Below are 43871 nucleotides of genomic sequence, written 5' to 3' on the forward strand. Positions count from 1 at the left end.
ACCCCGGGGTGGGGGTTCCGGCCCGTCGCCGTCGTACATCTACCGCCGGCTCACGAAGCCCGTCGTGTCAGGCCTTCTTGGCCGCGCGCTTGGTCGCGGTCTTCTTGGCCGCGGGCGCCTTGGCGGCGGCGGGCTTGGCCGCGGCCGGCTTGGCGGTCGCGGCCTTCGGCGCGGCCTTGGTCGCCTTCGCCTTGGTCGTCGGAGCCTTGGCCGCGGCCGGAATGCTCTTGACGGCCTTGGTGGTGGTGGCCTTGGTGGTGGTCGCGGCCTTGGCGGTGACCTTCTTCGCCGCGGCCGGCTTGGCCGCCGCCTTGGTCGCGGGCGCCTTGGTCGCCTTCTTGGCGGCGGGCTTCGCGGTCGCCGGAGTCTTGGCCGCGGCCGCGGTCTTGCGCGTGGTGGCGGCCGGGGTCTTGACCGCGGCGGCGCGCGAGGTCGCCGGCTTCGCCGACGCCTTGGTCGTCGCGGTGGTCTTGCGGGTGCTCGCCTTCGCGGCGGGCGCCGCGGCGTCCGTCGCGACCACGCGCGGAGTCGGGCTGCTCTTGGCCGCCGCGCTCTTCACGTTGGGCTTGGGAAGCTTCTTCGTCCCGCTGGTGTAGTCCTTGAAGCCCTGGCCCGCGCGGAAGCGCGGCACCGAGGTCTTCTTGACGCGCACCCGCTCACCGGTCTGCGGGTTGCGGGCGTATCGAGCCGGACGGTCCACCTTCTCGAACGAGCCGAAGCCCGTGATGGACACCCGGTCTCCCGCCGTCACCGCACGAACGATGGTGTCGAGGACGGCATCGACTGCCTCTGCGGCGGCCTTGCGGCCACCCAGTCGGTCAGCGACCGCCTCGACGAGCTGCGCCTTGTTCACGTCTTCCCCTTCGGAAACCGATGCCGGGACAGTTCAGCCGGCATTGGGCACGCTAAGCATCCAAAAGTGCCGAAGCAATTACCGAACGGGCGAATCACCCTTGTGTCGCAACGGATTCAGGCTTCGGCGGTGTCCCGCGAACTCGCGGGCCCCGCGTCCAACTCGTCCATCAACTTGGTCAGTCGCCGGTCGGCGTCCGCCAAATCATGCTTTGCCGCGTCGGTGATGACCAACAAGCGGCGGATTAGCGCCACTTTCGCCTCGTTCGGTAGTCGGAGCCTACGCACCCGGGCGTGGGCGACCTTCAACCGGGTGGCCAGTTCGGCGAAGAGTTCCACTTCTTCGAACTCGTTCACGTGTCGGCCTTGGTGCTCCACACCGCAATTGTGACAGCTCATCCGGCTATGGGCACAACGGGGCGGCCATTGGGGCGAATCCCGAACACGCGAACGGCGGGACGCAACCGCGTCCCGCCGTTCATTTTCGGCCGATCGGCCTATTTTGCAAGGGAGTTCGTGATCAACCCACCGGCTGGGTGCGCGGCAGCCAACTCGGCCGGTTCGCCTCGAACGAGGTGATGTCCTCTTCGTGACGCAGGGTCAGACCGATGTCGTCCAGCCCCTCCAGCAGGCGCCAGCGGGTGTAGTCGTCGATCTCGAAGTCGGCGACGATCTCGCCCGCGCGCACCTGACGACCCACCAGATCGACGGTGATCTCGGTGGTCGGGTCCGCCTCGGTCAGCGCCCACAGGCGTTCGACGACCTCCTGCGGCAGCACCACGGTCAGCAGCCCGCCCTTTTGCGAGTTGCCGCGGAAGATGTCCGCGAAGCGCGCCGAGATCACCGCCTTGAACCCGTAGTTCTGCAGCGCCCATACGGCGTGCTCCCGGGAGGACCCGGTGCCGAAGTCGGGACCGGCCACCAGGACCGTGGCGCCGGCGCGCTCGGGCCGGTTCAGCACGAACTCCGGGTTCTTGCGCCAGGCTTCGAACAGACCGTCCTCGAAACCGTCGCGGGTGACCTTCTTGAGCCAGTGCGCGGGGATGATCTGGTCGGTGTCCACGTTGCTCTCGCGCAGCGGGACGGCCGTTCCGGTGTGGGTGGTGAAGGCTTCCATGGCTCAGACTCCTGCGGTGCTCAGGTCGGCGGGGGCGGCCAGGTGGCCCAGCACGGCGGTCGCGGCCGCGACCTGCGGCGAGACCAGGTGGGTACGGCCGCCCTTGCCCTGCCGTCCCTCGAAGTTGCGGTTGGACGTGGACGCGCTGCGCTCGCCGGGGGCGAGCTGGTCGGGGTTCATGCCCAGGCACATCGAGCAGCCCGCGTAGCGCCACTCGGCGCCGAACTCGGTGAACACCTTGTCCAGGCCCTCGGAAACGGCCTGGAGCGAGACCCGCACCGAACCCGGGACGACCAGCATCCGCACACCGTCGGCGACCTTGCGGCCCTTGACGATGTCGGCCACCTCGCGCAGGTCCTCGATCCGGCCGTTGGTGCACGAGCCGACGAAGACCGTGTCCACCGCGATGTCGCGCAGTTTCTGGCCCGCCGTCAGACCCATGTACGCGATGGCCTTCTCGGCCGCCGCGCGCTCGACCGGGTCCACGATCGCGACCGGGTCCGGCACCGACTCGGCCAGCGGCGCGCCCTGGCCGGGGTTGGTCCCCCAGGTGACGAACGGCGAGAGTTCGCGCGCGTCGATCACCACTTCCTTGTCGAACACCGCGTCCTCGTCGGTGACCAGGCTCCGCCAGTACGCGACGGCGGTGTCCCAGTCGGCGCCCTGCGGCGCGTGCGGGCGGCCGTCCAGGTACGCGAACGTGGTCTCGTCCGGGGCGATCATGCCCGCCCGGGCGCCGGCCTCGATCGACATGTTGCACACGGTCATCCGGCCCTCCATCGAGAGGTCGCGGATCGCCTGGCCGCGATACTCGATGACGTAGCCCTGACCGCCGCCGGTGCCGATCCGCGCGATCACCGCGAGGATCAGGTCCTTGGCACCGACCCCCTCGGGCAGCGCGCCCTCGACGGTCACCGCCATCGTCTTGAACGGCGCCATCGGCAGCGTCTGGGTGGCCAGCACGTGCTCGACCTGGCTGGTGCCGATGCCGAACGCCAGTGCGCCGAACGCGCCGTGGGTCGCGGTGTGGCTGTCGCCGCAGACCACGGTCGTGCCCGGCTGGGTCAGCCCGAGCTGCGGGCCGACCACGTGCACGATGCCCTGTTCCACGTCGCCCAGCGAGTGGATCCGGACCCCGAACTCGGCGGCGTTCTTGCGCAGCGTCTCGATCTGGGCGCGCGAGACCGGGTCCGCGATGGGTTTGTCGACGTCGAGCGTCGGCGTGTTGTGGTCCTCGGTCGCGATCGTGAGATCGGTGCGCCGGACCGGGCGGCCGGCCTGACGCAGACCGTCGAACGCCTGCGGACTGGTCACCTCGTGCAGCAGGTGCAGGTCGATGTAGAGCAGGTCCGGCTCGCCCTCCGCGCGACGCACCACATGTGCGTCCCAGACCTTCTCCGCGAGTGTCCGTCCCATCGCTGTCCCTCCGGCCGGCGCCATTGCCGGCGCTGTGTGTCCCTCGTGTCGCGCGGGTGCGGCTGATTCCGTATCCGCGATCGACGCCCTGACGCGTGCCCACGTCCCGACGCCTCCCGGCTGTTCTCCGGTGGTCGGCTCGGCGCGTTGCGCCACTGTGCCGGCACCGGGCCCGAGGGTGGACTTGCGTCTCGTAATCCGAGACGGCAATATCAAGGCATGGACAATTCTAGCGGAGTCGGCGTTCTCGACAAGGCCGCTGTCGTGCTGGCCGCGCTCGAAGCCGGTCCCGCCACGCTCGCGGGACTCGTCGCCATAACCGGTCTTGCCCGGCCCACGGCGCATCGACTCGCGGTCGCCTTGGAGCACCACCGTCTGGTCGCCCGCGACATGCAGGGTCGCTTCGTGCTCGGCCCGCGGCTCGCCGAGCTGGCCGCCGCGGCCGGCGAGGACCGGCTGCTCGCCGCCGCGCACCCGGTGCTCGCGCACATGCGCGACATCACCGGAGAGAGCGCGCAGCTCTACCGGCGCCAGGGCGACATGCGCGTGTGCGTGGCCGCGGCCGAGCGGCTCTCCGGCCTGCGCGACACCGTCCCCGTGGGCAGCACGCTGCCGATGAAAGCCGGTTCGGCCGCGCAGTGCCTGCTCGCCTGGGAGGAGCCGGAGCGGCTGCACCGGGGTCTGCAGGGCGCGCGGTTCACCGCCACCACGCTCTCCGGCGTGCGGCGCCGCGGCTGGGCGCAGAGCATCGGCGAACGTGAGCCGGGCGTCGCGTCCGTCTCCGCCGCCGTGCGCGGCCCCAGCAACCGCGTGGTGGCCGCCGTGTCCGTCTCCGGCCCGATCGAGCGGCTGACCCGGCACCCCGGGCGGCTGCACGCGCAGGCCGTGATGGAGGCCGCCGCCAAGCTGTCCGACGCACTGCGCCGGGCCCAGGTGGAGGTCTGACCGCCGTCGACCCGGGACGCCGCCGAGCGTCCGGGCCGGCGCCGCCGGAGCGATCGCCGACGCGGCCCGCGCGGGGCGCGCCCCCGACCACCCGCGTCGGCGCCCACATCGGCGCCGCGAACCGGCACCCGTGGCCCGGGAAACGAAGAAGACCTCCCGCGACTGCGGGAGGTCTTCTTCTTCGAGGTAGCCCCGACGGGATTCGAACCCGCGCTACCGCCTTGAGAGGGCGGCGTGCTAGGCCACTACACAACGGGGCCTCGTATTGCCGGTGTTGCTCCGAGCCGCCCACGAGGCGACACGGTGACGATCTGGTAGCCCCGACGGGATTCGAACCCGCGCTACCGCCTTGAGAGGGCGGCGTGCTAGGCCACTACACAACGGGGCCAGATCGCAATCATCAACTCTTACCAGCGACATCGCCCGAAGGCGATGCAGCTGGGGTACCAGGACTCGAACCTAGACTAACGGAACCAGAAACCGTCGGGCTGCCAATTACCCCATACCCCAATGCTCGGTCCTTCGCGTTACCCGGGGGTTTTTACGAGGACTTCGCTCCGCGCTGCTCCCTTGCGGGGCGGCACGAGAAGAACTTTACCCGATGAGGCGCGCGTGACCAAAACGGGTTACCGGTCCTGCGTTCGAACCACCACAAGTCCGGCCGGCCCGCCCGCGACGTGCGCGGAAGACCCGTTCAGCCGCGCTTGACCACGGTGTTCGTGAGGGTGCCGACGCCACCCACGGTGACCGAGACCCGGTCGCCCACGTGCAGTGGTCCGACCCCCGCCGGCGTGCCGGTCAGCAGCACGTCGCCGGGCAGCAGGGTCATCGCCTGGGTGACGTGCACGATCAACTCGGTGACGGTGCGGATCATCTGCCCGGTGCTGCCGGCCTGGCGCACCTCGCCGTTGACCGTGCACGCCACGGTCAACCCCTCGCCCTCGGTGACCTGGTCGAGCGTGATGTCGGTCTCCACCCAAGGACCCAGCGGGCAGAAGGTGTCCATACCCTTGGCCCGGCCCCACTGGCCCTCGGTGCGCTGCAGATCGCGCGCGGTCACGTCGTTGGCGCAGGTGAAGCCGAAGATCACCTCCGCCACCCGCTCGGCGGGCACGTCGCGGCACATCCGGCCGACCACCACGGCCAGTTCGGCCTCGTGGTGCACCTCGTCGGAGATCTGCGGGTACGCGATGCCGTCGCCGTGTCCGATCACGGACGTGGACGGCTTGAGGAAGGTGATCGGCGCGTCCGGGATCGCGCCGCCCATCTCGGCGGCGTGCGCGGCGTAGTTCTTGCCGATCGCCACCACCTTGCTGGGCAGCACCGGTGCGAGCAGGCGCACCGAGGACAGCGCGTGTTGCGCGCCGGTGGGCCGCAGTTCGCCGAACGGGTGGCCCGCGAGGGCGTGTACGACCAGCGACTCGGGTCGGTCGGCGTCGCCGGTCACCACCCCGAAGGAGACGGAATCGTCGGTGGAGAACCTGGCGATGCGCACGATGGGGTCACCCTTGCCGGAGAGTCACGAACGAGACGTGCCCAAGGCTACGCGGGCGCGCCCCGGGTCGGTGTCGCGCCGCGGCGGACGCGCAGGTGACGGGCGTGCCGGGGGCAGGGTGCGAGGGTGCGACCGGCGGTGGGTCCGGGACGTCGGCGGTTCAGGCCGAGGCGTCGGTGTCGGCCGGGACGTCCATCAGGTTCGTCCGCCGGGGGTTCGCGGTGCGCACCTCGGCGATGACCGACCCTGCGGCCTCTGTCGTGCGCTGACCCGGCAACACCGCGTCGACCTGCGTACGCCTGGGGTTGGCCGTGCTGGGGCGGTGCGTGCTGATGGTGTCCACGGTTCCCGGTTCTCGCCGTTCTCGCTCGTTCTCGTCCACAGATGCGCGCGCGGGGTGCCATCTCGTACACCCTGTGCGGTCTTGCCCGCCAAGATTACCCGTGGTTACGTCAGGGGTGGTCACGGGTCACCCACGGCTGCTGCTCACCGACCGCACATCACGGTTTACACCAGGTGTTCGAGCCGGCACATCAATATGTGATTTTCACCTCCCCGGAACCTCGACAAACGTATGGCATTTTGCCCCTGATCGTCCGTTAATACCGGTTGATTGCCGCCCGAAACGGCTTAACCGCCGAGATCGGGTTGAATCACGGTTTGTCCGGACCCCGCTATCTTGTTGCGGCTCCGTGGCTGTGCTGAAATGCCTGCGACCACGGGGGTGGTTCCCAACAAGCGGAGTTCCTTCACCTTGTCGCGCGAGCGCGACGGAGGTGCCCTGGGAAGAACGCGAATCCAGGGATTTACGCGCACACGAGCCTCGCCTTACCGGCGGGTCTAACGACTGGTCACAAGAGGTTGCGACGCTAGTGCAGGGACGTCGGAAGAAGCAGCACGACTCCGCAGGGGCCCCGGCCACGGCCGGCCCCGCCACGCCGGAGGTGCGAGCCCCGCAGCAAGCCAGCGGACCCCAGGACGCCAACGAGACCCCCGACTCCGTCGGGGACTCCATAGCCGGCGCCGGGGCAGCCCGGCCCGCCGGGACGGCACCGTCCCGGCTCAAGTTGCTGTTCTCGATCAGGAACTGGCGCATCCGTACCCGGATCACCGCGCTGCTCCTGCTCCCGGTCGTGGTCGCCGCGTTGCTCGGCGGCCTGCGTATCCAGTCGTCGATCGACAAGACGCAAGAGATGGACACGGTGCAAAAGGCATCGGCCATCATCGACCAGGCGTCGACGCTGGCCGCGTGGCTGGAGCAGGAACGCGACCTGCTCGCGCAGGCGAGCGTGGCTCCGTCGGCGGATCTGACGGGCGAGGTGAACAAGGCCAAGAAGACCACCGACGACCAGGTCACCGTCTACAACGCGAGCGCCGCGAAACTGAACACCGACTCGATGCCGGTGCTCGGTGCCACGCTCAAGGACATCGGCCACTCGCTGACGGAGTTGAACCGCACCCGTCAGGACGCCTTCAAGACCAGCACCCGCAGCACCATCGACGCCTACAACAAGATGATCCTGCAGCTGCTGCAGATCAACCAGGAGGCACCCGAGGTCACCCGTGACGCCGACCTGATCCAGGGCGCCCGCGCGCTGGGTTCGTTCGGCGAGGCGAAGGCGTACGCGTCCTCGCAGCGAGCCGCGGTCGTCGCGTACGCGCTCAAGCCGAACGACCTCCCGCTGGAGGCCGGCGAGACGCTCGCGCGACTGAACGAGGGCGAGCAGAACGCGATCCGCGCGTTCATCAGCGTCGCCCCCGCCGACTGGAGCGCGCTGTACAAGTCGGGCGTCAGCCGGGACAAGATCACTCTGGTCGAAGAGGCCTTCCAGCAGTTCAAGGCCATGGTCGGCGCCGCGGTGTCCGCTCCCAAGCCCGGCGGCAACGCCAAGCTGGACAACATCGGCGAGTTCAACCAGCAGACCTGGTGGACGCTGGCCACGGACAAGATCGGCGCGCTCGGTCAGGTCGAGGCCCAGCTGGGCAAGAAGCTGACCGCCACCGCGAAGGACCTGCGCGACGAGGCCCGTACCGACGCCCTGGTCAACACGATCCTCGTCGTCGGCGCGCTGTTGATCACCATCCTGCTCGGTGTGATCGTGGCCCGTTCGCTGGTGCGTTCGCTCAACACGCTGCGTCGGTCCGCGCTCGAGGTCGCCGAGGAGCGGCTGCCCGAGACGGTGCGCCGACTCTCCGAGTCGGACCCCGGCGACGTGGACCTGGCCATCGAGCCGATCGGCGTGTTGTCCCGGGACGAGATCGGCCAGGTGGCGCGCGCGTTCGACGCGGTGCACGCCGAGGCCGTACGACTCGCCGCCGAACAGGCCCTGCTGCGTGGCAACGTCAACTCGATGTTCGTCAACCTCTCGCGCCGCAGCCAGAGCCTGATCCAGCGTCAGCTCGCGCTCATCTCCGACCTGGAGAACCGCGAGGCGGACCCGGACCAGCTGGCCAACCTGTTCAAGCTCGACCACCTCGCCACCCGCATGCGCCGCAACGGTGAGAACCTCCTGGTGCTCGCGGGCGAGGAGCCGGGCCGGCGCTGGACCCGACCGGTTCCGCTGGTCGACGTGCTGCGCGCCGCGGCCTCCGAGGTGGAGCAGTACGAGCGGGTCGAGTTGGGCGCTCTGCCCACCACCGACATCGCCGGCCGCGCGGTCAACGACCTCGTGCACCTGCTCGCCGAGTTGCTGGAGAACTCCACCACGTTCTCCAGCCCGCACACCAAGGTCCGCGTCACCGGCCACATCCTTCCCGACGGCCGGGCGCTGATCGAGATCCACGACAACGGCATCGGGCTCACCGGCGACGACCTCGCCGACGCCAACCAGCGGCTGGCCCGTCCGCCGGTGGTGGACGTGTCCATCTCGCGTCGCATGGGTCTGTTCGTGGTCGGCCGACTGGCCACCCGCCACGGCATCCGCGTCCAGCTGCGGCCGGGCGAGGGTGGCGGTACCACCGCGCTGGTCATGCTCCCGATCGAGCTCATCCAGGGCGACCGCCCCGGGGGCGGCGACGGGTGGAGCAAGGGCGGCGACAAGACCGCGGCCGCGGTGTCCGGCTGGAGCGAGGAACTGCCCTCGGCCACGCCCGCCGCGCCGGCCCTGCCCGGTCCCCGGGTGGGCAGCCGGGCCCAGGAGCGCAACCGGCGGCGCGAACTGCCGCAGCGCAGCACCGAGACGCCGGTGCAGCCGGTCAACCAGCCGCCGCAGCCGACGCCGGCCGCGGACAACCGGCCCGCCCAGGCGCCGGTGCAGCAGGAGCCGTCCTACGGCAGCACCCAGTCCTTCGAGGCGCCCTCCTTCCAGGACGCCTCGACCGGGCAGGACACGCCGTACCCGGGCACGGTGAACCCGTTCGCGAGCGAGCCGGGCGTACACAGCACCGGTGCGCACCGCGCGCCGAGTTCGCCGCCGCCGGCCACGCCCGGTCGGGACAACCCGTTCGCCCCGGTCGGGTCGCCGGCCCAGGACACGGGCGCCTTCCCGGCCGCGCCGCAGGCGCCGATGTTCGGCACCGCCGAGGAACACCTCGGAGCCGAGGCACAGCAGGCGCAGTTCGGCACGGACACCGGGTCCTTCCCGGCCGCGCCGCAGTTCGGCGACGGCACCGTACGCGCGGGTGACACCTCGCAGTTCGCGTCACCGTTCGGATACGCGGACGAGCCGCGCCCCGAGGCCGACATCGACCCGCTCGACCCGCTCGGATTCGAGCAGTCCGGGCAGTTCGGCGGCCCGGGTGCGGAGCTCGCACCGCGCCGGGACGAGCCGCAGCGCCCGACCTGGGGCACCGAGTACGACGAACTCACCCCGGTGGCGCCGCTGCCGCCGATCGAGCCCGTCGCGCCGCCGGCCGAGGTGCCGTCCGGCTACGACGCGCCGCGCCGGGAGGAGTTGACCCGTCGCGACGAACTGCCGCAGCGGGCGCCCGAGTCCGGGGACGAACTCGGGATGGACACCGGCGACGCGCTGCCCGTGCTGCGCGGTCCGGCGCAGACGCGTCCCCTGCCGGTGCGGTCGGAGCAGGACGAGCACACCAGGGCCGAGCAGGTGCGCGGCCCGCAGGGCGATGTGCGTCCGGCCGTCTCGCCGTTCGAGCCGGCCGGTCCGGCTCGCTCGGAAACCGGTCCGTTCGCGCCCGTCGGTGCGCAGGAAATCGCCGAACAGGTGCCTGCTCCGTCCGAGTTGGACATGAGTGCGCCCCCGAGCACCGGGGACGACGGTAGGCTTCCCATCTTCGACACACTCGAGTCGGACTGGTTCCACCGCCAGGGCAACCGCGGCGGTCGGATGCGTGCCGCGCAGGTCCGTTCCACGCCGCGAGGCGGGGAGCGAGCCGTACCGGCAGGTGAGCAGGCGCTCCCGGATCCGGGTCCGTTGGGCGATCTCGATCGTCGGGTGCCGATGGCGACCAATCCGCCGCAGGCACCGGCCGAGCCGGCACCGGCGTTCGGTGGTGGGCGTCAGCAGCCCGCCACCGACATGTTCGGGACGCCGACGGAGCCGGACGAGGTCGTCGAGCAGTCCGCCGCGGGCTCCCCCGCCGGCGGCCCGCAGGGGCCGCAGTCGGGTTGGTACTCCGCGGGTGACGACGGTTGGCGCGCGGCCGAGGCCGCTCGTGAGCCGTCCTCGGGTGGCACCACCGGAGCGGGCCTGCCCCGACGTGTGCCCCGCGCCAACCTGGTGCCGGGCGGCGTCGAGCAGTCCGGCGGGGCTCAGGCCCCGGGTCACACGGGTGCGGGCTCTGCCGCGGCCGGGTCCCGTCGGGAGCCGGGTCGACCGACCGCGCCGAGCGGGCCGGGCCTGTCCCGGTCGCCCGACGAGGTCCGTGGACGGCTGACCAACTTCCGCCGGGGCATCCAGCAGGGTCGCACCGCCGGGGCCGGGGGATCCGCCCCTCGACCTCGTGACGAGAACAACCAGGAGCAGGCATGACTGAGAAGTCGTTGAGCCAGGCCGCGCAGAACCTGAACTGGCTGATCACGAACTTCGTGGACAACACCCCCGGGGTGTCGCACACGGTCGTGGTCTCCGCGGACGGCCTGCTGCTCGCCCTGTCCGAGGGCTTCCCTCGCGACCGGGCAGACCAGCTCGCCGCCGTCGCATCGGGTTTGACCAGCCTGACCCAGGGTGCGTCCCGTATCTTCGAGGGCGGGCACGTCACCCAGACGGTCGTGGAAATGGAACGGGGTTTCCTCTTTATCATGTCGATTTCGGACGGCTCCTCGTTGGCCGTGCTGGCGTCGCCGGAGTGCGACATCGGCCTGATCGGCTACGAGATGGCCCTGCTCGTCGATCGCGCGGGCGCCGTGCTCACGCCGGCGCTGCGCGCCGAACTCCAAGGTGCACTGCCGCGATGACACCTTCGGATATGTCCGATCACGGGGACCAGGAGTTTCACGAGACCCTGGTCCGCCCGTATGCCATGACCGGTGGTCGTACCCGGCCTCGCTACCAGCTCGCGCTGGAGGCCTTGGTCACCACGACGCCTCAGGTGGCCAATCCACCCGGCCTGTTGCCCGAGCACCAGCGCATCTGCGCGCTGTGTCGGGAGGTCAAGTCGGTAGCCGAGATCTCGGCTCTGCTCACCATCCCGCTCGGTGTCGCCCGCGTCCTCGTCGCGGATCTCGCCGAAGCCGGCCTGGTGGTCATCCACCAGCCCGGGAACGACCAGGGGCAGCCGGACGTCACGCTGCTCGAAAGGGTGCTCAGTGGACTTCGCAAGCTCTAGCCCGGGCCCGGTTCCCGCCAGGTCCTCCACCACGTCGGCGAAGATCGTCGTCGCCGGCGGATTCGGCGTGGGCAAGACCACGCTCGTCGGTGCCGTCTCGGAGATCGCTCCGCTGCGTACCGAAGCGGTCATGACGTCCGCCAGCGCCGGGGTCGACGACCTGTCGGCGACGCCGGACAAGCAGACCACCACGGTCGCGATGGACTTCGGTCGCATCACGCTGGACGAGGATCTGATCCTGTACCTGTTCGGTACGCCGGGTCAGCACCGATTCTGGTTCATGTGGGACGACCTGGTCCGCGGCGCGATCGGCGCCGTGGTTCTGGTGGACACCCGCCGACTCGCCGATTGTTTCCCCGCGATCGACTACTTCGAGAACAGCGGTCTGCCGTTCATCGTCGCGTTGAACTGCTTCGACGGATTGCAGACCCACCACGCGGAGGATGTCCGCGAGGCATTGCAAATAGGGCCCGACACCCCGATCGTGAGCTGTGACGCACGGCGCCGCGAATCGGCCAAGTCGACCCTGATCACGCTGGTCGAGCATGCTCTGATGGCTCGCCTGCGCTGACCTTCGGTACACGTTCCACCTGTTTTTTTCGTATTTTGCACCAGCACACCTCAGGCGAATCCCATTGCGGGGTTCGCCTGAGGTGTTGTCGCCGTGCGAACGGCCCGGGGAGGATTCCCGAGGGTTGTACGGGGAATTCGACAAACGTGTGACAGGACCCGGCGACATGCCCGGCCGAGTCTCCGCCTCGGCCCACACATTGCTAGGGTCCTTCCATAGCCATCTGTTGCCCAATTGATATCAGAACGTTTTGAGGCGCAGGCCCAACAACGAACCGAGGTGGGGTTCGGTGGACGACAACAGCAGGCGCGCGGCACAAGCGGCCCGCCTTCCGATGGTCGACGGAACGACCGAATCGGGGCTGCCGCGAAGGCCCCCGCAGGCGAACCTGCTGCCGGGCGCGGCGGCCGAGGAGTTCGGCCTCGATCGGGAGCTTTCCATCTCCCGGGAGCCGGAAGAGGTCCGGGGGCGCCTGGAACGCTTCGCCGTCGGACGCGAGTTGGCACGCCTCGAGGAGAGCGAACCGCTGCTGCCGCCGAACCCGATGACCGCGGCGAGTCCGCTGGCCTCCTCCCCCGTGCGTCCGCCCGCCCCGCCGGCTCCACCTCAGTCCCGGACGGTGACGCCGGCAACTCCCGTGCCGCCGGCCGCTCCACCCACTCCGCCCGCCCCGCCCGCTCCCTCCGTGCTGCCGGCCCCGCCGCCGGGAGCCCTGTCGCCGCTGCCGGCGGGTTGGGACGAACCGTGGGGCGACGGGTGGCGTTCGTTCCGCCCCGGCCGCCCCTGACGGTTCGTCACATCGGCCGCTACGCGCCGTCCGGACCCTCGGTGTGCCGTACACCGGGGGTCAGGCCCGCCTTGAGCAGTCCGTAGGTGTAGGCGTCCTCCAGGGCCTGCCAGGACGCCGCGATCACGTTCTCCGCGACACCGACGGTGCTCCACTCCTGCTTGCCGTCGGTGGTCTCCACCAGCACGCGCGTGATCGCGTCGGTGCCGTGGCGGCCCTCCAACAGCCGGACCTTGTAGTCCATCAACTCGAACGTCGCGAGCTGCGGGTAGATGCGCTCCAGGGCCAGCCGCAGCGCGCGGTCGAGCGCGTTGACCGGGCCGTTGCCCTCGCCCGTCGCCACGATCCGCTCGCCCTTGGCGTGCAGCTTCACCGTCGCCTCGTTGACCGGAACCCCGTCGCCGCGCTGCTCGGTGATCGCACGCCACGACTCCAGGGTGAAGAACCGCGCCCGGCCCAGGCTTTCGTCCCGCAGCAGCAGTTCGAACGAGGCGTCGGCGGCCTCGTAGGTGTAGCCGGCCGCCTCGCGCTCCTTGACCTGGTTGACCACCCGGCCGACCAGGTCCTTGTCGTCGGAGAGGTCGTAGCCCAGCTCGCGGCCCTTGAGCTCGATCGAGGCCCGGCCGGCCATGTCCGAGATCAGCATGCGCATGTCGTTGCCGACCCGGGCCGGGTCGATGTGCTGGTACAGGTCGGGGTCGACCTTGATCGCGGACGCGTGCAGACCGGCCTTGTGCGCGAACGCGGACACGCCCACGTAGGGCAGGTGGGTGGACGGGGCGAGGTTGACCACCTCGGCGATCGCGTGCGAGATCCGGGTCATCTCGCGCAGCTTGCCCTCGGGCAGCACGCGCATGTCGTGCTTGAGTTCGAGGTTGCCGACCACCTGGAACAGGTTGGCGTTGCCGACCCGTTCGCCGTAACCGTTGGCGGTGCACTGGACGTGCGTGGCGCCGCCCTCGACGGCCGCGAGGGTGTTGGCCACCGCGCAGCCCGTGTCGTCCTGCGCGTGGATGCCCAGGCGGGCCCCGGTGGCCGCGTGCACCTCGGTGACGATCTCGCGGACCCCGGTGGGCAACATGCCGCCGTTGGTGTCGCACAGCACGACCACCTCGGCGCCCGCGTCGTGCGCGGCGGCGACCACGCTCAGCGCGTACCGCGGGTTGGCCCGGTATCCGTCGAAGAAGTGCTCGCAGTCGACGAACACCCGGCGGCCCTGCGCACGCAGGTGCGCGACGGTGTCCCGGACCATCTCCAGGTTCTCGTCGAGCGTGGTGCGCAGCGCGAGCGAGACGTGTTTGTCGTGCGACTTGGCGACCAGGCACACGACCGGCGCGTCGGAGTCCAGCAGGGCCTGCACCTGGGGGTCTGCGGCGGCGGTGGTACCGGCCTTGCGGGTCGAGCCGAAGGCGACCAGGACGGCGTTGACCAAGTGCAGTTCGTCCTTGGCCCGGCGGAAGAACTCGGTATCGCGCGGCACCGCGCCGGGCCAGCCGCCCTCGATGAAGCCGACGCCGAAGTCGTCCAGATGGCGGGCCACGGTGAGCTTGTCGGACACCGTGAGGTTGATGCCCTCGCGTTGTGAGCCGTCCCGGAGCGTGGTGTCGAAGACGTGGAAGGCGCTCGGGTCGGTCGTCGTGGGGTGCATGGGTTCTCCCATCGGTCAGAAATGGCGGGCCCGCGCGCGGGTGCTCACCGCGTGGGTGGTGCGGCAAACAAAAAGACCCCTCGCGGTCGCGAGAGGTCTGCGTGCGGGCGGTGGGCGGTTCGCTCACCCCTTGTGGGGGGATCGGCCCGTTGCCGGCACGCTGCGGCTAATAATGAGCCACTGCTGCATGGTCATGATTTTGGCACACTCGGCGGCGCGTGGTCGGGCGGTCTCACCATGTGGTCGGTGTGAACTTTTGTATACCCACCCGCTCCACCCGTTGCGTCGGGTGGACGAGCTGCGGATTACCGCGGAGACGGCGAACGCCGCCCACGACGAGCCGCCTGCGCAGCCGCGCAGCATGAACGGTGGACGCCGACTCCGCGCGGACGAGGCCGGTCCCCGAAGGCCGCTGCGGATCCGGCCGCTCCCCCGGCGCGTCAGCGCCCACGATGTGATCGTCGACCGGTGATCGACGAGCGTGCGAGGAGAGCGGCCGGAGGCCGCCGCGACGAAGTCGCACCGCGCGAAGCGCGGCCTACCAGAGCGGCCGGAGGCCGCCGCGACGAAGTCGCACCGCGCGAAGCGCGGCGTACCAGAGCGGCCGGGGGCCGCTAGATCTTGTGGGACCAGCCGTGGGTGTCCTCCGCGCGGCCGGTTTGGATGTCGACCAACGCCTTGCGGAGTTCCATCGTGATCGGGCCCGCCTCGCCCGTGCCGACGGTCCAGTTCGCGGTGGTGGACTTGACCGAGCCGACCGGGGTGATCACCGCGGCGGTGCCGCAGGCGAAGACCTCGGTGAGGGTGCCGTCCGCGTTGCCCTCGCGCCAGTCGTCGACCGAGATCTGCGCCTCCTCCGCCGCGTAGCCGCGGTCGGCGGCCAGCCGCAGCAGCGAGTCGCGGGTGATGCCGGGCAGCAGCGAGCCGGTCAGGCGCGGGGTGACGATCCGCGCGTCCTTGCCCTCCCCGTACACGAAGTACAGGTTCATCCCGCCCATCTCCTCGATCCAGCGACGCTCGACCGCGTCCAGCCAGACCACCTGGTCACAGCCCTGCTCGATGGCCTGGGCCTGGGCGACCAGGGACGCGGCGTAGTTGCCGGCGCACTTGGCCGCGCCGGTGCCGCCGGGCACCGCGCGCACGTACTCCTGGGAGAGCCAGACCGAGACCGGCTTGACGCCGCCCGCGAAGTAGGGGCCCGCGGGCGAGGCGATCACCACGAACAGGAACTCGTTCGAGGGGCGCACGCCGAGTCCGACCTCGGTGGCGAACATGAAGGGCCGGATGTACAGGCTCTCCTCGGGCGCGCCGGGCACCCAGGCGATGTCCTGGCGGATCAGCGCGTCCACCGCGGCCACGAACAGGTCCTGGGGCAGCTCCGGCATGGCCAGGCGGCGCGCGGAGTGCTGGAAGCGCTCGGCGTTCGCGTAGGGCCGGAAGGTGGCCACGCTGCCGTCGGGGCGGCGGTAGGCCTTGAGCCCTTCGAAGATGGACTGCGCGTAGTGCAGCGTCATGTTCGCGGGGTCGATGTCCAGGGACGCGTAGGGGGTGAGCTGCGCGTCGTACCAGCCACGTCCGGCGCTCCACTTGATCGTCACCATGTGCTCGGTGAACACACGGCCGAAGCCCGGGTTCTCCAGACGTGTGGCGCGTTCGGCGTCGCTCAGCGGATGCGAGGTGGGCTTGAGGTCGATCGACAGGGGTGCCTGGGGGGAGGGCTCCCGCGGGGCTGCAGTCGTCATGGCTGGTTCTCGTCCTTCACCGTGGAGTATGGCGGGGCCGGGGCTGCGAATACCCGGCTTCCCGCACATGGACGTACTGGAAGTGTCCCGGGAACCGCACCCGCGTTCCACCCGGTGAGACGTTAACGCAGTCGACCGGGATCCCGACAGGCGCGGCCCCCGTCCCGCCGAACGACCGATTCGCCGGTCCGGCAGGGGGCACGCGTCGACGGTCCCGGTCGACGGACGTGGTGGTGCCGGCGAATCAGCCGGCTACTCGGGCGGCGAGCGCGTCGCCGATCTGCGACGTGGTGCGCGCGCCGAGGGTCGCCCGCTCGGCGAGGTCGGCGTACACGGCGGCCTCGACCCGGCGGGCCTCCTCGGTCCGGCCGAGGTGTTCGAGCAGCATGGCCACCGACAACACCGCGGCGGTGGGGTCGGCCTTGCCCTGGCCGGCGATGTCCGGCGCGGAGCCGTGCACCGGCTCGAACATGGACGGGAACTCGCCCGACGGGTTGATGTTCCCGCTGGCCGCGAGGCCGATGCCGCCCGCGATGGCGGCGGCCAGGTCGGTGATGATGTCGCCGAAGAGGTTGTCGGTGACGATCACGTCGAAGCGCTCGGGCTGGGTGACCATGAAGATGGTCGCCGCGTCCACGTGCAGGTAGTCGGTGGTGACGTCGGGGAAGTCGGCGGCCACGGCCTGGAAGATCCGCGTCCACAGGTGTCCGGCGTGGACCAGCACGTTGTTCTTGTGCACCAGGGTCAGCTTCTTGCGCGGCCGGGCCTGGGCGCGGGCGAACGCGTCGCGCACGACCCGCTCGATGCCGAACGCGGTGTTGACGCTGACCTCGGTGGCCACCTCGTGCTCGGTGCCGGTGCGCAGCGAGCCGCCGTTGCCGGTGTACGGGCCCTCGGTGCCCTCGCGGACCACCACGAAGTCGATCTTCGCGTCGGGTCCGAGGGGTGAGACGACGCCCGGCGCCAGGCGGGCCGGGCGCAGGTTGACGTGGTGGTCGAAGGCGAAGCGGAGCTTGAGCAGCAGGCCCCGCTCCAGGACCCCCGAGGGCACGCTCGGGTCGCCGATGGCGCCGAGCAGGATCGCGTCCCGGTCGCGCAACTCGGCGAGCACGCTGTCGGGCAGCGTCTCTCCCGTGCGGTGGTACAGGCGGGCACCGAGGTCGTACTCGGTGGTCTCCACCTTGACGTCGGCGGGGAGCACGGCGCCGAGGACCTTCAGGCCCTCCGCGACCACTTCCTGGCCGATGCCGTCACCGGGAACCACTGCGAGACGAATGCTGCGAGACATGCGGGGACCCTACCTTTCGTCCCATGGGCCGACACGCGGCGTCCGGATGATGGGACGCTCAGCGCTCCTCGTCGGCCGGGCCTCCGTTGTCGCGCCGGTCGAGGGCGCGCTGGAGGGCTCGGGCGGCGTTGCGGCGCGTGGTTTCGTCCATGACTGCACTTCCTTCACAAGGCTGGCGATTACACGGTGTGCGACGGACACGTGCGAGGGCCTTGTGGGCGTGCCGAAATTTCCTGCCGTACGGGGATTTCCGGAAACGGAAGGAGCCGTCTTCCCTCACGGTAGGCGACGAACGACATCGATGTCTGCAATTTACTCGGAGTTCCTACTATCTGAGACCGACAACCCCCGAACGGCCCAGACGGACAGGCGAGGCGCAGGGCCGACCGAGGTCCGGCCGACGGACCACGACCGTCGACCGGCATGCCGAAGGCCCGGGAGGAAACCTCCCGGGCCTTCGGGTGAAGCGGCGGTCGTGTCCTGTGGCCGAGACGCCGGCGGCGCGGCCTCAGTCCTCCAGGTTCACCGAGCGCACGAACGCGGCGCCGATCTCCTCGGCGATGGCGTTCAGGATCTGCGGCTCGACCGTGGTGTCGACGGTCAGCGCGACCAGCGCCTCGCCGCCCTTGGCGGCGCGGGCGACCTGCATGCCGGCGATGTTGACGCCCGCCTCGCCGAGGTGGCGGCCGATCACGCCGACCACGCCGGGCTTGTCGGCGTAGCGCAGGAAGACCATGTGCGCGGTGAGCACCAGGTCCACGTCGAAGCCGTGCACCTCGACGATCTTCTCGATGTTCTTGGGGCCCGCGAGGGTGCCGGAGACCGAGATCTCCTCGCCGTCGGCGAGCGTGCCGCGCACGGTGACCAGGTTGCGGTGGTCGGGGCTCTCCGAGCCGGTGGTGAGCCGGATCTCCACGCCGCGCTCCTGGGCGAGCAGCGGGGCGTTGACGTAGGAGACCGATTCCTCCACCACGTCGGCGAACACGCCCTTGAGCGCCGCCAACTCCAGCACCTTCACGTCGTGCTGGGTGATCTCGCCGCGCACCTCGACGTCGAGGCGGACCGCGACGCCGCCGGCCAGGGCGGTGAAGATCCGGCCCAGCTTCTCGGCGAGCGGCAGGCCCGGGCGCACGTCCTCGGCGATCACGCCGCCCTGCACGTTGACCGCGTCCGGCACCAGCTCGCCGGCGAGCGCGAGCCGGACCGACTTGGCCACCGCGACGCCGGCCTTCTCCTGCGCCTCGTCGGTACTCGCACCCAGGTGCGGCGTGGCCACCACGTTGTCGAACTCGAACAGCGGGCTGTCCGTGCACGGCTCCTTGGCGAACACGTCGAGCCCGGCGCCGGCGACCCGGCCCTCCTTGAGCGCGGACGCCAGCGCGACCTCGTCGACGATCCCGCCGCGCGCGGCGTTGACGATCCGCACCGTCGGCTTGACCCGGCGCAGCGCGTCCTCGCCGATCAGACCCAGCGTCTCCGGGGTCTTCGGCAGGTGCACGGTGATGAAGTCGGACTGCTCCAGGACCTCGTCCAGGGTGAGCAGTCGCACGCCCATCTGCGCGGCGCGGGCGGGCTGCACGTAGGGGTCGTAGGCCACGATGTTCATCCCGAACGCGGACATGCGCTGCGCGACCAGTACGCCGATCCGGCCCAGGCCGACCACGCCGAGGGTCTTCTCGGACAGCTCGACGCCGGTGTACTTGCTGCGCTTCCACTCGCCGTTCTTGAGCGCGGCGCTGCCCTGCGGGATGTTGCGCGCGACCGAGATGATCAGGCCGCAGGCCAGTTCGGCGGCGGTGACGATGTTCGAGGTCGGCGCGTTGACGACCATCACGCCGGCCTTGGTGGCGGCGGGGACGTCGACGTTGTCCAGGCCGACACCGGCGCGCGCGACGACCTTGAGCCGCCGGGCCGCGGCGATCGCCTCGGCGTCCACCTTGGTGGCACTGCGGATCAGGATGGCGTCGACGTCGGCGATCGCGGACAGCAGCTCACCGCGATCGGCACCGTCGCAGTGGCGGATCTCGAAGTCGGGTCCGAGGGCGTCGACGGTGGCCGGCGACAGTTCCTCGGCGATCAGAACGACGGGCTTGCTCACGGTTTTCCTTCGCCTGCTGCGATGACGGATGGTCGCGCGAAGCCGCACGACGGGTGGCCTGACGCGTGGCCGATCCTACCGCCGCCTTGTGAAGGACTTCACAGATGTCCGATGTGTGGACGCGGGCGTGCGAGGCACAGTTTCTGACGATCAGTCAGTTCGAGGTGCCGATCGGCGGACCGCTCCGGGCGGCCCGGGGCGTTGCTCAGTCGGCCGCCAGGAACCAGCCGATGGTGACCCGGCGCTGCCCGTTGAGGTCGAGGATGACCACCTCGCCGGACCCGGGCCGGGGCAGCGGGGCGGTGCCGCCGTAGGGCAGCAGGCGCGCTTCGCCGTCGTCGACCCGCACCTCGGCCACCGGCGCGTCCTGCGAGCCGCGCCGCCAGGTGACCCACCAGACGCCGTCGTCGCCGCACTGGAATTCGAGATGCACCCTGGACACGAACAGCCAGTCGGCCGGTGTCACGAGGTGGCAGCGGGTCGCGTCGCGACCGACCGCCAACGTCGCCCCCGGCCGGCTCGGCGCGCTTGCCATCAGCATGGCAACCGTCGCCGCGTCGTCCGCCCCCGACGTCGACGCCATGTTGAGATCGAGCACCGGTTCCTCCCCCACGCTCCTGGTCGTCAGATCCTCGGTCCGTCCCCCGTGCCGTCCCGCCCCTCGGGCCGGCCCGCCGTTCAGTCGATCGAACCGCCGCGCCGGGCGCACGGGCACGGTTCGCCACCCACAATGCCGCAGACGACCGCGGTCTGCGCGATCAGGTCCCACCCGCCGTGGACGTGCGGCGTGGTGTCCAGGTAGTCGGGTCCCAACAGATGGTTCAGTTCGGGGCAAAGCTCCGAACTATAGAAATCCCTGCGCAATTCGGTCTTGCAGCGCTCGACCGTGGCCTTGGCCATGTACAACATCTCGCACAACTCGTCGGTGGTGCGCGGGCGCTTGGTGGCCCGGCCGTGGATCCAGTCGCACGACATCGCCGCCAGCACCTCCAGACGCACCCCCTGCAGCTTGGCGCGCAACTGATCCGGGCCCACGTCGATCGTGTCCTGGACGCCGCCCAACGCGATGCCGCCCGAGTCCGACGGCCGGATCGGCTGCATCGCGCGCCACGCGAGCACCACGCTGCGCCGCCGGGCCAGATCGCTGACCAGGATGCTGCCGCTGGTCCGCGCCGGCAGCGGCAGGATCGCGCCGTACGGCATGTCCTGCGAGGTCTCGCCGCGCTTGATCCGCACGATCGCCACCGGTGTGTCCCGCGTCCCGCGCGGCCATTCCACCGTCCAGCCGCGGTCCTCGCTGTACTCGAACACGAGGTGCCTGCGGGAGACGAACAGCCAGTCGTGCGGGGTCAGCAGCGGTCGGCACGTGCTGGGATCGCGGCCCACGAACACCCGCGCGCCCGCCGCGGCGGGCGTGCGCACGCTCTTGGGGCTCGGCAGCGGATCACGTTCCGCCTCGCGGCCGTCCCGCAACGCCGTGAACGACATGTTCAGTTCGAGCATTTTCCTCTCGCCCCCTCCCGGGTCCCACCGCTCACCTGGTACCCGCGTGCGGGGCGTCGGCACCACACGGACAGGGACCGCGTCCCGTTATTCCGTGGGTGACCGCCGTCTGCGCTATCAGGTCCCAGCCGCCGTGCACGTGCCGCACGGTGTCGAGGTAGTTCGGACCGAGCAGGGAGTTCAGCTCCGGGCACAGGCCGGAGCTGTAGAACTCGCGGCGCAACTTGGTCTTGTACCGCTCGACCGTGGCGGCGGACAGGTGCAGCAGGTCGCACAGTTCCTTGGTCGACTTGGCGCGTTTGACCGGACGGCCGTGCACCCAGTCGCAGGACAGCGCGGCCAGCACCTCCATCTCCGTCTCGGAGAGGCGGTTTTGCAGCACGAACGGCGCGACGTCCTGGGTCTCGGGCACGCCGACGTCGGGCTCGGTCGGCTCCTCGCCGGGGCGTTGCGGCAGGGACACCCGCCACTCCACCAGGACCCGGCGTCGCCGGGCGAGGTCGGTGACCACCACCCGGCCCGGGCGCAGCGAACCCAGCGGCAGCGTCGCGCCGTAGGGCACCGGTTCGGACACGCCCTCGCGGTCGATCTGGACCAGTGCCACCGGGCGCGGATGCGAACCCTGGAGCCATTCCACGCTCCAGCCGCGTTCCAGGGAGTAGACGAACTCCAGGTGCACGCGCGATACGAAACGCCAGTCCTTCGGCGTGACCAGGCCACAGCGCGACGGGTCCCGGCCGATCGCGATCTTCTTGCCGGGCTCGCTTTGCACCTTCACCGTGCGCGGCCGGGCCAGGTCCGACTCCTGCTGGTCGGCGTCGTCCGACGTCGCCACGGTGAGGATCAGTTCGAGCATCGCCATCCGTCCGGTCTCGTGCCCCGCCCTGGGGCATCGCCCATCTTCGCCCGGTGAACCGTCACCAGGCCGTTCCGCCGTCCGACCGTAGGGCCCCGGGGGTACCCGACGCATCCTCCGATTGTTCCCTGGGGTCGGCGCCGGAGCGATGACCTTCCGGAACGGGCAGTGCGTCGCATTCGACCACGACCGCCGTGGCGTCGTCGTCACCGCTCTCGACGGCCGTCCTGGTCAAGGTCGTTGCGGCGTGGAAGGGGTCGCCGTGCACCAGGTCGGCGACCGTTTCGTCGGGCAGGTGGCCGACGCCGTCCGTGGCGAGGACCACACGGTCGCCGGGGTGCAGTTCGATGCGTTGCAATTCGGGTTCGGGCGCCTGGGATCCGCCGAGGGGGGTGGAGGTGAGCAGCCAGGGGCGGCCGAACTCGGCGGCGTTGCCCTGTTCGGTGAGCCGGAACGCCCGGCCGCCGCGGACCAGCCAGCACACGCTGTCGCCGCAGCCGGCCAGATGCAGCCGGCCGTGTTGCAGGACGGCGGCCACCACGGTGGTGCGCATGCCCTCGTACTGCGCGACCCCGTGCCGGCGCACCGCCAGGTCGGCCACCGCGATCGCCGCGCCGAGCCGGTCGCTCCAGCCCGCGGACAGGTCGGCGGCGGCGAGTTCGGACACCAGGGTGCGGACCGCGACGTCGGCCGCGTACCAACCGGCGGGGTGGCCGCCGAGGCCGTCGGCGACGATGAACACCTCGCCCGTCGCGGCGTAGCGGTCGTCGTTGTCCCGCGCGGTCAGCTCCGGGCCCAGGCCGCGCCGTTCGCGGCGGGCGGCCCGGCGGCGGCCGGGGTGGGAGGAGGTGGACCAGGCGGACGCCTGCACGCCGAGCGGCGGGCCGCTGCGGGCGCGGATCTCCTCCTCGGTCGCCTCGGCGCGGCGCAGGCTGTCGCTGCGCGAGGTGGTGGGCACGTCGAGTTCGTCGGGCTCCTCGACGGCGTCCGCGTCGGGCACGGCGACGGGCAGCGGTTCGGTCCGCGAGTCGGGCGTCGGGGCCGCCTCCGGGGCGTGGGGCGTTTCGGGTACGCGCGCCGCGTCGGGCGCGTAGGGCGTCTGCGGCACCCCGGCCGCCTCGGGCGTGTGCGGCGGCTCCGGCACGCGCGGCGGCTCCGTGGGCATCGGCGGCACCGAGGGCGGGGGCGGCACCGCGTGCGCGGCGGCGACCGTGGTGTCGGTGGAGCCGGCCGCGGCGATCGTGGGCGGCGGGGGCACCGCCTCGGTCCGGGACCGCGCGCCCACCGCGGGCGGGGTCACCGTGTGCGGCACCGGGTCGGGCGCGGGCTCGGCGTCCTGCTCCTCGGCCTCGAAGGTCTCGGCCGGTCGGGGCGCCCGGTCCCACGGGGACGCCGCTCGCGCCGCGCCGTCGGGCGCGCCGACCGCGGTCGGCGCGTGGTCGGGATCCGGCCGCTGCGCCGGGTCGGCCTCGTGGTCGAATTCCGGCCGGTCCGCCGGGGCCGGCGGATCATCCGTCCCGTCCGCGAAGGTGTCGTCGAACCCCCGCGGCGCCCGTGCCTCGACGGCCGGTTCGGCCGCGGGCTCCGGTGCGGCCGGCGGCTCGACCGGCGCCCGGGTCGGCGCGTCCTCGAAGTCGAGGTAGAGGTCGCCGAAGATGTCGTCGTCGACCACGGCCGGCCGCTCCGCGCGCAACTCGTCCTGCCGCAGCGTCCGTTCCGGGAAGCCACCGCGAGCCGGCACGGTCGTCTCCCGACCCGAGTCCCCTCTGCCCCTCATGTGTCTCACGCTCCACGATGTCGGACCGGAACGGCAAGTCCGGTGCGGCGATAGCACTGCCTCGTTCAAGCATGCTGCCTCGAATGCGCCGGTGGCATGTGAACCGGAGGCCAATTCCTTCGGGTTTCCCGGATCCGCCGGCTTCGACGCATCCGGATCGCGCGGGCGACGGTCCCCCGCGCGCGCCCCGGCACGGCGCCCGGCCGGCGCGCACCGACACCCGACACGCACACGGGTTCGACGCGGGGTTCGCACACGGGTTCAGGACGGCCCGGTCCGGACCGCTTCCGAGCCGTCCGCGAGCAGCCCCGCGAGCGCGGCCCGACCGCGCGAGAGGCGGGCCTTGATGGTCCCCTCCGGCGCCCCCTCGTGCGCGGCGATCTCGGCGACCGACAGGCCGCCCATGTGGTGCATCACCACCGCGCGCCGCTGCGCCTCGGGGATCTGCCGCAACGCGGTGACCAGCGCGACCGATTCGGGGCCCGGCGCGGGCAGGTCGCGGTCCGGACCGTGCCGGATCCAACTCTTGAGCGCGGTCCGGGTGCGCCGCCAGCGGCTGACCGCGATGCGCTGGCCGACCAGTCGGATCCAGGCGACCGGGTTCTCGTACGAGCTGATCCGGTCCCAGTCCTTCCAGGCCCGGATGTAGGCCTCCTGCGCGGCCTCCTGGGCCTCGCCGAGATCCCCGGTGAGCGCGTACAGGTGGGCGACCAGGGCGCCGTGGCTCTCCGCGTAGAACACGTCGAAATCGGGGCGATCGCCCTTGTCCCGTCCCATTGTGTTCCCCCGCGTCCCGTCGCGGCGTGTTTCGTCCTGCCGTGACCCGGTACTTTATCCGGCCCCGGGCGTGCATCCGATCCCGGTTCGGGTCGCCGAATCCCCGGCCCGGGTTTCTCTCCCCCACCCACGCACGCGAAGCGGTGATCGGTTCCGTGTACCGACCAACCGAGTACCGGCGAGGCATACCAGCGCCACCGTCACACCGGCGCCGAACAGCGCCCGGCGCACGTGCCGCCGCCGGGCGCACAGTGCCCGGATCGAGGGGCGCCCGGCGCCCGGAGCGGCGGCGAGGAGGCGACCCACATCACGTTCGAGCGCGCCGAACACACCGGCGATCGCCTCCTCCTCGGTCATGGTCGCGCATCCCCCGTCACTCACCCTGCCGGGCCGTGTGACACGTCCGGTACGGTGCACACGCGTGCCGGCGCGCGGGGGTTGCGCCCGGGCGCGCGGTCGGGTGATCGGGCGGGCGGATCGCCCTCACGGCCGGCCCATCGCCTCCCTGGCCCGGTCCTTGCCGACGGTGAAGTTGACGTTCGAGGTGGTGTCGTAGCCGGGCAGTTCGTTGTCCCGACCGTGTGTGTGGGCCCAGTCGGCGGCGATCTGCTGCATGTAGCCGCGCCCCCACGCGTGTTGGTCGGCGATCTCGCGGTCGGTCTGCGCCGAGGTGTCCACCTGGCTGTGCTGCGCGGCGTAGTCGGCGGTCAGGGTGACCACCCGGGACAGCGGCTCGGCGACCATGGTCGGCAGCGGGCTCATCTTGACCGCGCCGGCGACCACGTTGGCGGCGCCCTTGCCGGTCCAGGTGGTCTGGTCGTTGTACTCCTTGTCGCCGACCACCTGCCGGTGCCGCATCGCCTCGGTGCGCACCTCGTCCAGCATGCCGACCACCTGGGCCGAGTCGGCCAGATGCCGGTCGGCGGAGATGCCTGCGGGCGGGTTGCCGGTCGAGACGCGCTCCAAGCCGACCGCGATGAAGGCGTGTTCGGCGTCGGCCATCCGCCGGAACGCTTTGGGGTCCTCGGCCAGGACCGCCATCGTGCGCATCAGGTCGTGGTCGGGGGTGCCGCCGAGGAAGGTGGCCCGGGCCTCCCCCGAGTCGGGGAACAGCGGGTCCGGGCCCGAGGATCCGCCCGCGCGGTCGTTGCGCAACTCGTTGTGGATGTCGGGCATGTACGAGGCCACCGCGTTGGTGACGCTGTCCCGGTAGTCGGCGAAGTGCCCGCCGGGGCCCTCCTGTCCGATGGTGTGCATCGCGTCGGCGAAGATCCGCGCGCCCGCCTCGGTGTGCGCGCCGCCCGTGGTCGCGCCCGCCGGATGCCCCGGTGGCGGCCGCCTCGAACGCCTGGCCGAACAGGTCGGCCGGCGAGCCGGGCCCGGTCTCGTTGCCCCAGTCCCGCCGCTTCATCAGGTAGTGCAGGTTGTCGCCCGACTTCGGGTCGAGGACCTGCTCGGCGGCGCTCGGGTCGCGCCCGAGCGCGTGCATCAGACCGGACAGCTGATCGAGGTCGTGCCCGTCGGGTCCCATCGCCGCGGCCAGGACCGGGAATCGGTCGGATGTCGGCGGGACGGGCTCGTGCGGGTGGTGGCCGTCCCGGTCGAAGGCGACCATGTCCTTGCCCACGTCGGCGAGGAACCGCGTGTCCCAGTCCCCCTGGTGCAGCCAGTTGCCGATCAGCTGGTATCCGGCGAGGTGGTGCTTGGGGATGTCCCGGAGTTCGTAGGACTCGCGGCCGGCCGCCTTGAGCCCGTCGATCCAGGTCCGCGTCACGTGCGGCTGCCCGGTGGACCGCGTGGCGGTGGTGGATTCGGGGATGTCGACGCCGGTCCCGTTCCGGCCCTTGTCGACCACGTCGGTCTCGAGCCGCAACAGCCCGTCGGGGCCCAGGGTGTTCAGCAGGTTGGTGGCGAAGATCGACGACTTCTCGTTGCCGTGCAGGAGGTTGCGCAATTCCTCGACCTCCTCCGGCGTCGGCGAGTCGACCCGCTTGGCCAACTCCGCGGCACGGATGGAGTCGGGCAGTTCGCCGCCGCCGACCGCGTTCGCGTTGAACGAGGTGCCACTGGTGCCGATGTCGCCCTTGAGCGCCGAGGCGGCCCGCGCGTCGGCGTCGTTCGCGTCGTCGAGCGCGCTCTCGAACCTGTGCCGGAACTCCTCCGCCAGTCCCCGCATCCTGTTCGTGTGTGCCTCGATGTCCTGCGGATCCGGCTGGTGTCCCTGCGCCTTGAGCGGTCCCCAGGTGAGCGAGCCGTCGTCGGCCACCGTCAATTCGTGTGCCCGGGCGTCGGCGATCGCGTCGGTCAGCCGCTTCTTCGCCCCGCCGATGTCCTCCGCCGCGTCGCGCAGGATCGCGCGGATCGCCCGGAGTTCGGTCTTGCCGCCCTCGAACACCTCGTCCAGGCCCCGGTATCGGGCCGGCGTGGCCTTGGCGGAGGGCCCGTCCCATCGACCGGTGACCGTCAACGCCCTCGCGTCGACCCGGATCAGCTGCTGGTTGTGATTCCAGCCAGGACGCGAAGTCGTAGAACTCCTGGGCCGATTCGTGCAGCGCCTCGGTCCGCAGGTCGCGCAGCCGGGCAAAGCCGACCACGGTCAACTCACCTTGCCGGCAAGGGAGATGGTGACGGCGTGCTCGTTGCGGTCGTAGTTGTCGGCGATCGAGTACAGCCCGTCGGAGATCTCGCCCAGATCGGCGGTCAGCCGCGCGATCTGCTCCTTCCACCGCGCGGTGGTCAGCGGAGCGGCCAACCGCCAACCGGCGCACGCGGTCCTGGCGCTCAGCGCGTCCGGCACCGACCGTACGGTGTTCACCTCGCCGGCGGTCACGTGCAACGTCTTGGCGGAGGCGCGCAGTTGTCGCGCCTCGACCTTGGTCTTGTCGTTCGGTCCGGTGGTGCCGCCGTTGCCGGGCGGGATCACGCTCTGCGGCATATCGGGGTTCAGCACGGTTCGGATCTTCGAGGGATCACTCATGATCGCCGAGTCAAGCGATCATGGGATGGCGCTCGAAACCGACGCGTGGTGAAGCCGGCGTGAACGACGGGGGCCCGATCCGGAAAGTGCCCCGGACCGATCCGGTCCGGGGCACCCACGCCGCCGTGTGGCGGGCAACTCGTCGAGGATCAGGCCTCGTTGGTCACCCAGCTCATCATCTTGCGCAGCTCCTTGCCGGTGGTCTCCAGCTTGTGCTCGGCGTCGGCCTTCACGTACTCCTTGTACTTGGGCAGACCCGCCTCGTACTCCGCCATCCACGCGGTCGCGAACGAGCCGTCCTGGATCTCGGCGAGGACCTTCTTCATCTCCGCCTTGGTGTCGGCGGTGATGATCCGGGGGCCGGTGATGTAGTCGCCCCACTCGGCGGTCTCGGAGACCGACCAGCGCATCTTCTCCAGGCCGCCCTCGTACATGAGGTCGACGATCAGCTTCAGCTCGTGCATGCACTCGAAGTAGGCGATCTCCGGCTGGTAGCCGGCCTCGACCAGGGTCTCGAAGCCCGCCTTGACCAGCGCCGAGGCGCCGCCGCAGAGCACCGCCTGCTCGCCGAACAGGTCGGTCTCGGTCTCCTCGGTGAAGGTGGTCTTGATCACGCCGGCGCGGGTGCCGCCGATGCCCTTCGCGTAGGAGAGCGCGAGCGCGAGGGCCTCGCCCGACGCGTCCTGCTCGACCGCGACGATGCACGGCACGCCGCGACCCTCTTCGTACTGCCGGCGCACGAGGTGGCCCGGGCCCTTGGGGGCGACCATGCACACGTCGATGTTGGCCGGCGGCTTGATGAAGCCGAACCGGATGTTGAAGCCGTGCCCGAAGAACAGCGCGTCGCCGTCCTGGAGGTTGGGCTCCACTGCCTCCGCGTAGACCTTGGCCTGGACCGGGTCCGGGGTGAGGATCATGATGACGCTCGCCTCGGCGGCGGCCTCGGCGGGGGTGACCACGCGCAGACCGGCCTCCTCGGCCTTGGTCCGGCTCTTCGAGCCCTCCAGCAGACCGACCCGCACGTCGACGCCGGAGTCCCGCAGGGACAACGCGTGGGCGTGGCCCTGGCTGCCGTAGCCGAGCACCGCGACCTTGCGGTTCTGAATGATGGACAGGTCGGCGTCGTCGTCGTAGAACAGCTCGGCCACTTCGGGGTTCTCCTTCAAGACGGGTGTTTCCGGGGGCCACGCCCCGCTCGTCATCTTCCCAAATCACGAGCGGGCCGCGGGTCCGCGGTCTGCAATGTGGACCGTGCCGGACCGGGGGTAGGGGGTCCGGTCGAGCCGGTGTCAGGCCGAGCGCTCCACCGACCGCAACGAGCGGTCGGTGATCGAGCGGCCGCCGCGGCCGATGGCCACGACGCCGGACTGGACGAGTTCCTTGATGCCGAACGGCTCCAGCATGCGCAACATCGCGGCGAGCTTGTCGGGGCCGCCGGTGGCCTCGACGGTGACCGCCTCCGGCGAGACGTCGACCGTCTTGGCGCGGAAGAGCTGGACGATCTCCACCACCTGCGAGCGGGTCTCGTGATCGGCGCGCACCTTGACCAGCAGGAGTTGGCGCTGCACCGACGCGGGCGGGTCCAGCTCGACGATCTTGAGCACGTTGACCAGCTTGTTCAGCTGCTTGGTCACCTGCTCCAGCGGCAGTTCCTCGACCACGCTGACCACGATGGTGATCCGGGAGATGTCCGGATGCTCGGTGGTGCCGACCGCGAGCGAATCGATGTTGAAGCCCCGACGCGAGAACAGGGCGGTGATCCGGGCGAGGACACCGGGCTTGTTCTCGACGAGGACCGAAAGGGTGTGCTTGGACATGATCGCTGGACTCCTATGCCTTCCTGATGCCCTGTCGGCCTGTTCAGTCGTCCGAGTCGCCGAAGTCGGGGCGCACGTCGCGCGCCGCCATGACCTCGTCGTTGGAGGAACCGGCCGCGACCATCGGCCACACCATCGCGTCCTGGTGGACGACGAAGTCGATGACCACGGGCGCGTCGTTGATCGACATCGCCTTGTGGATGGTCTCGTCCAGCTGATCCGGGCTCTCGCAGCGCAGTCCGACGCAGCCCATCGCCTCGGCGAGCTTGACGAAGTCGGGCAGCCGGCGGCTCTGCAGGTCGGTGTTGGAGTAGCGCTCGTTGTAGAAGAGCGTCTGCCACTGGCGGACCATGCCCAGGGTGCCGTTGTTGATGATGGCGACCTTGATCGGGATGTTGTTGACGGCGCAGGTGACCAGTTCCTGGTTGGTCATCTGGAAGCAGCCGTCGCCGTCGATCGCCCACACCGTGGTGTCCGGCATGCCGGCCTTGGCGCCCATCGCGGCGGGCACCGAATAACCCATGGTCCCGGCGCCGCCGGAGTTGAGCCAGGTGTACGGCTTCTCGTAGCGGATGAACTGCGAGGCCCACATCTGGTGTTGCCCGACGCCGGAGGCGAAGATCGTGTCCGGCCCGGAGATCGCGCCGAGGCGCTCGATCACCAGTTGCGGCGACAGCGAGCCGTCGGCCGGCAGGTCGTAGCCCAGCGGGTAGGTGTCGCGCCAGCGGTTCAGCGCGGTCCACCATTCCTGGTAGTCGCCGAACCGGCCGGCCTCGTGCTCGGCCTGGACCGCGACCACCAGGTCGGCGATCACCTCGCGGGCGTCGCCGACGATCGGCACGTCGGCGGTGCGGTTCTTGGAGATCTCGGCGGGGTCGATGTCGGCGTGCACGATGGTGGCGTGCGGCGCGAAGGTGTCCAGCCGGCCGGTGACCCGGTCGTCGAAGCGGGCGCCCAGGGCGAAGATCAGGTCCGACTTCTGCAGCGCGGTGACGGCGGCGACGGTGCCGTGCATCCCGGGCATGCCCAGGTGTTGCGGGTGGCTGTCGGGGAACGCGCCGAGCGCCATCAGCGTGGTGACCACCGGCGCGCCGGTCAGCTCGGCGAGGATCTTCAGCTCGGCCGACGCGTGGGCCTTGAGCACGCCGCCGCCGACGTACAGGACCGGGCGCTTGGCCTCGCTGAGCAGCCGGGCGGCCTCGCGGATCTGCTTGGCGTGCGGCCGGGTGACCGGGCGGTAGCCGGGCAGTTCGGGGGTGCCGTTCCAGACGAAGTCCGTGGTCGCCTGGAGGGCGTCCTTGGAGATGTCGACCAGGACCGGGCCGGGCCGGCCGGTGGAGGCGATGTGGAACGCCGCGGCGATCGTGGGCGCGATCTCGGCCGGGTCGGTGACCAGGAAGTTGTGCTTGGTGATCGGCATCGTGATGCCGCAGATGTCCGCCTCCTGGAAGGCGTCCGTACCGATCGCGGCGCTGGCCACCTGGCCGGTGATGGCGACGATCGGGACCGAGTCCATGTGCGCGTCGGCGATCGGGGTCACCAGGTTGGTCGCGCCGGGGCCCGAAGTGGCCATGCACACCCCGACCTTGCCGGTGGCCTGGGCGTAGCCCTCGGCGGCGTGGCCGGCACCCTGCTCGTGCCGGACCAGGACGTGGCGCACCTTCGTCGAGTCCATCATCGGATCGTAGGCGGGAAGAATCGCGCCCCCGGGAATGCCGAAGACCGTGTCCACCCCTGCGGCTTCCAGGGAGCGGATCAGCGCTTGGGCTCCTGTCACCTGATCGGTCATGCTGTCGTCTCTTCTCGATCTGAAGTCGGCATATCGAGTGGGGCGCGAGGCCCGGACCCGTCGGACTGCAACAAAAAACCCCCCGTGCCGTTAGGCAAGCGAGGGGGGCGCGCGAACCGACTCGGTGGTCAGTTCACGCGCTTCTCAAGTACGAGGATTCGGGTCTGCATGCCCGCGACTCTCCCTCTGCGCCGGTATACGTGTCAAGCCGGGCCCTCGCACGTCTCATTATTCGAGACGCGTTGTCCAGATTTGATCAAGTCCGCAGGCGGGCGAGGGGCATGGGCGGCGGGACGCGGGGGGCGGGTGGGTGGGTCAGGGTTGGGGGCGGGGAACCTGGAGGGGCAGCGGGGTTCGGGCTTCCGGGAGGGGGTCGGGTCTGGGGCCTCGGACGGCGCTGTTGCCCAGAGGGGTTTGGCCCAGGACTTCGAAGATGGCCTCGCCCGGGACCGCCGGGTGGAACCACGTGCCCTGGCCCTGCTGACAGCCCATTTCGCGGAGTATGTCGACCTGGGCGTGGCTGTCGATGCCCGCCGCCACCAGGGTCAGCCCGGATTCCAGGCCGAGCCGCACGATCGTCGAGGTGAGCACGGTCAGATGCGGACACGTGCCGACCTCGGCGACGAACGAGCGGTCGATCTTGAGCGCGTCCACCGGCAGTCGGCGCAGGTAGGTCAACGACGAGTGACCGGTGCCGAAGTCGTCCAGCGACAACCGCACGCCCAGCCGCCGCAACACCGCGATCCGGCCGAGCAACACCTCGTCGCCGTCGGGCAGGACGTTGTCGATGATCTCCAGGGTGAGCGCGGTGGCCGGCAGGTCGGCCGCGTGCAGCGTCTCCTCCAGCACCTCCAGGAATCCCGGACCGGTCAACTGGCGGGCGGCGAGCCCGACCGTGACGCCGATCTCGTGGCCGCCCGCGCGCCAGGTCGCGGCGGCGAGCGCGCTCTCCTCGAGGAGGCGGCGGCCCACCGGTGACAACCGCCCGTCGGCGCCCGCGGTCAGCCGCACGTGGTCGGCCCGGGCCGGCACCGCGCCGTCCTCGACCCGACACAGCGCCGCCTCGACGTCGCGGACGCGGCCGGTGTCCAGGTCCACCACCGGCTGGTACGACACGGCCAGCCGTCCGTCGCGGTCCACCCGTCGGCGGCCCGCGGCCCGGGCCGCCCGGCGTTCGACGTCGGCGTCCATGTCCGGGGTGTAGACCTCGACGCGGCCCTTGCCGCCGTCCTTGGCCCGGTACATCGCGGCGTCGGCGTGCCGCATCAGGTCGGCCGGGGCGATCCCGGGCGCGGAGAAGGCGATCCCGATGCTGGCCGCGACCCGGACCTCGCCGTCGGCGATCCGGTACGGCGCGGACAACGTGGACAACAACCGCTCGGCGATCTCGCGGATCGCGCGGGGACTGGGGTCGCCGACCAGGAGCGCGGCGAACTCGTCGCCGCCGAACCGGGCCACGGTGTCGCCGATCCGGACCGCGTGTTCCAGCCGGCGCGCGGCCTGGACGAGCAGTTCGTCCCCCGCGGTGTGCCCGTAGTTGTCGTTGACCGCCTTGAACCCGTCCAGGTCCACGAACAACACCGCGATGGTGGGGGTGACCCCGCGCCGCTGGGCCAGCGCGTGCTGGATCCGGTCCTCGAACAGGGCCCGGTTGGGCAGATCGGTGAGCCGGTCGTGGAAGGCGTCGTGTTCGAGCTGGGTCTGCAACTTGATCCGGTCGGTGACGTCGCGGCTGTTGAAGATCAGCCCGTCGCCGTAGCGGTTGACCGCCGACTCGGTGTGCAGCCAGGTGCCGCCCGCCGAGCGGATCCGGCACTCCACCCGCACCATCGCCGGGTCCGCCTCGCCGGCCGGCAGCGTGCCGTCCAAAAACGCCCGCAACTCGCGCTGCACCCGGGCGCTCTCCTCCGGGTGGATGAGCAGTTCGAGCCGGGTGCCGACCAGCTCCTCGGGCTCGAACCCGTACACCCGGCGCACCGCGTGGCTGACGTACTGGAGCACGCCGTCGCTCGCCGCGATCATGATCACATCGCTGGAGCCCTGGACCAGGGAGCGGAAGTGGCTCTCCTTGGCGGACAACTCCTGGGCCATGAAGACGTTGTCGACCAGCGTGATGCCCTGCCGCAGCACCAGCGTGACCAGTACGGTCGCGCCGACCCCGAGCACCACCTTGTCCGGCGCGTGGCCGGCCACCGCGCCGCCGAGCACACCGGCGGTGCACACCGCGGCGGCGATGTACGGGGTGAGCGCGGACAACATCGAGATGGTCCGGTGCCGGGGCCGCTCGTGCGCCTCGACCCCCTGGCCCGTCCACGGCGCGATGGCGAGCAGCAGGCTGCCCGCGAACCAACCCGCGTCGAGCAGGCCGCCGGAGCGATATCCGCTGTTCAGCCCGGGGGTGGTCCACAGCGCGTCGCTCATCACCGTGACCGCGAGCCCGACCAGGGCCAGATTCAGCGCCGCGCGATCTCCGGAACCCGCCCGAAAACGCAATCCGAGGACCATGCTGATCATCAGGATGTCGAGCACCGGATAGGCGAGCGTGAGCACGATCTTGATGATGTCCGAGCGGTCCCCGCTGGTACTGCGGGCCAGCGCCAGGCTCCACCCGAGGGTGAACAGCGAGCCCGCGATCAGCCAGCCGTCCAGGGCCATGCAGGTCCACGCGGCGATCCCGCGCGGGCGTTGCGCGACGAGCAGCAGGCCGACGATGGTGGGCGGCGCGAACAGCAGGAAGATCACATCGGTCGGCCCCGGCGTGGGCACCGGGACGCCGAGCACGACCTCGTACCAGCCCCAGATGCCGTTGCCGAGCGAGACCATCGTGGCGGAGAACGCGAACAGCGCCCAGGACAACCGGGCCCGACCGGCCTCGTGCACGGCCTTGAGCGCACACGAGACCGCCGCCACGGCCGCGGCGGCGGCCAGGCCGAAGTCGCCCATCGCAAGCGACAGTGTCGGATTGCCCCAGCCCTGGAGCGCACCGATCGCATACACGAGGCACAGCGGCACGATCAGGTACTTCAACTGCCGCTGCGCAGGGGTGTCGGCCAAGATCAGCAGCCGCACCGGGTCGTCGTGGCTAGGCCACTTCGGCAGTGGTCCCCCGGCATTCCGCACTCCCCTCTGCCCGAAGTCGCCGCCCCGGCGCTTCTTGGCACACCACCGGCCCTCACACCCCGGCCGTGAGGCGGGGCGGTCGGCGCCGGCGCGACGGGGGTGCGACACCCGACCGTGCGCGTCCCTCAACGCCCCACGACTCGGACGATACACCAACCCGTCACTGTGAGCTTGTCTTTCTCAACACAGAGTAACTAATGATGCCCAGCATGGGAGTCCCTTCCCGTGCATTTGTGACAAAGTCCCGACACTGGGCGGAAAAAGGGGCTCTGATCAGGGCAAACCTGGGAGTTTCAGGGAGCGCCGGAGGGCCGTCGCGGGCCCCGAGAGGGCATTCGGAGCCCTCCCGAGGGCATGGCGGGGCTCGATCGGGACCACGGATCGATGCCCGACCCGGCGGCCGGCGGCGCGCCGGGAGAACTCGGACGGCGGAGCGCGGAACCGGCGCGGACGGGCGCGGAGGGCTCACGGGCGGAGCGGGACGGGGCTCGCGCGGGCTCGCCGGCCGGCCCGGGCCTCAGTTCCGTTTGAGCAGCACCGCGCCCGGCTCCCGGGCCACCTCGGTGAACCCCTGCCCGATCAGGTAGGCGATCCAGTACCGGGCCCAGTCCTTGTTGTCGCCCCACACCTCGATCGCCGCGTAGCCCGGACCCGGCAGGATCGTCGGGAAATCGGTCACCCGCGCACGTGCGGTCAACTGGGGCGAGAAGCTCATCGTCGCCGACACCGTGGCGTCGTCCGGGACCTGGTCGAGCACCTTGTGCGCGGAGCGCACCCGGTCCTGGACCATCCAGGTGCGCTTGTGCAGCAGATCCATCAGCGGGAAGTCGCGCGCGAACGCCATCGACACCGCCAACGGCACGATCGCCGCCTTGACCGCGTAGCGGCGCAGCCAGTCCACGTGGGACGCGCGCAGTTTCACCACGCCGTCCACGAACGCGGCGAACACGATGGGCATCAGTACCGCGCTGTAGTGGAAGTAGGTGCCCCAGTAGAACGTGTTGCTGGAGGTGAACCGCCACAGGATGGTGGGCGCGAGCATCGCCACCAGCGGCGAGCGCAGCGCGATGAACCCCGTGGGCAGCAGCAGCATGAACAGGGTCATCCACTTGACGCTGGGGAACACCATCGACTTGGGCAGTTCGATCACCAGATCGGTGAGCGGCACCTGGCTCAGCGAGGTGGACGGGTCGGCCGCGCCGGAGCGCTGAGACGAGTCGAGATTGCCCCAGAACGCGTAGGTGTCGTTGGGGTTGATCGCCGGCAGCAGGACGAAGATCGCCAGCGCGAACGCGGTGACGCCGATCAGCACGTGTACGAGGGCCAACTTCCAGCGGCGCAGCACCAGCAGCGGTACGGCCGCGGCGGCCAGGGTCAGTCCCAGGTCCTCCTTGACCAGCACCAGCGGCAACCACCAGGCCAGCGCCTGGACGTGCCGGCCGAGCAGGAACCGGTCGAGACCGAAGGCGAGCAGCGGCACCGCGAACGCGATCTCGTGGAAGTCGAAGGAGATCGCCGACTGGATGCCCCAGGACAGCCCGTACGCGATGCCCACGCCGGCGGCGCCGAGGCCGCCGAACGCGCGCGCGGCGATCCGGGTGATCGGGACCACCGAGATCGCGACCAGGAACGCCTGGGCCACCAGCAGCGTGGCGGGGCCGGGGAAGATCCGGTAGATCGGGCCGAGCAGGGCCAGGATCGGGTGGAAGTGTTCGCCGAGCACGTTGAACCCGGGCGCGCGGATGTCCGACACCGGCGCCTCGAAGTGCGCGTACGACCGGACCACCTGTTCGAACAGGCCCAGGTCGTACGCGTGCGTCTCCATCCGGCGGTGGCGCAGCAGCGAGTGGGCCGTGTAGATCGCGAAGAAGATCGCGGCGAGCAGATACGGGAGGCCGCCGGGGCCGATCCGGTCCCGGGCGCGCTCGACCACGGTGCGCAGGCGGAGGTCGTGTTCACTCGATCGGGGGGCGATGATCGCCCCCTCCGCGACCGCCGGGGCGGTTGGCGCGTCGCCGGGCGCGGCCGGTCCCGATGCCTCGAACCGCGCGTGAACAGCGCCGTGCGCCATCCTCCTGTCGTCCATGTCTCTCCGTCCCGGTCGCGTGCGCGGGGCACACCGTATCGGTGCCGGCCCCACGCCCCAGCAGAGCGCGACCGGACGGTTTTGGTTGCTCAACGACGCACGATGTTGACCGGAGTCACCCCTTCGGACCAGCGTTCGAGCTGCCCGCGGATCAGTCGCAGGGCGCGTGGCAGGAAGGCGGACGAGCTGCCGCCGACGTGCGGGCTGATCAACACGCCGGGGGCGAAGCGCAGCGGGTGGTCGGCGGGCAGCGGCTCGGGGTCCGTGACGTCCAGGGCGGCCCCGAGCCGCCCGCTCCGCACCTCGGCGAGCAGCGCCTCGGTGTCCACGACGGGGCCGCGCGCGACGTTGACCACCAGCGCGCCGTCGGGCAGCCGGGCCAGGAAGTCGGCGTCGACCAGGCCGCGGGTGTCCTCGGTGAGCGGGACGGTGAGGATGATCACGTCGGTGTGCGGCAGCAGGTCGGGCAGTTCGCTCATCGCCCGGACCGGTCCGTGTACGCCGTCGCGCGGGGTGCGCGCGACCCGGACCACGTCCACCTCGAAACCCTGGAGCCGGCGGTCGACGGCCTCGCCGATCGCGCCGTACCCGAGGATCAGCACCCGCTTGTCGGCCAGCGCGGGGTAGAACCCGGCGCGCCACTCCCCCGCGTCCTGGCCGCGGACGAAGCCCGGGATGTCGCGCAGCGCGGCCAGGGTCAGGGCGAGGGCGAGTTCGGCGGTGCTGGTCTCGTGGATGCCTCGGCCGTTGCACAGCAGTACGCCGGGCGGCAGGTACGGCAGCACGTGCTCGTAGCCGGCGGTGAGCGTCTGGATCATCCGGAGCCGGGGCATGTCCGCGATCCGCTCCAGCGTGTGCGGGGCGAACGTGTACGGCAGCACGTACAACTCGACCTGGGCGGCGGTGTCGGGGATCGGGCCGTCGGCGCCGTCGTAGACGTCGATGCGGGAGCCCGTGCCGCCTTCACCGCCTTCACCGCCCTCACCGCTCAGCGCGGCGGGGATGGGGGCGAGTTGTTCGAGGCTGTAGGGGACCCAGATCCTGCCGTCGCTGACCATGGCAGGAACTGTAGATGTCGGGCGGCGATCCATCCGCCGGGGGGCGGAGGGCGCATTAGGGTCGAGGAGTCCCGAGATGGTGGGTGGTGTTTCCGGTGCGCAGTAGGCGTCCGAGGGCCGGTTGGTCCTCCCTCGTGCTCGTCGTCGCGCTGGCGACCGGGCTCGCCTCGTGTGGGGGTGGCGGCGAGTCGGCCGATCACCAGGCCACGCCCGTGCGTTCGGCCACGCCCGGGACCGGGGCGCCGAACGTGCCGGCCGGGCCGACCGCGGCCAAGCCGCCCGAGCCGGTCGTCGCCGGGGAGTTGGCCCGGGACCTGAACACGCCGTGGGGTGTGGCGGTGCTGCCGGATCGGGACGCGCTGGTGTCCTCGCGCGACACCGGGACGATCACCCGGTTCGGGCCGGGCACGGTACCGCCGGTGCCGGTCGGGACCGTACCCGGCTCGGTGCATCGTGGGGAGGGGGGTCTGCTCGGGATCGCGGTGTCGCCGAAGTTCGCGACCGATCATCTCCTCTACGCGTACCTCACCACCGATCGGGACAACCGGATCGTCCGGATGACCTACGTGCCGGGGCAACCGCTGGGGCAGCCCGAGGTGGTGCTCGAGGGGATCCCGGCCGGCTCGAACCACAACGGCGGCCGGATCGCGTTCGGCCCGGACGGCATGTTGTACGCGGGCACGGGCGAGGCCGGGCACAAGGAGGCGGCGCAGGACAGGTCGTCGCTCGGCGGCAAGATCCTGCGGCTGACCCCCGACGGCAAGCCGGCGCCCGGCAACCCGTTCCCGAACTCGCCGGTGTGGAGCCTGGGGCACCGCAACGTGCAGGGCCTCGCCTGGGACTCCACCGGGCGGCTCTGGGCGAGCGAGTTCGGCCAGGACACCTGGGACGAGCTCAACCTGATCCGTTCCGGCGCCAACTACGGCTGGCCGGAGGTGGAGGGCGCGGGCGATCGGCCCGAGTACATGAACCCGGTCGCCCAGTGGGCCACCGACGACGCCTCGCCCAGCGGCATCGCGATCCTGGGCGACGTGGTCTACCTGGCCGGCCTCAAGGGCGAACGGTTGTGGCAGGCCCCGATCCTGGGCTCCACCGTGGGCGAGCCGAAGGCGTATTTCCAAGGCCGGTACGGCCGGTTGCGCACGGTGGTCGCCGTCGGCGGCGAGTTGTGGTTGGTCACCAATACGACGGACGGCCGGGGCACGCCCCGGAAGGGCGACGACCGGATCCTGCGGCTGGTGCTGAGCTGAGGATCGGCCGGTGGGGCGCCTCGGGCCGGCGTCCGAGGCGGGCGTTAGCGTGTGCGCCCGAGGGAGGGCATACATGGACCGGGGCCTGGTGTTGGTGCTGCGCGAGCTTTCCGAAGCCGACGCGGCGGGTGTCTTCCCGCGCTTGGTGGGACTGCGCGGGATCGACGCGCTGATGCCGAACGAGGTGTCTTTGTCGGACGCGCTGGTCGCCGAGATCGCCCGGATCGGCAGCGGCGCGGAGCTGGTACGGGCCGCCGCCAACCCACGCTTGACGGCGAGTCAGCTGTGCCGGCTGATCGAGGCGGGGGGCGACGCGGTGATGGCCGGGGCCTTTCCCCCGGACGTCGAGTCGCCGGACGTCGAGTCGCCGGAGGGTGGGGCGCCGGGGGGTGTGGCGCCGGGGGGTGTGGGCGGCGAGGGCTCCGTGGGCGACGACTCGGCGGATGTGCTGGATCGGGCGCGGGCGGAGCTGCGGCGACCGGGCACATCCGCCGAGCGAGCCGTCGAGTTGTTGCGCGCCCATCCCGTCCTCGCGCACACCGCGCGCCAGGCCGGCGGCGTGCGCCTGTTGCACTCGCCCGACGCGGCGGTGACCCGCACCGAGGCCCTGGACCAGGCCGGATCGGCGTTGCGGGCCGGGGTGTTGGCGCCGCGCGAGATCCTGCTCCGGATGCGCCCGGCCCGGGTCGCGACCCAGGTGCTCGCAGTGGTCTCGCGCGAACACGCCTATGTCACCGGCGAGATGGCCGTACACGAACTGCTGCGGCCCGCGATCGTGGCGACCCTGGGTACGAGTTCGGCCGCGTGGGCACATCTGGCCCGGGCGCTCGGGCGGTTCACGGGCACGCTGCCCGAGCTGTTCGCCGAGTCGACGGCGCACACCGGAGAGGCCGCGATTCGGGTGCCGGCCGCCGTACGCCCCTCGGTGGGCTTCCTGCTGCGCCGCCTGAACGAGGACGAACTCACCGCCGTCATACCCCACTTGGACGATGCGACGGCCGTCGCGCTGCTCCCGGGCAACGTCCCGCCGCTGGCCCACGTCGCCGAAGCGGCGCTGCGGTGCGGCCACCCGGCGCTGTTGGCCGCGTTGGCCGAACACCAGCATGTGGGACGGCAGTACGCGAGCCGCCTTCGCGACCTCGGCGACGACGGCCTCGACCTGCTGCTGGTGAACAACGACTCGGGGGTCACCGCCGAGCTGCGCCGGGAGATCTACACCGGCCGGCGACCCGGGCGGCCCGTCGCCCCGATGCACCCGGATCTGCGCATGCGGCTCATGGAGACTCCGGCCTACAGCGCGGAGTACGAGGCGATGGCCCGATCCGGCGATCCGGCCGTGGTGGACTTCGCGCTGCCGCGCTGCGAGGCCCGCAAGCTGCGGCGCATCGACTGGATCGATGTGGTGCTCAACCTGTGGGAGCGCGCCGACCCCCTGGTCACGCGCGATGTCCTCGCCCGCCACCGCGACCTGTTCCCGGACCGGATCCGGACCACGGCCGAGGCGGCCCTGGATGCCGAAGACCCCACACCGCTGCGGGAGTTGCGCGCCAAGTGGGACCGAGGCCCACGCACCGAACCACCCGTCCCGGAATACCGCCGACCGCCGGGCGAGCGACTGCGGGACAGCCCCCTCGAACAGTGGCACTCCTGGCTCGTCACGGCGGCCTCGGACGGCGACGTCGACTGCGAGGAGATCGTCCAGCACGCCCGCCCGGTCCGCTTCGCCCTCGAAGCCCTGGTCTCCGTGGACACCCACCACTGGTCCAGGGCAAACCCCCGCCCGGCCCTCGCCCGCCTCGCGAAACGAATCGGCCCCAACCCGGAGGCCTGGGTCGTCCTGGCAACCCTGACCCCCGACTTCGAGGGCACCCTGACCGAACTCGCCGACGTCTGCGCAGCGGCAGCGGGGTAGGCCACAGCGCGTGCCGGGGCCGTCGGCCGAAGGAGAAATGGACGACGGGACCTCGAACGGGAACGAGGGTCGGCCCGTGCGCGGCCTTTCCGGGTGGGGCGGGTGCTTTCGGCGGGGGTTGCGCTTGTGGTTGCGGGTGGCCGGCGCGGGGCCGGCCTGAGTCGGTGATGGGCCGCTGCCGGCGGGCGGGGCTTCGAGGCTTGGGGCTTGCGGCGAGGCGGGTGCGGTGGTCGGCGGAAAAGCGACCCGCAGCGGCGGACAGGGTGGGCGCTCGGGTCGGGTTCGCCGGGCGTGCGTTCCCGAGTGGGTCGAGTGATTTCGGGCGGGCGTTGCGCCTTGGGCTGCGGGTGGCCGGGCCGAAGCCGGCCTCAGTCGGTGGTGGGCCGGCGCCGGCGTGCGGGGCTCCGAGACCCGGGGCTCCCGACGAGAGGCGCGTGTCGGTCGGCGAAAAAGCGACCGGCAGCGGCGGACAGGGTGGGCGCTCGGGTTGGGTTCGCCGGGCGTGCGTTCCCGAGTGGGTCGCGTGATTTCGGCGGGGGTTGCGCTTGTGGTTGCGGGTGGCTGGTGCGGGGCCGGCCTGAGTCGGTGATGGGCCGCCGCCAGCGTGCGGGGCTTCGAGGCTTGGGGCTTGGGGCTTGCGGCGAGGCGGGTGCGTTGGTCGGCGAAAAAGCGACCCGCAGCGGCGGACAGGGTGGGCGCTCGGGTTGGGTTCGCCGGGCGTGCGTTCCCGAGTGGGCCGCGTGATTTCGGGCGGGCGTTGCGCCTTGGGCTGCGGGTGGCCGGGCCGAGGCCGGCCTGAGTCGGTGATGGGCCGCCGCCGGCGTGCGGGGCTCCGAGATGTGGGCTTCCGGTGAGACGGCCGTGTTGCTCACCGAAAACCGGCTGGCAGCGGCCGGCGGGGTGGACGCTCGGGTTGGGTTCGCCGGGCGTGCGTTCCCGAGTGGGTCGGGGCAACCTGGAGGGTTTTGGTGGTTTTGCGGGAGGGGGTGGGGTGCGGAATCGGATCTCGGCGGGTGATTGTGGGCTGCGGGTTTCTGTGACCTGCGGTTTTGCGGGGTTGGGGTGGAGAGTCGGGTGTCGAGTGCCGGTTTTGTGTGCCCGGGCCTCTTCGGCGCGCGTGTGGAGACCGAAACCGCCTGGTCGAAGTCGGCTTCGGGCGCTGCGTGACCTGTCTCGCCGAAGGCGGGCCCATCTCGGTCGATCTGAACCACGACTGCTCGGAGAGTTGCAGTGGCTCCCGCAGCTCGGCAACGGCCTGGTCGGCTTGGCGGAAGTCGTCGCGGATCCGACTCACGACGGTGAACCCGAAGACGTTTCATCCCCCTGACTGCCCGTCACGAAGCGTCCGTCGTGATCGATGAGGGACATCCCGGATGCCAGAACGCGGGCAACGTCGGCGAAGTACTGCTCGTCGGCATCAGGGGCAAGACCGAGGGGGACGCCCTGGCCGAGGCCGACGAACAGTGCCCTGAGCGCGGTGGTCAGGCGTTGTGCCTGTTGCGAGGTAACAACGCTCCCGTTGTGCGATCTTCCGGCGAACATCTCGATCAGATGGTTCTCCTGCGACCGGATGGAAGTCGCGAGTTGGGCCCCCAGATCGGGGTCGTGCAGGGCCATGTCCAGCAGGGTGATCTGGAGCGACAGGGCAGACCGGGCGTCGGGGGCGTCACACATACGCCGGTAGTGCCGGGCGAAGGCGTCGACCGCTTCGAGCAGATCCAGTTCGGCTGGAATCGCCTGCTCGATCTCTTCGTAGTACGGCCGCAGGTAATCGGCGACGAGGGCGATCACCAGGCCGTTCTTGCTCCCGAACAGTGAGTAGATGGCGCCGGTGGTCAGGTCGGCGCGTTCGGCGATCTCATCAAGCCTGGCCCGGTATCCGTCCCGGGAAACGACATGGAACGCAGCGTCCAGCAGGGCACGGCGGTTGCGTTCCTTGGCTTCCGCTCTCGTCATTCTCATAATTCGATTATTACCGTAATCTTGTTACGCAACCAGTCGGATCGAGGTTCGAGGAGGAACGCTCATGGCCCAGGTCATGGCACTGCGGGTGACCCGCCAGACGGTGGGGGCCATCGCCGATGGCGCCTTCAAGATGTTGCTCGCCGCCGTCTACATCGCCGGCGCTGCCCCACTCGGCCGGCTACTCGGCACGCCGGCCTGGCTGATGGTTGTCTCAGGCGTGGCCCTGCTGATCGGTGGTGGCATCGAGATCGGATATACGCGCAGCCGATCGATGCGCACCTACACCCGGCTCATGGTCGTCTACGACAGCGGCTGGGCGCTGACGGCACTTGCCGGCGCCCTGATGGCATGGCAGGGCGGCAGCACCGGGGGCGAAGTCTGGATCGGTTACCAGACCGCCGCCCCCATAGCGTTCGCCGCACTACTGATCGCCGCCAAGCCCGCCCAGACCGCCTCGGTTTGAGCGAGACAACGAACCCGTCCCCGCCTCGCTCAAGCCGAGGCACCCCAGGTCGGGCACTCACACTGCCTCACCCTCGGCGAGACCGGACGCTGCGGCCTCGCGGAGGTCGTCGAGGGGACCGAAAGTGCCCGGTGAGGGTCGAAACCGGATCCCGAGGCGCCTTCAACGCCCGTCTCTCCGCGCCGACCTGCGGTTTTCTCTCACGCCGAGATCACGGCACCCCACACCGTCCGGTTTTGTGAACCCCCGCCACCCACACACCGACCTCACACCGGAAACGCCCGGCCCACTCGGGAGGGCTCCCTGGCGGACTCGACCCGAGCACCCTCCTGCCCGCCGCTGCCGGCCGCTTTTCGCCGACCAACACGCCCGCCTCGCCGGGATCTCGAAGTCTCGGAGCCCCGAGCGCCGGCGGCGGCCCACCACCGACTCTGGCCGGCCCCGCACCGGCCACCCGCAACCCAAGACGCAACGCGCGGCCGGAAAAACCCGGCCCACTCGGGAACGCACGCCCGGCGGACCCGCCCCGAGCACCCCCCTGTCCGCCGCTGCAGGTCGCTTTTCCGCCGAGCAATGCGGCCGCCTCGCCGCAAGCCCCCAAGTCTCGGAACCCCGCACGCCGACAGCGGCCCACCACCGACTCCGACCGACCCCGCACCGGCCACCCGCAACCCAAGACGCAACGCGCGCCGGAAAAACCCGGCCCACTCGGGAACGCACGCCCGGCGGACCCGACCCGAGCACCCCCCTGTCCGCCGCTGCAGGTCGCTTTTCCGCCGAGCAATGCGGCCGCCTCGCCGCAAGCCCCCAAGTCTCGGAACCCCGCACGCCG

The 43871-nt window shown here is 71.0% G+C and carries 33 protein-coding genes, 3 tRNA genes and 1 pseudogene; 10 read left to right on the forward strand and 27 right to left on the reverse strand.

Annotation, left to right across the window (positions count from 1 at the left end; all coding sequences use genetic code 11):
- Positions 1–67 precede the first annotated feature (67 nt).
- From ACFRCG_RS31100 to leuC, 4 genes are all read right to left on the reverse strand, one after another.
- Entirely contained in the window at positions 68–853 is a 786-nt protein-coding gene (locus tag ACFRCG_RS31100) for an HU family DNA-binding protein (RefSeq protein ID WP_380037566.1), read from the reverse strand.
- A 116-nt stretch (positions 854–969) separates the two neighbouring features.
- Positions 970–1230, reverse strand: coding sequence for a hypothetical protein (locus ACFRCG_RS31105; protein WP_371863149.1), 261 nt, complete (start codon positions 1228–1230; stop codon positions 970–972).
- Between the two features lie 142 nt (positions 1231–1372).
- Positions 1373–1969: a 3-isopropylmalate dehydratase small subunit gene (gene leuD / locus ACFRCG_RS31110; RefSeq protein ID WP_380037568.1), complete on the reverse strand. Its 597-nt coding sequence runs from the start codon at positions 1967–1969 to the stop codon at positions 1373–1375.
- Between the two features lie 3 nt (positions 1970–1972).
- Positions 1973–3385, reverse strand: coding sequence for a 3-isopropylmalate dehydratase large subunit (gene leuC, locus ACFRCG_RS31115; protein WP_380037570.1), 1413 nt, complete (start codon positions 3383–3385; stop codon positions 1973–1975).
- Between the two features lie 219 nt (positions 3386–3604).
- Between leuC and ACFRCG_RS31120 the strand changes: the two genes are divergently transcribed.
- The gene (locus tag ACFRCG_RS31120) at positions 3605–4330 is read left to right on the forward strand and encodes an IclR family transcriptional regulator (protein ID WP_026218813.1); all 726 of its coding nucleotides are present in this window, start codon (positions 3605–3607) and stop codon (positions 4328–4330) included.
- A gap of 187 nt (positions 4331–4517) precedes the next feature.
- On the opposite strand, the gene ACFRCG_RS31125 is transcribed toward ACFRCG_RS31120, so the two are convergent.
- The 5 genes from ACFRCG_RS31125 to ACFRCG_RS31145 all read right to left on the reverse strand — a co-directional run bounded on the left by ACFRCG_RS31125 (position 4518) and on the right by ACFRCG_RS31145 (position 6168).
- Positions 4518–4590: transfer RNA gene (locus ACFRCG_RS31125), tRNA-Glu, on the reverse strand.
- 52 nt (positions 4591–4642) lie between these two features.
- A tRNA-Glu gene (locus ACFRCG_RS31130) sits at positions 4643–4718 on the reverse strand.
- A gap of 50 nt (positions 4719–4768) precedes the next feature.
- A tRNA-Gln gene (locus ACFRCG_RS31135) sits at positions 4769–4840 on the reverse strand.
- A gap of 184 nt (positions 4841–5024) precedes the next feature.
- A complete protein-coding gene (locus ACFRCG_RS31140; protein ID WP_380037572.1) occupies positions 5025–5825 on the reverse strand; it encodes a fumarylacetoacetate hydrolase family protein in 801 nt (266 codons plus the stop codon).
- A 160-nt stretch (positions 5826–5985) separates the two neighbouring features.
- A complete protein-coding gene (locus ACFRCG_RS31145) occupies positions 5986–6168 on the reverse strand; it encodes a hypothetical protein (protein ID WP_380037574.1) in 183 nt (60 codons plus the stop codon).
- 529 nt (positions 6169–6697) lie between these two features.
- Here ACFRCG_RS31145 and ACFRCG_RS31150 point away from each other — a divergent pair.
- From ACFRCG_RS31150 to ACFRCG_RS31170, 5 genes are all read left to right on the forward strand, one after another.
- Positions 6698–10759: a nitrate- and nitrite sensing domain-containing protein gene (locus ACFRCG_RS31150; protein WP_380037576.1), complete on the forward strand. Its 4062-nt coding sequence runs from the start codon at positions 6698–6700 to the stop codon at positions 10757–10759.
- Positions 10756–11184 (forward strand): roadblock/LC7 domain-containing protein, encoded by a 429-nt coding sequence (locus tag ACFRCG_RS31155; RefSeq protein ID WP_020553297.1) that lies wholly within the window; start codon positions 10756–10758, stop codon positions 11182–11184. Before ACFRCG_RS31150 ends, ACFRCG_RS31155 begins: the two co-directional genes overlap by 4 nt.
- A complete protein-coding gene (locus ACFRCG_RS31160) occupies positions 11076–11555 on the forward strand; it encodes a DUF742 domain-containing protein (protein ID WP_371863148.1) in 480 nt (159 codons plus the stop codon). The genes ACFRCG_RS31155 and ACFRCG_RS31160 overlap by 109 nt, the downstream gene beginning before the upstream one ends.
- Positions 11536–12126: an ATP/GTP-binding protein gene (locus tag ACFRCG_RS31165; protein ID WP_078975288.1), complete on the forward strand. Its 591-nt coding sequence runs from the start codon at positions 11536–11538 to the stop codon at positions 12124–12126. The genes ACFRCG_RS31160 and ACFRCG_RS31165 overlap by 20 nt, the downstream gene beginning before the upstream one ends.
- A 289-nt stretch (positions 12127–12415) precedes the next feature.
- The gene (locus ACFRCG_RS31170; protein ID WP_380037578.1) at positions 12416–12913 is read left to right on the forward strand and encodes a hypothetical protein; all 498 of its coding nucleotides are present in this window, start codon (positions 12416–12418) and stop codon (positions 12911–12913) included.
- Positions 12914–12932: 19 nt separating this feature from the next.
- Here the strand turns inward: ACFRCG_RS31170 and cimA are convergent, their stop codons facing one another.
- From cimA to ACFRCG_RS31220, 10 genes are all read right to left on the reverse strand, one after another.
- The gene (gene cimA / locus ACFRCG_RS31175) at positions 12933–14561 is read right to left on the reverse strand and encodes a citramalate synthase (protein ID WP_380037580.1); all 1629 of its coding nucleotides are present in this window, start codon (positions 14559–14561) and stop codon (positions 12933–12935) included.
- A 614-nt stretch (positions 14562–15175) separates the two neighbouring features.
- On the reverse strand, positions 15176–16303 hold the full coding sequence (locus ACFRCG_RS31180) for a branched-chain amino acid aminotransferase (protein ID WP_380037582.1): 1128 nt from the start codon (positions 16301–16303) through the stop codon (positions 15176–15178).
- Between the two features lie 244 nt (positions 16304–16547).
- Positions 16548–17591 (reverse strand): 3-isopropylmalate dehydrogenase, encoded by a 1044-nt coding sequence (locus tag ACFRCG_RS31185; protein ID WP_078975292.1) that lies wholly within the window; start codon positions 17589–17591, stop codon positions 16548–16550.
- A 508-nt stretch (positions 17592–18099) separates the two neighbouring features.
- The gene (serA, locus tag ACFRCG_RS31190) at positions 18100–19689 is read right to left on the reverse strand and encodes a phosphoglycerate dehydrogenase (protein WP_379995192.1); all 1590 of its coding nucleotides are present in this window, start codon (positions 19687–19689) and stop codon (positions 18100–18102) included.
- Between the two features lie 205 nt (positions 19690–19894).
- Positions 19895–20287 carry an FHA domain-containing protein gene (locus ACFRCG_RS31195; RefSeq protein WP_380037584.1) on the reverse strand — a complete coding sequence of 131 codons (393 nt, stop codon included), beginning with the start codon at positions 20285–20287 and terminating at the stop codon, positions 19895–19897.
- A gap of 80 nt (positions 20288–20367) precedes the next feature.
- A complete protein-coding gene (locus ACFRCG_RS31200; protein ID WP_380037586.1) occupies positions 20368–21192 on the reverse strand; it encodes a hypothetical protein in 825 nt (274 codons plus the stop codon).
- A gap of 31 nt (positions 21193–21223) precedes the next feature.
- Positions 21224–22054 carry a hypothetical protein gene (locus ACFRCG_RS31205; RefSeq protein ID WP_078975295.1) on the reverse strand — a complete coding sequence of 277 codons (831 nt, stop codon included), beginning with the start codon at positions 22052–22054 and terminating at the stop codon, positions 21224–21226.
- Positions 22055–22109: 55 nt separating this feature from the next.
- Complete coding sequence (locus ACFRCG_RS31210; protein WP_380037588.1) at positions 22110–23825, reverse strand: protein phosphatase 2C domain-containing protein; 1716 nt, start codon at positions 23823–23825, stop codon at positions 22110–22112.
- A 261-nt stretch (positions 23826–24086) separates the two neighbouring features.
- A complete protein-coding gene (locus ACFRCG_RS31215) occupies positions 24087–24602 on the reverse strand; it encodes a SigE family RNA polymerase sigma factor (protein WP_379995184.1) in 516 nt (171 codons plus the stop codon).
- A gap of 483 nt (positions 24603–25085) precedes the next feature.
- Positions 25086–25859, reverse strand: a complete 774-nt coding sequence (locus ACFRCG_RS31220; RefSeq protein WP_380037590.1) for a hypothetical protein — start codon at positions 25857–25859, stop codon at positions 25086–25088.
- 635 nt (positions 25860–26494) lie between these two features.
- Here ACFRCG_RS31220 and ACFRCG_RS31225 point away from each other — a divergent pair.
- Positions 26495–27106 carry a hypothetical protein gene (locus ACFRCG_RS31225; RefSeq protein ID WP_380037592.1) on the forward strand — a complete coding sequence of 204 codons (612 nt, stop codon included), beginning with the start codon at positions 26495–26497 and terminating at the stop codon, positions 27104–27106.
- 92 nt (positions 27107–27198) lie between these two features.
- Here the strand turns inward: ACFRCG_RS31225 and ACFRCG_RS31230 are convergent, their stop codons facing one another.
- From ACFRCG_RS31230 to ACFRCG_RS31260, 7 genes and pseudogenes are all read right to left on the reverse strand, one after another.
- A complete protein-coding gene (locus ACFRCG_RS31230) occupies positions 27199–27579 on the reverse strand; it encodes a hypothetical protein (RefSeq protein ID WP_380037594.1) in 381 nt (126 codons plus the stop codon).
- A gap of 149 nt (positions 27580–27728) precedes the next feature.
- Positions 27729–28727 (reverse strand): ketol-acid reductoisomerase, encoded by a 999-nt coding sequence (gene ilvC, locus ACFRCG_RS31235; protein ID WP_126642865.1) that lies wholly within the window; start codon positions 28725–28727, stop codon positions 27729–27731.
- Positions 28728–28868: 141 nt separating this feature from the next.
- Entirely contained in the window at positions 28869–29396 is a 528-nt protein-coding gene (ilvN, locus tag ACFRCG_RS31240) for an acetolactate synthase small subunit (protein ID WP_020556335.1), read from the reverse strand.
- A gap of 43 nt (positions 29397–29439) precedes the next feature.
- Positions 29440–31212: pseudogene (locus ACFRCG_RS31245) on the reverse strand (acetolactate synthase large subunit); the annotation flags it as partial.
- A gap of 288 nt (positions 31213–31500) precedes the next feature.
- Entirely contained in the window at positions 31501–34254 is a 2754-nt protein-coding gene (locus tag ACFRCG_RS31250; RefSeq protein WP_380037596.1) for a putative bifunctional diguanylate cyclase/phosphodiesterase, read from the reverse strand.
- A gap of 568 nt (positions 34255–34822) precedes the next feature.
- Positions 34823–36391 (reverse strand): DUF2079 domain-containing protein, encoded by a 1569-nt coding sequence (locus tag ACFRCG_RS31255; protein ID WP_380037598.1) that lies wholly within the window; start codon positions 36389–36391, stop codon positions 34823–34825.
- An 89-nt stretch (positions 36392–36480) separates the two neighbouring features.
- The gene (locus ACFRCG_RS31260) at positions 36481–37449 is read right to left on the reverse strand and encodes a 2-hydroxyacid dehydrogenase (RefSeq protein ID WP_380037600.1); all 969 of its coding nucleotides are present in this window, start codon (positions 37447–37449) and stop codon (positions 36481–36483) included.
- 95 nt (positions 37450–37544) lie between these two features.
- Here ACFRCG_RS31260 and ACFRCG_RS31265 point away from each other — a divergent pair, with 95 nt between their 5' ends.
- Complete coding sequence (locus ACFRCG_RS31265) at positions 37545–38699, forward strand: PQQ-dependent sugar dehydrogenase (protein WP_380037602.1); 1155 nt, start codon at positions 37545–37547, stop codon at positions 38697–38699.
- A gap of 73 nt (positions 38700–38772) precedes the next feature.
- Positions 38773–40611 (forward strand): hypothetical protein, encoded by a 1839-nt coding sequence (locus ACFRCG_RS31270; RefSeq protein ID WP_380037604.1) that lies wholly within the window; start codon positions 38773–38775, stop codon positions 40609–40611.
- Positions 40612–41901: 1290 nt separating this feature from the next.
- Here ACFRCG_RS31270 and ACFRCG_RS31275 read toward each other — a convergent pair.
- Positions 41902–42567: a TetR/AcrR family transcriptional regulator gene (locus ACFRCG_RS31275; RefSeq protein ID WP_380037606.1), complete on the reverse strand. Its 666-nt coding sequence runs from the start codon at positions 42565–42567 to the stop codon at positions 41902–41904.
- Between the two features lie 70 nt (positions 42568–42637).
- Here ACFRCG_RS31275 and ACFRCG_RS31280 point away from each other — a divergent pair, with 70 nt between their 5' ends.
- Positions 42638–43039: a hypothetical protein gene (locus ACFRCG_RS31280; RefSeq protein WP_380037608.1), complete on the forward strand. Its 402-nt coding sequence runs from the start codon at positions 42638–42640 to the stop codon at positions 43037–43039.
- The last annotated feature ends 832 nt before the right edge of the window (positions 43040–43871 follow it).

Origin of the sequence: Embleya sp. NPDC056575 (assembly GCF_042793325.1) — a bacterium.
GTDB lineage: Bacteria > Actinomycetota > Actinomycetes > Streptomycetales > Streptomycetaceae > Embleya.

Bases quoted from the DNA above. Each gene is read 5' to 3' on its own strand.
- ACFRCG_RS31260 (WP_380037600.1), bottom strand. From the start codon at position 37,449: ATGGTCAGCGACGGCAGGATCTGGGTCCCCTACAGCCTCGAACAACTC.
- ACFRCG_RS31120 (WP_026218813.1), top strand. From the start codon at position 3,605: ATGGACAATTCTAGCGGAGTCGGCGTTCTCGACAAGGCCGCTGTCGTG.
- leuC (WP_380037570.1), bottom strand. From the start codon at position 3,385: ATGGGACGGACACTCGCGGAGAAGGTCTGGGACGCACATGTGGTGCGT.
- ACFRCG_RS31275 (WP_380037606.1), bottom strand. From the start codon at position 42,567: ATGACGAGAGCGGAAGCCAAGGAACGCAACCGCCGTGCCCTGCTGGAC.
- ACFRCG_RS31205 (WP_078975295.1), bottom strand. From the start codon at position 22,054: ATGGCGATGCTCGAACTGATCCTCACCGTGGCGACGTCGGACGACGCC.
- ACFRCG_RS31210 (WP_380037588.1), bottom strand. From the start codon at position 23,825: ATGAGGGGCAGAGGGGACTCGGGTCGGGAGACGACCGTGCCGGCTCGC.
- ilvN (WP_020556335.1), bottom strand. From the start codon at position 29,396: ATGTCCAAGCACACCCTTTCGGTCCTCGTCGAGAACAAGCCCGGTGTC.
- ACFRCG_RS31200 (WP_380037586.1), bottom strand. From the start codon at position 21,192: ATGCTCGAACTGAACATGTCGTTCACGGCGTTGCGGGACGGCCGCGAG.
- ACFRCG_RS31230 (WP_380037594.1), bottom strand. From the start codon at position 27,579: ATGAGTGATCCCTCGAAGATCCGAACCGTGCTGAACCCCGATATGCCG.
- ACFRCG_RS31185 (WP_078975292.1), bottom strand. From the start codon at position 17,591: ATGTCTCGCAGCATTCGTCTCGCAGTGGTTCCCGGTGACGGCATCGGC.
- ACFRCG_RS31280 (WP_380037608.1), top strand. From the start codon at position 42,638: ATGGCCCAGGTCATGGCACTGCGGGTGACCCGCCAGACGGTGGGGGCC.
- cimA (WP_380037580.1), bottom strand. From the start codon at position 14,561: ATGCACCCCACGACGACCGACCCGAGCGCCTTCCACGTCTTCGACACC.
- ACFRCG_RS31270 (WP_380037604.1), top strand. From the start codon at position 38,773: ATGGACCGGGGCCTGGTGTTGGTGCTGCGCGAGCTTTCCGAAGCCGAC.
- ACFRCG_RS31180 (WP_380037582.1), bottom strand. From the start codon at position 16,303: ATGACGACTGCAGCCCCGCGGGAGCCCTCCCCCCAGGCACCCCTGTCG.
- ACFRCG_RS31220 (WP_380037590.1), bottom strand. From the start codon at position 25,859: ATGCACACCATCGGACAGGAGGGCCCCGGCGGGCACTTCGCCGACTAC.
- ACFRCG_RS31215 (WP_379995184.1), bottom strand. From the start codon at position 24,602: ATGGGACGGGACAAGGGCGATCGCCCCGATTTCGACGTGTTCTACGCG.
- ACFRCG_RS31155 (WP_020553297.1), top strand. From the start codon at position 10,756: ATGACTGAGAAGTCGTTGAGCCAGGCCGCGCAGAACCTGAACTGGCTG.
- ACFRCG_RS31255 (WP_380037598.1), bottom strand. From the start codon at position 36,391: ATGGACGACAGGAGGATGGCGCACGGCGCTGTTCACGCGCGGTTCGAG.
- leuD (WP_380037568.1), bottom strand. From the start codon at position 1,969: ATGGAAGCCTTCACCACCCACACCGGAACGGCCGTCCCGCTGCGCGAG.